The organism is Bacillus tequilensis KCTC 13622 (assembly GCF_000507145.1).
GTDB classification, from domain to species: Bacteria; Bacillota; Bacilli; order Bacillales; family Bacillaceae; genus Bacillus; species Bacillus tequilensis.
Map to the genome: position 1 here is coordinate 514,440 of NZ_AYTO01000034.1, position 57,671 is coordinate 572,110.

At 43.8% G+C, this 57,671-nt stretch carries 63 protein-coding genes, 1 other RNA gene, 1 pseudogene and 1 riboswitch (2 of these 66 cut by a window edge); of the genes and pseudogenes, 58 read left to right on the forward strand and 7 right to left on the reverse strand.

Annotated features, from left to right (window positions below):
• The 17 genes from trpE to ypjB all read left to right on the forward strand — a co-directional run.
• On the forward strand, positions 1-601 hold the 3' end of the coding sequence (gene trpE, locus V756_RS0114290; protein WP_024715251.1) for an anthranilate synthase component I. It extends 947 nt beyond the left edge of the window; the window shows 601 of its 1,548 coding nt (coding positions 948-1,548); the start codon falls outside the window, past its left edge; the stop codon is at positions 599-601.
• Positions 573-1,589 carry an anthranilate phosphoribosyltransferase gene (trpD, locus tag V756_RS0114295; protein WP_024715252.1) on the forward strand — a complete coding sequence of 339 codons (1,017 nt, stop codon included), beginning with the start codon at positions 573-575 and terminating at the stop codon, positions 1,587-1,589. The genes trpE and trpD overlap by 29 nt, the downstream gene beginning before the upstream one ends.
• A complete protein-coding gene (gene trpC / locus V756_RS0114300; RefSeq protein WP_024715253.1) occupies positions 1,582-2,334 on the forward strand; it encodes an indole-3-glycerol phosphate synthase TrpC in 753 nt (250 codons plus the stop codon). Before trpD ends, trpC begins: the two co-directional genes overlap by 8 nt.
• 4 nt (positions 2,335-2,338) lie before the next feature.
• Positions 2,339-2,986, forward strand: a complete 648-nt coding sequence (locus V756_RS0114305) for a phosphoribosylanthranilate isomerase (protein ID WP_024715254.1) — start codon at positions 2,339-2,341, stop codon at positions 2,984-2,986.
• Complete coding sequence (gene trpB, locus V756_RS0114310) at positions 2,967-4,169, forward strand: tryptophan synthase subunit beta (RefSeq protein ID WP_024715255.1); 1,203 nt, start codon at positions 2,967-2,969, stop codon at positions 4,167-4,169. Before V756_RS0114305 ends, trpB begins: the two co-directional genes overlap by 20 nt.
• Positions 4,162-4,965: a tryptophan synthase subunit alpha gene (gene trpA, locus V756_RS0114315; RefSeq protein ID WP_024715256.1), complete on the forward strand. Its 804-nt coding sequence runs from the start codon at positions 4,162-4,164 to the stop codon at positions 4,963-4,965. Before trpB ends, trpA begins: the two co-directional genes overlap by 8 nt.
• A gap of 10 nt (positions 4,966-4,975) precedes the next feature.
• On the forward strand, positions 4,976-6,058 hold the full coding sequence (gene hisC / locus V756_RS0114320; protein WP_024715257.1) for a histidinol-phosphate transaminase: 1,083 nt from the start codon (positions 4,976-4,978) through the stop codon (positions 6,056-6,058).
• A gap of 48 nt (positions 6,059-6,106) precedes the next feature.
• Entirely contained in the window at positions 6,107-7,222 is a 1,116-nt protein-coding gene (locus V756_RS0114325) for a prephenate dehydrogenase (RefSeq protein WP_024715258.1), read from the forward strand.
• Between the two features lie 11 nt (positions 7,223-7,233).
• Positions 7,234-8,520 (forward strand): 3-phosphoshikimate 1-carboxyvinyltransferase, encoded by a 1,287-nt coding sequence (gene aroA / locus V756_RS0114330; RefSeq protein WP_024715259.1) that lies wholly within the window; start codon positions 7,234-7,236, stop codon positions 8,518-8,520.
• 329 nt (positions 8,521-8,849) lie between these two features.
• On the forward strand, positions 8,850-10,121 hold the full coding sequence (locus V756_RS0114335; protein WP_024715260.1) for a tetratricopeptide repeat protein: 1,272 nt from the start codon (positions 8,850-8,852) through the stop codon (positions 10,119-10,121).
• Positions 10,122-10,192: 71 nt separating this feature from the next.
• Positions 10,193-10,732, forward strand: coding sequence for a ReoY family proteolytic degradation factor (locus V756_RS0114340; protein ID WP_024715261.1), 540 nt, complete (start codon positions 10,193-10,195; stop codon positions 10,730-10,732).
• A 53-nt stretch (positions 10,733-10,785) separates the two neighbouring features.
• The gene (locus V756_RS0114345; RefSeq protein ID WP_024715262.1) at positions 10,786-11,232 is read left to right on the forward strand and encodes a YpiF family protein; all 447 of its coding nucleotides are present in this window, start codon (positions 10,786-10,788) and stop codon (positions 11,230-11,232) included.
• A 142-nt stretch (positions 11,233-11,374) separates the two neighbouring features.
• The gene (locus tag V756_RS0114350; RefSeq protein WP_004398062.1) at positions 11,375-11,878 is read left to right on the forward strand and encodes a Rieske (2Fe-2S) protein; all 504 of its coding nucleotides are present in this window, start codon (positions 11,375-11,377) and stop codon (positions 11,876-11,878) included.
• Position 11,879: 1 nt separating this feature from the next.
• The gene (qcrB, locus tag V756_RS0114355) at positions 11,880-12,554 is read left to right on the forward strand and encodes a menaquinol-cytochrome c reductase cytochrome b subunit (protein ID WP_003225560.1); all 675 of its coding nucleotides are present in this window, start codon (positions 11,880-11,882) and stop codon (positions 12,552-12,554) included.
• A 33-nt stretch (positions 12,555-12,587) separates the two neighbouring features.
• Complete coding sequence (locus tag V756_RS0114360; RefSeq protein ID WP_024715263.1) at positions 12,588-13,355, forward strand: menaquinol-cytochrome c reductase cytochrome b/c subunit; 768 nt, start codon at positions 12,588-12,590, stop codon at positions 13,353-13,355.
• A gap of 109 nt (positions 13,356-13,464) precedes the next feature.
• Positions 13,465-14,058 (forward strand): lipoprotein heptaprenylglyceryl N-acetyltransferase LhaT, encoded by a 594-nt coding sequence (gene lhaT / locus V756_RS0114365; protein WP_024715264.1) that lies wholly within the window; start codon positions 13,465-13,467, stop codon positions 14,056-14,058.
• A 68-nt stretch (positions 14,059-14,126) separates the two neighbouring features.
• Positions 14,127-14,921: a sporulation protein YpjB gene (gene ypjB, locus V756_RS0114370; RefSeq protein ID WP_024715265.1), complete on the forward strand. Its 795-nt coding sequence runs from the start codon at positions 14,127-14,129 to the stop codon at positions 14,919-14,921.
• A gap of 39 nt (positions 14,922-14,960) precedes the next feature.
• Here the strand turns inward: ypjB and V756_RS0114375 are convergent, their stop codons facing one another.
• The gene (locus tag V756_RS0114375; RefSeq protein WP_024715266.1) at positions 14,961-15,833 is read right to left on the reverse strand and encodes a YitT family protein; all 873 of its coding nucleotides are present in this window, start codon (positions 15,831-15,833) and stop codon (positions 14,961-14,963) included.
• Between the two features lie 139 nt (positions 15,834-15,972).
• Between V756_RS0114375 and V756_RS0114380 the strand changes: the two genes are divergently transcribed.
• The 18 genes from V756_RS0114380 (at position 15,973) to V756_RS0114465 (ending at position 32,209) form a co-directional block, all read left to right on the forward strand.
• Positions 15,973-16,308 carry a nucleotide pyrophosphohydrolase gene (locus V756_RS0114380; RefSeq protein WP_004398044.1) on the forward strand — a complete coding sequence of 112 codons (336 nt, stop codon included), beginning with the start codon at positions 15,973-15,975 and terminating at the stop codon, positions 16,306-16,308.
• A gap of 11 nt (positions 16,309-16,319) precedes the next feature.
• Positions 16,320-17,123 (forward strand): 4-hydroxy-tetrahydrodipicolinate reductase, encoded by an 804-nt coding sequence (gene dapB, locus V756_RS0114385; RefSeq protein ID WP_024715267.1) that lies wholly within the window; start codon positions 16,320-16,322, stop codon positions 17,121-17,123.
• Positions 17,124-17,138: 15 nt separating this feature from the next.
• Positions 17,139-17,552: a methylglyoxal synthase gene (mgsA, locus tag V756_RS0114390; RefSeq protein ID WP_024715268.1), complete on the forward strand. Its 414-nt coding sequence runs from the start codon at positions 17,139-17,141 to the stop codon at positions 17,550-17,552.
• On the forward strand, positions 17,545-18,255 hold the full coding sequence (gene bshB1, locus V756_RS0114395) for a bacillithiol biosynthesis deacetylase BshB1 (RefSeq protein WP_024715269.1): 711 nt from the start codon (positions 17,545-17,547) through the stop codon (positions 18,253-18,255). The genes mgsA and bshB1 overlap by 8 nt, the downstream gene beginning before the upstream one ends.
• Positions 18,252-19,385: an N-acetyl-alpha-D-glucosaminyl L-malate synthase BshA gene (bshA, locus tag V756_RS0114400; RefSeq protein ID WP_024715270.1), complete on the forward strand. Its 1,134-nt coding sequence runs from the start codon at positions 18,252-18,254 to the stop codon at positions 19,383-19,385. Before bshB1 ends, bshA begins: the two co-directional genes overlap by 4 nt.
• 4 nt (positions 19,386-19,389) lie before the next feature.
• Complete coding sequence (locus tag V756_RS0114405) at positions 19,390-20,583, forward strand: CCA tRNA nucleotidyltransferase (protein ID WP_024715271.1); 1,194 nt, start codon at positions 19,390-19,392, stop codon at positions 20,581-20,583.
• Positions 20,568-21,545, forward strand: coding sequence for a bifunctional biotin--[acetyl-CoA-carboxylase] synthetase/biotin operon repressor (locus tag V756_RS0114410; RefSeq protein ID WP_024715272.1), 978 nt, complete (start codon positions 20,568-20,570; stop codon positions 21,543-21,545). Before V756_RS0114405 ends, V756_RS0114410 begins: the two co-directional genes overlap by 16 nt.
• Positions 21,546-21,790: 245 nt before the next feature.
• Positions 21,791-22,624 carry a 3-methyl-2-oxobutanoate hydroxymethyltransferase gene (gene panB, locus V756_RS0114415; protein WP_024715273.1) on the forward strand — a complete coding sequence of 278 codons (834 nt, stop codon included), beginning with the start codon at positions 21,791-21,793 and terminating at the stop codon, positions 22,622-22,624.
• A gap of 1 nt (position 22,625) precedes the next feature.
• A complete protein-coding gene (gene panC / locus V756_RS0114420) occupies positions 22,626-23,486 on the forward strand; it encodes a pantoate--beta-alanine ligase (protein WP_024715274.1) in 861 nt (286 codons plus the stop codon).
• Between the two features lies 1 nt (position 23,487).
• Positions 23,488-23,871, forward strand: a complete 384-nt coding sequence (gene panD / locus V756_RS0114425; RefSeq protein WP_024715275.1) for an aspartate 1-decarboxylase — start codon at positions 23,488-23,490, stop codon at positions 23,869-23,871.
• A gap of 128 nt (positions 23,872-23,999) precedes the next feature.
• Positions 24,000-26,795 (forward strand): ATP-dependent DNA helicase DinG, encoded by a 2,796-nt coding sequence (dinG, locus tag V756_RS0114430; RefSeq protein WP_024715276.1) that lies wholly within the window; start codon positions 24,000-24,002, stop codon positions 26,793-26,795.
• A gap of 143 nt (positions 26,796-26,938) precedes the next feature.
• Positions 26,939-27,109, forward strand: coding sequence for a YpmA family protein (locus tag V756_RS01000000122440; protein WP_032682113.1), 171 nt, complete (start codon positions 26,939-26,941; stop codon positions 27,107-27,109).
• Positions 27,110-27,117: 8 nt separating this feature from the next.
• Positions 27,118-27,603 carry a cell wall elongation/penicillin-binding protein regulator TseB gene (tseB, locus tag V756_RS0114440; RefSeq protein ID WP_024715277.1) on the forward strand — a complete coding sequence of 162 codons (486 nt, stop codon included), beginning with the start codon at positions 27,118-27,120 and terminating at the stop codon, positions 27,601-27,603.
• 22 nt (positions 27,604-27,625) lie between these two features.
• A complete protein-coding gene (gene aspB, locus V756_RS0114445) occupies positions 27,626-28,807 on the forward strand; it encodes an aspartate transaminase AspB (RefSeq protein ID WP_024715278.1) in 1,182 nt (393 codons plus the stop codon).
• A gap of 143 nt (positions 28,808-28,950) precedes the next feature.
• Positions 28,951-30,243 (forward strand): asparagine--tRNA ligase, encoded by a 1,293-nt coding sequence (gene asnS, locus V756_RS0114450; RefSeq protein ID WP_024715279.1) that lies wholly within the window; start codon positions 28,951-28,953, stop codon positions 30,241-30,243.
• 98 nt (positions 30,244-30,341) lie between these two features.
• Positions 30,342-31,040 carry a DNA replication protein DnaD gene (dnaD, locus tag V756_RS0114455; RefSeq protein ID WP_024715280.1) on the forward strand — a complete coding sequence of 233 codons (699 nt, stop codon included), beginning with the start codon at positions 30,342-30,344 and terminating at the stop codon, positions 31,038-31,040.
• Between the two features lie 18 nt (positions 31,041-31,058).
• Positions 31,059-31,718, forward strand: coding sequence for an endonuclease III (nth, locus tag V756_RS0114460; RefSeq protein WP_024715281.1), 660 nt, complete (start codon positions 31,059-31,061; stop codon positions 31,716-31,718).
• On the forward strand, positions 31,715-32,209 hold the full coding sequence (locus tag V756_RS0114465; protein ID WP_024715282.1) for a YpoC family protein: 495 nt from the start codon (positions 31,715-31,717) through the stop codon (positions 32,207-32,209). Before nth ends, V756_RS0114465 begins: the two co-directional genes overlap by 4 nt.
• A gap of 75 nt (positions 32,210-32,284) precedes the next feature.
• On the opposite strand, the gene V756_RS0114470 is transcribed toward V756_RS0114465, so the two are convergent.
• Both V756_RS0114470 and recU read right to left on the reverse strand, forming a co-directional pair.
• Positions 32,285-35,023: a PBP1A family penicillin-binding protein gene (locus V756_RS0114470; protein WP_024715283.1), complete on the reverse strand. Its 2,739-nt coding sequence runs from the start codon at positions 35,021-35,023 to the stop codon at positions 32,285-32,287.
• Positions 35,024-35,044: 21 nt separating this feature from the next.
• Complete coding sequence (gene recU / locus V756_RS0114475) at positions 35,045-35,665, reverse strand: Holliday junction resolvase RecU (RefSeq protein WP_024715284.1); 621 nt, start codon at positions 35,663-35,665, stop codon at positions 35,045-35,047.
• A 40-nt stretch (positions 35,666-35,705) separates the two neighbouring features.
• On the opposite strand from recU, the gene V756_RS0114480 reads away from it, so the two are divergent.
• The gene (locus V756_RS0114480; protein ID WP_032682114.1) at positions 35,706-36,668 is read left to right on the forward strand and encodes a DUF2515 domain-containing protein; all 963 of its coding nucleotides are present in this window, start codon (positions 35,706-35,708) and stop codon (positions 36,666-36,668) included.
• Between the two features lie 24 nt (positions 36,669-36,692).
• Here the strand turns inward: V756_RS0114480 and sspM are convergent, their stop codons facing one another.
• A complete protein-coding gene (gene sspM / locus V756_RS0114485; RefSeq protein WP_024715286.1) occupies positions 36,693-36,797 on the reverse strand; it encodes an acid-soluble spore protein SspM in 105 nt (34 codons plus the stop codon).
• 198 nt (positions 36,798-36,995) lie between these two features.
• On the opposite strand from sspM, the gene V756_RS0114490 reads away from it, so the two are divergent.
• On the forward strand, positions 36,996-37,241 hold the full coding sequence (locus tag V756_RS0114490; protein ID WP_024715287.1) for a YppD family protein: 246 nt from the start codon (positions 36,996-36,998) through the stop codon (positions 37,239-37,241).
• 45 nt (positions 37,242-37,286) lie between these two features.
• Positions 37,287-37,658, forward strand: coding sequence for a YppE family protein (locus V756_RS0114495; RefSeq protein WP_024715288.1), 372 nt, complete (start codon positions 37,287-37,289; stop codon positions 37,656-37,658).
• A 39-nt stretch (positions 37,659-37,697) separates the two neighbouring features.
• Here V756_RS0114495 and V756_RS0114500 read toward each other — a convergent pair whose 3' ends face one another.
• The gene (locus V756_RS0114500; protein ID WP_024715289.1) at positions 37,698-37,886 is read right to left on the reverse strand and encodes a YppF family protein; all 189 of its coding nucleotides are present in this window, start codon (positions 37,884-37,886) and stop codon (positions 37,698-37,700) included.
• 186 nt (positions 37,887-38,072) lie between these two features.
• Between V756_RS0114500 and V756_RS0114505 the strand changes: the two genes are divergently transcribed.
• Positions 38,073-38,444: a YppG family protein gene (locus tag V756_RS0114505; protein WP_024715290.1), complete on the forward strand. Its 372-nt coding sequence runs from the start codon at positions 38,073-38,075 to the stop codon at positions 38,442-38,444.
• 20 nt (positions 38,445-38,464) lie between these two features.
• Here V756_RS0114505 and V756_RS0114510 read toward each other — a convergent pair whose 3' ends face one another.
• The gene (locus tag V756_RS0114510; RefSeq protein WP_024715291.1) at positions 38,465-38,884 is read right to left on the reverse strand and encodes an Hsp20/alpha crystallin family protein; all 420 of its coding nucleotides are present in this window, start codon (positions 38,882-38,884) and stop codon (positions 38,465-38,467) included.
• Positions 38,885-39,021: 137 nt separating this feature from the next.
• On the opposite strand from V756_RS0114510, the gene V756_RS0114515 reads away from it, so the two are divergent.
• From V756_RS0114515 to V756_RS0114545, 9 genes are all read left to right on the forward strand, one after another.
• Positions 39,022-39,528 (forward strand): PTS sugar transporter subunit IIA, encoded by a 507-nt coding sequence (locus V756_RS0114515; RefSeq protein ID WP_024715292.1) that lies wholly within the window; start codon positions 39,022-39,024, stop codon positions 39,526-39,528.
• Between the two features lie 102 nt (positions 39,529-39,630).
• Complete coding sequence (mrfA, locus tag V756_RS0114520) at positions 39,631-41,880, forward strand: ATP-dependent helicase MrfA (RefSeq protein WP_024715293.1); 2,250 nt, start codon at positions 39,631-39,633, stop codon at positions 41,878-41,880.
• Positions 41,881-41,895: 15 nt separating this feature from the next.
• The gene (locus V756_RS0114525; RefSeq protein ID WP_024715294.1) at positions 41,896-43,146 is read left to right on the forward strand and encodes a ribonuclease H-like domain-containing protein; all 1,251 of its coding nucleotides are present in this window, start codon (positions 41,896-41,898) and stop codon (positions 43,144-43,146) included.
• Positions 43,147-43,246: 100 nt separating this feature from the next.
• Entirely contained in the window at positions 43,247-43,375 is a 129-nt protein-coding gene (locus V756_RS1000000123955; protein ID WP_142675241.1) for a hypothetical protein, read from the forward strand.
• 82 nt (positions 43,376-43,457) lie between these two features.
• On the forward strand, positions 43,458-43,679 hold the full coding sequence (gene cotD / locus V756_RS1000000123550) for a spore coat protein CotD (RefSeq protein WP_081719867.1): 222 nt from the start codon (positions 43,458-43,460) through the stop codon (positions 43,677-43,679).
• An 88-nt stretch (positions 43,680-43,767) separates the two neighbouring features.
• The gene (locus V756_RS0114535) at positions 43,768-44,310 is read left to right on the forward strand and encodes an SLOG family protein (RefSeq protein WP_024715295.1); all 543 of its coding nucleotides are present in this window, start codon (positions 43,768-43,770) and stop codon (positions 44,308-44,310) included.
• A 79-nt stretch (positions 44,311-44,389) separates the two neighbouring features.
• Positions 44,390-44,686, forward strand: coding sequence for a cell division regulator GpsB (gene gpsB / locus V756_RS0114540; RefSeq protein ID WP_003225629.1), 297 nt, complete (start codon positions 44,390-44,392; stop codon positions 44,684-44,686).
• Positions 44,687-44,751: 65 nt separating this feature from the next.
• Positions 44,752-45,134: RNase P RNA component class B (rnpB, locus tag V756_RS1000000123555), an RNA gene on the forward strand.
• A 100-nt stretch (positions 45,135-45,234) separates the two neighbouring features.
• A complete protein-coding gene (locus V756_RS0114545) occupies positions 45,235-46,392 on the forward strand; it encodes a THUMP domain-containing class I SAM-dependent RNA methyltransferase (RefSeq protein WP_024715296.1) in 1,158 nt (385 codons plus the stop codon).
• A 52-nt stretch (positions 46,393-46,444) separates the two neighbouring features.
• On the opposite strand, the gene V756_RS1000000123560 is transcribed toward V756_RS0114545, so the two are convergent.
• On the reverse strand, positions 46,445-46,597 hold the full coding sequence (locus tag V756_RS1000000123560; RefSeq protein WP_010327933.1) for a YpzG family protein: 153 nt from the start codon (positions 46,595-46,597) through the stop codon (positions 46,445-46,447).
• Positions 46,598-46,759: 162 nt separating this feature from the next.
• Between V756_RS1000000123560 and V756_RS0114550 the strand changes: the two genes are divergently transcribed.
• The 10 genes and pseudogenes from V756_RS0114550 to dynA form a co-directional block, all read left to right on the forward strand.
• A complete protein-coding gene (locus tag V756_RS0114550) occupies positions 46,760-46,951 on the forward strand; it encodes a hypothetical protein (RefSeq protein WP_024715297.1) in 192 nt (63 codons plus the stop codon).
• A 103-nt stretch (positions 46,952-47,054) separates the two neighbouring features.
• On the forward strand, positions 47,055-48,980 hold the full coding sequence (locus V756_RS0114555; protein ID WP_024715298.1) for an ATP-dependent DNA helicase: 1,926 nt from the start codon (positions 47,055-47,057) through the stop codon (positions 48,978-48,980).
• 53 nt (positions 48,981-49,033) lie between these two features.
• Positions 49,034-49,556, forward strand: a pseudogene (locus tag V756_RS01000000122450) (2-keto-3-deoxygluconate permease); the annotation flags it as partial.
• Between the two features lie 109 nt (positions 49,557-49,665).
• Positions 49,666-51,171: a carboxypeptidase gene (gene ypwA / locus V756_RS0114565; protein ID WP_024715300.1), complete on the forward strand. Its 1,506-nt coding sequence runs from the start codon at positions 49,666-49,668 to the stop codon at positions 51,169-51,171.
• 140 nt (positions 51,172-51,311) lie between these two features.
• Positions 51,312-51,411: riboswitch (purine riboswitch) on the forward strand.
• Positions 51,412-51,502: 91 nt separating this feature from the next.
• A complete protein-coding gene (gene xpt / locus V756_RS0114570) occupies positions 51,503-52,087 on the forward strand; it encodes a xanthine phosphoribosyltransferase (RefSeq protein WP_024715301.1) in 585 nt (194 codons plus the stop codon).
• Positions 52,084-53,397, forward strand: coding sequence for a xanthine permease PbuX (pbuX, locus tag V756_RS0114575; RefSeq protein WP_024715302.1), 1,314 nt, complete (start codon positions 52,084-52,086; stop codon positions 53,395-53,397). Before xpt ends, pbuX begins: the two co-directional genes overlap by 4 nt.
• Before the next feature lie 73 nt (positions 53,398-53,470).
• Entirely contained in the window at positions 53,471-54,568 is a 1,098-nt protein-coding gene (locus V756_RS0114580) for a type III polyketide synthase (protein WP_024715303.1), read from the forward strand.
• A gap of 3 nt (positions 54,569-54,571) precedes the next feature.
• Complete coding sequence (gene bpsB, locus V756_RS0114585; RefSeq protein WP_024715304.1) at positions 54,572-55,078, forward strand: alkylpyrone methyltransferase; 507 nt, start codon at positions 54,572-54,574, stop codon at positions 55,076-55,078.
• Positions 55,079-55,148: 70 nt separating this feature from the next.
• The gene (gene fbpC, locus V756_RS1000000123565; protein ID WP_100740084.1) at positions 55,149-55,241 is read left to right on the forward strand and encodes a Fur-regulated basic protein FbpC; all 93 of its coding nucleotides are present in this window, start codon (positions 55,149-55,151) and stop codon (positions 55,239-55,241) included.
• A 172-nt stretch (positions 55,242-55,413) separates the two neighbouring features.
• Positions 55,414-57,671 carry the 5' portion of a dynamin GTPase gene (dynA, locus tag V756_RS0114590; RefSeq protein WP_024715305.1) on the forward strand. It continues 1,324 nt past the right edge of the window, so 2,258 of the gene's 3,582 nt are visible here — the first part of the coding sequence; its start codon is at positions 55,414-55,416; its stop codon lies off the right edge, out of view.

Consider the following 57,671-nt stretch of genomic DNA (forward strand, 5'->3'; position numbering starts at 1 on the left):
TACGAGAAAACGCGGCGCGGACAAAGAGGAAGATGAAAAGCTCAAAGTTGAGCTGATGAAGGATGAAAAAGAAAAAGCGGAGCACTACATGCTCGTTGATCTTGCCCGGAACGATATCGGCAGAGTAGCGGAGTATGGTTCTGTTTCTGTGCCGGAGTTCACAAAAATTGTCTCCTTTTCACATGTCATGCACATGATCTCGGTGGTTACAGGCCGATTGAAAGAGGGGGTTCATCCTGTCGATGCATTGATGTCCGCTTTCCCGGCGGGAACTTTAACAGGCGCTCCGAAAATCCGTGCCATGCAGCTTTTGCAAGAGCTCGAGCCGACACCGAGAGAGACATACGGAGGCTGCATCGCCTACATCGGATTTGACGGAAATATCGACTCTTGTATCACGATTCGCACGATGAGCGTAAAGAATGGTGTCGCATCGATACAGGCGGGAGCTGGGATTGTTGCGGATTCAGTTCCGGAAGCCGAATATGAAGAAAGCTGCAATAAAGCGGGTGCGCTGCTGAAAACGATTCATATTGCCGAAGACATGTTTCATAGCAGGGAGGTTCAAGCTGATGAACAAATATCTACAATTGTGCGTTGACGGAAAAACACTTACTGCCGGTGAGGCTGAAGCGCTGATGAATATGATGATGACAGCGGAAATGACGCCTTCTGAAATGGGCGGTATATTGTCTGTTCTTGCTCATCGGGGAGAGACGCCAGAAGAGCTTGCGGGCTTTGTGAAGGCGATGCGGGCGCGCGCCCTTACAGTCGATGGACTTTCTGATATTGTTGACACATGCGGAACCGGAGGAGACGGTATTTCCACTTTTAATATCTCAACGGCATCGGCAATTGTTGCCTCAGCAGCAGGGGCGAAAATCGCTAAGCATGGCAATCGGTCTGTCTCTTCTAAAAGCGGAAGCGCTGATGTGTTAGAGGAGTTAGAGGTTCCGATTCAAACCACTCCCGAAAAGGTCAAAAAAAGCATTGCAGCAAACAACATGGGATTTCTTTTTGCGCCGCTTTATCACGCGTCTATGAAGCATGTAGCGAGTACTAGAAAAGAGCTAGGTTTCAGAACGGTATTTAATCTGCTTGGACCGCTTAGCAACCCCTTACAGGCGCAGAGGCAGGTGATCGGGGTCTATTCCGCTGCAAAAGCTGGACTGATGGCAAGCGCACTGGAGATATTTCAGCCGAAGCACGTCATGTTCGTGTCAAGCCGTGACGGTTTAGATGAGCTTTCAATTACGGCACCGACCGACGTGATTGAATTAAAGGACGGGGAGCGCCGGGAATATACCGTTTCACCCGAAGATTTCGGTTTTACAAATGGCAGACTTGAAGATTTGCAGGTGCAGTCACCGAAAGAGAGTGCCTGTCTCATTCAGAATATTTTTGAAAATAGAAGCAGCCGCTCCGCTTTATCAATTACAGCTTTTAATGCAGGAGCTGCGATATACGCAGCGGGGATCACCTCCTCACTGAAGGAAGGAACAGAGCTGGCGTTAGAGACGATTACAAACGGAGGCGCTGCTGCGCAGCTTGAACGACTAAAGCAGAAAGAGGAAGAGATCTATGCTTGAAAACATTATCAGACAAAAGAAAGAAGAAGTAAGAACATTAGTCCTGCCGGAAGAGCAGCCTTTCGAAAAACGTTCATTTAAAGAGGCACTGTCAAGCCCGAATCGGCTGATTGGGTTGATTGCCGAAGTGAAGAAAGCATCGCCGTCAAAAGGGCTCATTAAAGAGGATTTTGTCCCTGAGCGGATTGCAAAAGATTATGAAGCTGCAAAGGCAGATGCGCTTTCCGTTTTAACAGACAACCCGTTTTTTCAAGGGGAAAACCGTTATTTATCAGACGTAAAGCGTGCTGTTTCGATTCCTGTACTCAGAAAAGATTTTATTATTGATTCTCTTCAAGTGGAGGAATCAAGAAGAATCGGAGCGGATGCCATATTGTTAATCGGCGAAGTGCTTGATTCCTTGCACCTTCATGAATTATATCTTGAAGCTGGTGAAAAGGGGATGGACGTGTTAGTAGAGGTTCATGATGCAACAACGCTGGAACGAATACTGAAGGTGTTCACGCCTGGTATTCTCGGCATAAACAACCGAAACCTAAAAACATTCGAAACATCTATAAAACAGACAGAACGAATCTCATCCCTTGTCCCGAAAGAATCACTTCTTGTCAGCGAAAGCGGAATCGGTTCTTTAGAACACTTAATATTTGTCAAAGAACATGGGGCGAGAGCTGTGCTTGTTGGTGAATCATTGATGAGGCAAACATCACAGCAAAAAGCCATCCATGCTTTGTTTGGAGAGTGAGGGTGTGAAGAAGCCGGCAATAAAATATTGCGGTATCCGGTCACTGCAGGATTTGCAGCTTGCAGCGAACTCACATGCTGATTATCTGGGCTTTATTTTTGCAGAAAGCAAACGAAAAGTATCTCCGCAAAATGTGAAAAAGTGGCTGAGTCAAGTTCGTGTCAAAAAACAGGTTGCAGGCGTTTTTGTTAATGAATCGATAGAGACGGCGGCGCGTATTGCAGAAGATTTGAATCTTGATGTTATTCAGCTTCACGGTGATGAGGAACCGGCGGATGCCGATGCGCTTCGCGTATTGACAGATTGTGAAATATGGAAGGCGCTTCATCATCATGAGAACACAACTCAAGACATAGTCCGCTTTAAAGACCATGTGGATGGCTTTGTGATTGATTCGTCAGTAAAAGGGGCAAGAGGGGGCACTGGTGTTGCTTTTTCTTGGGACTGTGTGCCGGACTACCAGCAGGCGGCTATTGGCAAACGCTGCTTTATAGCAGGCGGTGTGAATCCGGACACCATCACAGGCCTATTGAAATATCACCCATTGGGAATTGACCTTGCCAGCGGGATCGAAAAAAACGGACAAAAAAATCAAAATCTGATGAGGCTTTTAGAAGAGAGGATGAAGCGATATGTATCCATATCCGAATGAAATAGGCAGGTACGGCGATTTTGGCGGAAAGTTTGTTCCCGAAACACTGATGCAGCCGTTAGAAGAGATTGAAACCGCATTTAAAGAGATCAAGGATGATCCCGCATTTCGTGACGAATATTACAAGCTGTTACATGACTATTCCGGGAGGCCGACTGCATTAACATTCGCTGATCGAGTTACTGAATATTTAGGTGGCGCGAAAATTTATTTGAAACGAGAAGATTTAAATCATACAGGTTCTCATAAAATCAATAATGCGCTAGGTCAAGCACTGCTTGCCAAGAAAATGGGCAAAACGAAAATCATTGCTGAAACCGGTGCCGGTCAGCATGGCGTTGCCGCTGCAACAGTCGCAGCCAAATTTGGCTTTGCCTGCACTGTGTTTATGGGCGAGGAGGATGTTGCCCGTCAATCTCTGAACGTTTTCCGAATGAAGCTTCTTGGAGCGGAGGTTGTGCCTGTAACAAGCGGAAACGGTACATTGAAGGATGCCACAAATGAGGCGATAAGGTACTGGGTTCAGCATTGTGAGGATCATTTTTACATGATTGGATCTGTTGTCGGACCGCATCCTTATCCGCAGGTCGTCCGTGAATTTCAAAGAATGATCGGAGAGGAAGCGAAGGATCAATTGAGCCGCATTGAAGGCACTCTGCCTGATAAAGTAGTGGCATGCGTAGGCGGAGGAAGCAATGCAATGGGTATGTTTCAGGCATTTCTAGATGAAGAGGTTGAACTGATCGGCGCTGAAGCAGCAGGAAAAGGAATTGATACTCCTCTTCATGCCGCTACTATTTCGAAAGGAGCGGTAGGCGTTATTCACGGTTCATTGACTTATCTCATTCAGGATGAGTTCGGGCAAATTATTGAGCCTTACTCTATTTCAGCAGGTCTCGACTATCCTGGGATCGGTCCTGAGCACGCTTACTTGCATAAGAGCGGCCGTGTGACTTATGACAGTATCACAGATGAAGAAGCGGTGGATGCCTTAAAACTGTTGTCAGAAAAAGAGGGGATTTTGCCGGCGATCGAATCTGCTCATGCATTAGCGAAAGCATTTAAACTCGCCAAAGAGATGGACCGCGATCAAACCATTCTCGTCTGTTTATCAGGACGGGGAGATAAGGATGTCAACACATTAATGAATGTGTTGGAAGAGGAGGGGAAAGCCCATGTTTAAATTAGACCTTCAAGCGTCAGAAAAATTGTTTATCCCGTTTATTACGGCGGGCGATCCATCGCCTGAGGTTTCGGTTAAACTGGCGATATCTCTTCAAAAAGCGGGCGCCACGGCACTGGAGCTTGGCGTTGCATACTCAGATCCGCTTGCAGATGGTCCGGTGATCCAGCGGGCTTCGAAGCGGGCGCTTGATCATGGAATGAATATCGTCAAGGCCATCAAATTAGGCGGAGAAATGAAAAAAAACGGCGTGAATATTCCGATTATCCTCTTTACGTATTATAATCCTGTGTTACAATTGAACAAAGAATACTTTTTCGCTTTACTGCGGGAAAATCATATTGACGGTCTGCTTGTTCCGGATCTGCCATTAGAAGAAAGCGCCAGTCTTCAAGCTGCATGCAAAAGCCATGAAGTGACGTATATTTCTTTGGTTGCGCCGACAAGCGAAAGCCGTTTGAAAACCATTATTGAACAAGCCGAGGGCTTCGTCTACTGTGTATCTTCTCTAGGTGTAACCGGTGTCCGCAATGAATTCAATTCATCCGTGTACCCATTCATCCGGGCAGTGAAGGATCTCAGCGCTGTTCCGGTTGCTGTAGGGTTTGGGATATCAAACCGCGAACAGGTTATGAAGATGAATGACATTTGTGACGGTGTCGTAGTGGGAAGTGCGCTCGTCAGAAAAATAGAAGAATTAAAGGACCGGCTCATCAGCGCTGAAACGAGAGATCAAGCGTTGCAGGAGTTTGAAGATTACGCAACGGCGTTTGGCGGCTTGTACAGTTTAAAATGAGGTGACTGATTTGCGTATCAAAGAACATTTAAAACAGCTGAAGCCTTATCAGCCAGGAAAGCCGATTGAAGCAGTGAAAGCAGAATATGGCTTGAATAAAGTTGTGAAGCTTGCTTCAAACGAAAATCCTTACGGCTGTTCGGAAGCTGCAAAAGAGGCGCTTCATCATGAGGTTCAGCAGCTTGCCCTTTATCCAGACGGGTACAGCGCAGCTTTGCGGACTAGGCTCAGTGAACACCTCAATGTCAGTGAAACATCACTTATTTTCGGAAACGGTTCAGATGAAATCATCCAGATCATCTGCCGGGCATTTTTAAACGATAAAACCAACACGATAACTGCTGCTCCGACTTTTCCGCAATATAAACATAATGCGGTCATTGAAGGCGCCGAAGTTCGTGAAATTGCACTTCGTCCTGACGCCTCACATGATTTAGACGCCATGCTTGAAGCGATTGACGAACAGACACAAATCGTTTGGATATGCAGCCCGAATAACCCGACTGGCACATATACATCAGAAGGGGAATTACTCGCTTTTCTGGAGCGCGTTCCTTCTCGTGTCCTCGTTGTTCTTGACGAAGCATATTATGAATATGTAACAGCAGAGGATTATCCGGAAACCGTGCCGCTCTTAAACAAGTATTCCAATCTGATGATATTGCGGACATTTTCAAAGGCTTACGGTCTGGCTGCACTCAGAGTCGGATACGGAATTGCTGAGGAGGGCCTGATTCGCCAGATTGAGCCGGCAAGAGAGCCGTTTAACACGAGCCGTCTGGGTCAGGCTGCGGCGATTGCGGCGCTTGATGATCAAGCATTTATTGCTTCCTGTGTCGAGCAAAATAAAGCAGGCCTTCAGCAATATTATGATTTTGCGAAGACTCATGGTTTAAAGTGCTACCCTTCACAGACAAACTTTGTGTTAATCGACTTTAACCGTCCGGCCGATGAACTGTTTCAGGCTCTGCTGGAAAAAGGCTATATCGTCCGGTCAGGAAATGCATTAGGCTTCCCGACATCACTCCGGATTACGATCGGAACAAAAGAGCAAAATGAAGAAATTCTTGCTATTTTAGCTGAAATTTTATAAGAGGTGATCAAATATCACCTCTTTAGTCTATAAACCAGGTGATGACGTATGAATCGAATGAAAGATACAATATTGCTCGCTGGTCTCGGATTGATAGGCGGTTCGATTGCGTTAGCGATCAAAAAAAAGCATCCCGGCAAACGGATTATCGGAATCGACATCTCTGATGAACAAGCAATAGCCGCATTAAAATTAGGTGTGATAGACGAGCGTGCTGATTCGTTTATCAGCGGTGCGAAAGAGGCAGCTACGGTGATCATTGCGACGCCTGTCGCGCAAACGCTGCGTATGCTTGATGAACTGGCCCACTCAGGAATTGAACAACAGCTTTTGATTACCGATGTAGGCAGCACAAAGCAAAAAGTGGTTCATTACGCTGATCAAGTGCTGCCTAGCCGCTATCAATTTGTCGGAGGGCATCCGATGGCGGGTTCACACAAGTCAGGAGTTGCCGCTGCTAAGGATTTCCTGTTTGAAAATGCATTTTATATATTAACGCCAGGTCAGAAAACGGACAGACAAGCGGTTGAACAGTTAAAACACTTGCTGAAGGGAACGAATGCCCACTTTGTGGAAATGACACCTGAAGAGCATGACGGCGTGACAAGCGTAATCAGTCATTTTCCGCATATTGTCGCAGCGAGCCTTGTTCACCAAACCCATCAGTCGGAAGAGCTTTATCCGCTTGTTAAGCGTTTTGCTGCCGGGGGGTTCAGGGATATTACAAGGATTGCATCAAGCAGTCCGGCAATGTGGCGGGATATTTTATTACATAATAAAGATAAAATCTTGGACCGTTTTGATGAGTGGATTCGCGAAATTGAGAGGATCCGGACATATGTAGAACAAGAAGATGCGGAAAACCTGTTTCGTTATTTTAAAACGGCCAAGGATTATCGCGATGGGCTGCCGCTGCGGCAGAAAGGCGCAATACCTGCATTTTACGATTTATACGTGGATGTTCCCGATCATCCGGGTGTGATTTCCGAGATAACGGCTATATTAGCTGCGGAGCGCATCAGTATCACGAATATCCGCATTATTGAAACACGAGAAGATATTAACGGAATTTTACGGATCAGTTTTCAGTCTGATGACGACCGCAAACGGGCTGAACAATGCATTGAAGCTCGCGCGGAATATGAAACTTTTTATGCTGATTGAGGTGGAAAATAATGAAAAGAGAAAAGGTGCGTGCCTTAAACGGAGAAATACACATTCCCGGTGATAAATCGATTTCACACCGCTCCGTCATGTTTGGCGCGCTGGCGAAAGGTACAACAACTGTGAAAAACTTTCTGCCGGGAGCGGATTGTTTGAGCACAATCGATTGCTTTAGAAAAATGGGTGTTCAAATTGAGCAAAACGGAAGCGATGTGGTGATTTACGGAAAAGGAATCGATTCCCTGAGCGAGCCAGCAAGCCTTTTAGATGTCGGGAATTCAGGTACAACGATTCGCCTGATGCTCGGCATTTTGGCGGGACGTCCTTTTTACAGTGCGGTAGCCGGAGATGAGAGCATTGCCAAGCGTCCAATGAAACGTGTGACTGAGCCTTTGAAGCAAATGGGTGCTAAAATCGACGGCAGAGCGGGGGGAGAATTTACGCCGCTGTCCGTAAGCGGATCTTCTCTTAAAGGGATTGATTATGTATCACCTGTCGCGAGCGCACAAATTAAATCTGCTGTTTTGCTGGCCGGTTTACAGGCTGAGGGCACAACAACTGTCACAGAGCCTCATAAATCTCGGGACCATACTGAACGGATGCTTTCTGCTTTTGGTGTTGAACTTTCTGAAGATCAAACGAGCGTGTCCATTACAGGCGGCCAGGACCTGACAGCTGCAGATATTTTTGTTCCGGGAGACATTTCTTCAGCAGCGTTTTTCCTTGCTGCGGGTGCAATGGTGCCAAACAGCAGCATTGTATTGAAAAACGTAGGATTAAATCCGACTCGGACAGGTATCATTGACGTCCTTCAAAACATGGGGGCGAAACTTGAAATCAAATCGTCTGCTGACAGCAATGCAGAGCCTTACGGAGATTTGGTCATAGAAACGTCATCTCTAAAAGCTGTGGAAATCGGAGGAGACATCATTCCGCGTTTAATTGATGAAATCCCTATCATCGCGCTTCTTGCGACTCAAGCGGAAGGAACCACTGTGATCAAGGATGCAGCAGAGCTTAAAGTCAAAGAAACAAACCGCATTGATACCGTGGTTTCCGAGCTTCGTAAGCTGGGTGCTGAGATTGAACCGACAGAAGATGGAATGAAGATATACGGCAAACAGACATTGAAAGGCGGCGGAACAGTGTCCAGCCATGGAGATCATCGGATCGGCATGATGCTTGGCATTGCTTCCAGTATAACAGTGGAGCCAATTGAAATTGAACAGGCAGATGCCATTCACGTTTCTTATCCAACTTTCTTTGAGCATTTAAATAAGCTTTCAAAAAAATCCTGAAGTTTTGCTTCAGGTTTTTTTGCGGAGTGATTGTGAGAGTCATAAGCCGTGGTCAAAAAACATAGCTTGTCTTATAGAGGAAAAAGAAAAACGAAAAGGGGGGATGCGCTTTACTTACAAGATGGCAGATCAAAGCTGCTTTACTGTACAGAGGGCGATCTTCTTTTTTTCGTTTTCTTTTGGTAAACTTATATCACTCAATAATTCCCCGCCGTACAGTAAGCATCTTATTTGCCGGGGGCATTCGTCTGAATTATGATAGGATTAAACCGAACAAATAAAGCTTTTGTATGGTTGTGTTGTATAGGAAAAGAAAGGACCGGTCCGATTTGAATACATTGATTCAAGAAGCCATAAAATTAGTTGAAGCAGGCGAAACAGAAAAAGGTCTCAACACGCTCTCGAAGGCTGAACATCAGCTCCATGATGAAGATAAAGCCATTGCAGCCCAGCTTTATTACGAGTGGGGTAATGTAGAAAAAGCGATTTCACTCATCAGTGATTTACATGATTTATATCCAGATGAAACAGAACTGACGAATTTTTACGCTGAACTTTTAATAGATATTGACGAAGAAGAAAAGGCCCTAGCTGTGCTGGAAACCATCCCGGAAACAGATCCATCGTATCCGGAAAGTTTGCTGCTTATGGCGGATCTTTATCAGATGCAAGGATTATTTGAAGTCAGTGAACAAAAGCTTTTGCAAGCAAAGTCCATTCTGAACAATGAACCAGTTATTGATTTTGCATTGGGAGAACTTTACTTTACACAGGGAGCCTATGCAAAAGCGGTTCAATATTTCAAAACAACGGCTGAGGAGCAGAGTGAGATTGGAGGCGTTAATGTCTATCAGAGACTGGCCGAATCGTTAAGTGCCTCAGGTGAATTTGAGGATGCCATTTCGTGGTACGAGAAAGCTGTTGAAGAGAATCCTGAGCCTAATACAATTTTTGGCTATGGATTTACAGCTTTACAGGCAGGGCTTATGAAAACAGCTATTAAGCAGCTGTCTGATTTAAAAGAGCTTGATCCATCTTATTCCTCACTTTACATGCCGCTCTCGAAAAGCTATGAAGCTGAAGGAATGTATGAAGAGGCATTAAAAACGGCAAAAGAGGGTATCAGATATGATGAATATAACAAAGAGCTTTTCCTCTATGCCGCAAAAATGGCCTTGAAAATCGGGAAGTCAGAAGAGGGGAAAAAGCTGCTTCAAGAGGCGCTTGCGCTTGATCCGGGCTTCGTCGAGGCGCTTCATACACTTCTTGCCGTGTACCATAAAGAAGAGGATTATGAACAGATTATTGATCTTATTCAAGAGGTGCGCGGCTACGGAGAAGAGGATCCGAAATACAATTGGTATCTTGCGAGCGCGTATGCTGAATTAGAGCAATACGAGGAAGCGAAACAATCCTTTGAAGCTGCCTATCTTCATTACCGGGAGGATAGAGATTTCTTATATGAATACTCAAGCTTCCTATTAGAAGAAGGCCTCCAAAAAGAAGCGCTGCCGCTTTTGAAAAAGGTTGTGGAAATGGACGGCGCCAATGAAGAGCTGGAAGAAACGATTTTGCGAATCGAGGATGAATTTTCTAGATAAGCAGGAATATTCACCATTCATGTGGAACATATAAGTATATAGATTATACGAACGATAGAGGAGGGAATTACATGCAGACCCCTGTTTCTGTCAATGAGAAAAAGGATTTTATCCGCTGGTTTTTAAACCATTATCAGTTAAAGCGCCGAGAGTGCGTTTGGATCTTGAACTACTTAATGAGCCATGATTCTCTCATGGAGAAGGTTCATTTTGTGGAACAAGCTGAGTTTTGCCCGAGAGGCATTATCATGTCAACACACTGTGTTGAAGAAGTTCCGTTTCGGTTCTATAAAGAGAATATCATGACAACCGACGCGGAAAAATCTTTTCATGATATTAGATTAAATAAACAGCAGGATTTGTTTATCCAGCTTAATTTCCGTTCAGCTTACAGTTCACCTGAATATGCGGCAGTGCTGGAATCCAACCCTCATATTCCGAAGAATCTCTTTGAGAACAAAAAAGATCAGGGGTTGGCTGAACAAATTTTGGAGCACGCTATCTCCACATTCCAAAGAGAAAAATTATTAAAAGACATTGACGACGCGTTAGATCGTCATGATAAAGAAGCATTTGAACAATTATCACGCCAATTGAATCAGCTCACATAATTTGACCAGCCTTGCAGCGTATTGCAAGGCTTGTTGTCATAAGGGGGAGAACGATGAAGTGGAGAATCACTGATGCCAAGGACTATTTACAAGCTAAAGATTACATTGATACCGCTGTCATTCCATTAATTGGTGTAAAAGTAGGTGTCCATTTCCAAATGGCTGCGGAGAAAGGCGAATTCACACAGCTTCTGTCAGAAGAACTGGAAAGGCAGTTAAAGGGACGGGTATATTTACTGCCCCCTTATACATATGTTGATAGAAATGAAAAAACCGTTCAAGGACTAAAGGATTTGCGGGAAGAACTTCTATCAGAATTTTCGCATGTGGTGCTGCTCACATCTGACGAAAGTTGGAATGGAGAGGAGGCATTGGGCAAAATCATTGTTGCGCCGTCTATTCCGTTGGAGCATTTAAATGACTCCTTGAAAAGAAAAATATTGGATGAACGCACTGCGGAAATTTTGAACGTTTTGTTACAGTTGTGGAACGTTTCATAAAAACACTTACATTTCCTTATGAACAATATTTTGGCTATATTGACCTTGCTGAGAGATTCATATATTATGAGGGTGTCTAAAGGTATTGCAATATTTTCTATTTTAGTCAGTTTGCAGGGGTGACCTAGAGGGGGGAGAAGAGATGGGCGGTAAACATGATATATCCAGACGTCAATTTTTGAATTATACGCTCACAGGCGTAGGGGGGTTTATGGCGGCTAGTATGCTCATGCCTATGGTTCGCTTTGCACTCGACCCGGTATTAAAATCGACAGGGAAACAGGACATGGTTCAGGTTGTCAGCGTAGATGAGCTGACAAAAGAGCCGCAGCGCTTTGATTTCAAAATAAATCAAGTCGATGCCTGGTATGAGTCAGAAGAGTCAAGATCAGCCTGGGTCTTCAAAAACGGGGATGAAATTGTAGCGCTTTCTCCAATTTGTAAGCATTTAGGGTGTACGGTGAACTGGAACAGCGATCCTAAAAATCCGAATAAATTCTTTTGTCCATGCCATTACGGACTCTATGAAAAAGACGGCACCAATGTCCCGGGCACGCCGCCGCTTTCGCCTCTTGATCATTATGAGCAAGAAGTAAAAGACGGCTTCTTGTATCTCGGAAAAGCAAAGCCTAAGGGGGAAGGGTGACATGCTGAACAAAATTTATGACTGGGTAGATGAGCGGCTTGATATTACACCGATGTGGAGGGATATTGCCGATCACGAAGTACCGGAACATGTAAATCCCGCCCATCATTTCTCTGCATTTGTGTATTGCTTTGGGGGACTGACGTTTTTTGTAACCGTTATCCAAGTGTTATCTGGAATGTTTTTAACGATGTATTATGTGCCTGATATCAAAAATGCTTGGGAATCAGTATATTATTTGCAAAATGAAGTGGCGTTTGGCCAGATTGTGAGAGGAATGCACCACTGGGGTGCGAGCCTGGTCATTGTGATGATGTTTTTACATACGCTGAGGGTCTTTTTCCAAGGAGCGTATAAAAAGCCGCGTGAGCTGAACTGGATTGTGGGTGTCTTGATCTTTTTTGTCATGCTCGGGCTTGGCTTTACAGGCTATCTGCTTCCTTGGGACATGAAGGCTCTGTTTGCAACAAAAGTCGGGCTGCAGATCGCTGAAGCCACGCCTTTGATCGGGACGCAAGTCAAAACACTCCTTGCGGGGCATCCGGATATAGTAGGCGCCCAAACGCTGACCAGGTTTTTTGCGATCCATGTATTCTTTCTTCCGGCTGCATTGTTCGGGCTGATGGCTGCACATTTTATCATGATCCGGAAGCAGGGGATTTCAGGACCGCTTTAAACTCTTGATCTGCGAAAAAAAGGAGGGGATGACATGCACCGGGGCAAAGGGATGAAATTTGTAGGCGATTCAAGGATACCGGCTGAAAAAAAGCCGAATATACCGAAGGATTATTCGGAGTATCCGGGTAAAACAGAAGCTTTCTGGCCAAATTTCTTATTGAAGGAATGGATGGTCGGCGCTGTCTTTCTAATCGGTTTTCTTGTTTTGACGATTGTGCATCAGCCGCCTTTGGAGCGGATGGCGGACCCGACGGATACTGGTTATATTCCGCTGCCGGATTGGTATTTTCTTTTCTTATACCAGCTGTTGAAGTATGAATATGCCGCTGGAAGCTTTACAGTGGTCGGCGCCATGATTATGCCGGGACTCGCTTTTGGCGCGCTGCTTTTGGCACCATTCCTTGACAGAGGAACAGAAAGAAGGCCTTGGAAACGCCCTGTTGCTGTTGGAATGATGCTTCTGGCCCTTTCTGCTGCTGTATTTTTAACGTGGCAGTCAGTTGCTACTCACGACTGGGCTAAAGCAGAGGAGCAAGGGAAAATCACAAAAGAAGCCGACATTGACACCAGCGCAGAAGGCTATAAGGTTTTTAAGGAGCAGGGCTGTATTTCTTGCCATGGGGATAACCTCCAAGGAGGAGCAGCCGGGCCTTCATTGGTTGACAGCGGCCTGAAACCCGATGAAATCAAAAAAATCGCTGTTGAAGGGAAAGGCAAAATGCCGGCGGGTGTGTTTAAAGGGAATGATAAGCAGCTTGAAGAACTGGCGAAATTCATTTCTGAAACAACCGCAAAATAGCGTATTGTGAATTGTGAAATGGAAGGATATACTTTTATTATCAAAAGCTGACCCGGCGTCAGCTTTTTTATATGGACACATTCTTTTACAGACTGAGAGTTGATTTGATGTGAAATGGTTTCAATATGTATTAGGACAGCGGCCGATACTTATTCTTGTCTTAGCTGTCAATTTTCTGGGGACGGTTTACGGTTACTATTGGTACTTGCCGCAGCTTCTGGAGACACCGGCCCGATTCCTGATTTTTGTTCCGGATAGTCCGACAGCAACATTTTTCTTTCTGTTTGTGCTGCTCGCCTTTATCCTGAAACGGAACGCTCCGCTTTTTGAGGCGCTTGCGCTGGTCACCCTCGTAAAGTACGGCCTATGGGCGGTTGCCATGAATTTTCTTGTGCTGGCTGTAACAGGTGACTTGCCGTGGGAAGGATACATGCTGATTGCCTCGCATTTTGCAATGGCAGTCCAAGGCGTATTGTACAGTCCGTATTTTCGTTTTTCATTTTGGCATCTTGCCATTGCTGCGGTTTGGACGCTGCATAACGATGCCATTGATTATTTGTTTAAGATGATGCCGCAGTACTCTATGCTTTCTGATTATATGACTGATATAGGGTACGGAACATTTTGGCTGAGCATCTTTTCAATCGGGCTTGCTTACTTCCTTGTGGTCTCGAAAAAGCAAACAAAGCTAGAGCTGATGTAAAGACAATGTTGGTCTATCCTTGTCCCTTTCTTCATATTCTGTAAGGAGAGAGAGTGGGAGGGACCTGCATGAAACGAAAGCTGACGATCTGTCTGTTGATTGCTCTTATTTTTTATAATGGAAATGCCAAGGCTGCAGAGCGGGGAAGCCTCGAAGAATTGAACGACTTATCCGATACAGTCTTTCAAATGACCCGTCAGTCGAAATACGAAGAGGCGCTGCAAGTCCTTGCTTATTTTGAAAAAACATTAAAATCGACTGAGAAAAAACAGCAAGCCCCTATGCTAACGGGAGCCCAAATTCGTCAAATCACGCTGGGCTATAACGATATGGTACGGAGTTTAAAGCAGGCTGATACTTCAGATACACAAAAACTCAGAGCGGCCGCACAATTCAGAATGCTGATGGATGCCGTTGACAATCGGTCTGATCCGCTTTGGAGCTCACTGGAAAAACCGATTATGGAGGCCTTTGCTGAACTGAAGCAGGATGTACAAAAGAATGAAAGCACGAACTTTCATGAAAAATGGAACGAATTTATCAGTTTATATGATTTGATTTACCCCAGTCTTACAATCGATGTAGCAGAAGATCAGCTTGAAACGGTCGGGAAACATATAGGCGTTATTGAGCAAGAGGAATTTCAGCAAATGACCGAAAGTACGAAGCTTGAACGGCTTTCTCTTCTTCAGCATGATCTGAAAAATGTATTTGACAGAGCGGAGGAGGATGATGCCGATCCGTCTTTGCTCTGGGTGATCATCACAACCGGCGGTATCATCATTACAGCTCTCACCTATGTCGGATACAGAAAGTACAAAGCGGAGAAAAACAAGCTGAAAAAACGGGACTACCCTAAATAAGGATGAGGGGCGGCGGCAGCCGCCTTTTTTCTATTGAATTCAACGCGGAAGCGGATTTTTATTTTCGTCAAGCGTAAATCCTTCTCCGAGCACATCATGGACATCGCTTACCGCTACAAAGGCATGAGGATCAACGGAGTTAATCACACTTTTCAGCATCACCAGTTCGTTTTTCGGCACAACACAATAAAGCACATCTATGTCCTCTTTTGTATAGGAACCTTGTCCTTTCAAAATGGTGACGCCCCGTTCCATTTCTTCAAGAATTTTTTTCTGAATCAGGTCGTTTTTCGAAGAGATGATTGTAGCGCCTTTAGCTGCGTATCCGCCTTCCTGAATAAAATCAATTAATCTTGCAGCCACAAATACAGCCACCAAGGTATACATCGCTTCCTTATATGAGAGATAAGTCAGCAAGGACAAAACGATGACACAGGCATCGAAAGCAAACATCGTTCTGCCCATCGGAATCCCGAAATATTTATTAACTAAACGGGCGATGATGTCTACTCCGCCTGTCGTACCGCCAAATTTAAAAATAATGCCTAATCCGGCTCCGATAAATACGCCGGCAAATAAAGCAGCGAGCGCTAGGTCGTGCTGAAGAGGCATATGTATTTCATATCGCTGGAAAATGCTGAGGAACAGAGACAAGGCTACAGTGCCCACAAGGGTGTAAACAAACATTGTCCTGCCAAGCAAACGCCAGCCGATAAAAAAGATCGGAATATTCAGCACCAGGTTCGAGATAGAGGGGCTGATATGGAAAAGGGCATAAAGCAAAAGTGTAATACCTGTAAAACCGCCCTCAGCCAAATTGTTCTGCATATTGAAATGAACCAAGCCAAATGAAAAAATCGCCGCTCCGATTAAAATAAAACATATGTTTTTTAATCTAATTTCTCCAAGCATCACACAAAACCCCTTTTCCTTCCATTAGATAGCGTTTATATTATAGTGGATGAAAAAGAAAACAGCAAACGTGCTTAAACATTTGTCAAACGTATCTGAATTAGCTAACATGTAAGAGGATGATAGGAGGTTTCGTTCAGTGAGTGATAAAACAATGAAAGATATACAGGCTGAAGTAGACCGTTACATCGGCCAATTTAAAGAAGGATATTTCAGCCCGCTAGCCATGATGGCGAGACTGACCGAAGAACTGGGCGAGCTTGCCAGAGAAGTAAATCACCGCTATGGAGAAAAACCAAAAAAAGCGACTGAAGATGATAAAAGCATGGAAGAGGAAATGGGCGATGTGCTGTTTGTATTAGTTTGTTTAGCCAACTCTCTAGATATCTCTTTAGAGGAAGCCCACGATCGAGTCATGCATAAATTTAATACGAGAGATAAAGACCGCTGGACCAGAAAAGAAGAAGGAAAGTAGAGGAGATCTAGATGTCAAACGAAACAATTAAAGTAGTCATTGCAGGACCGCGTGGAAGAATGGGGCAGGAAGCTGTTAAATTGGCGGAAAGAACACCTCATTTTCACCTTGTCGGGGCCATCGACCATACATACGACCAGCAAAAATTATCCGATGTGATGTCTGTTGAGTCAGATGCTCTTATTTACACAGATATCCGTGCCTGTTTTACAGAAACACAGCCGGATGTCTTAATTGATTTAACGACGCCTGAAATCGGAAAAGTACATACAAAAATGGCATTAGAGCACGGAGTTCGTCCAGTTGTCGGAACAACCGGATTTTCAGAAGCTGACTTAAATGAGCTCACGTCTTTAACAGAAGAGAAGGGCATCGGAGCCATCATTGCTCCAAACTTTGCGCTTGGTGCGGTGCTGATGATGAAATTTTCGAAAATGGCCGCCAACTATTTTGAGGATGTTGAGATTATTGAGCTTCACCATGACAAGAAGCTTGATGCACCAAGCGGAACGGCGCTTAAAACAGCGGAAATGATTTCAGAAGTCCGCAAAGAAAAGCAGCAAGGACATCCGGATGAAAAAGAAATCCTCCCAGGAGCGAGAGGAGCGGAGCAAAACGGTATCCGCTTGCACAGCGTCCGTCTTCCGGGACTGATCGCACATCAGGAAGTCATGTTCGGCATGGATGGCCAAACGCTTCAGATCCGCCATGATTCCTATAACAGGGCTTCTTTCATGTCAGGTGTTAAACTGTCAGTCGAACAAGTCATGAAGATTGATCAGCTTGTGTACGGGTTAGAAAATATCATTGATTAGACAGGGGGATGAATGATGAAAATTGCTTTGATCGCACATGACAAGAAAAAACAAGATATGGTTCAATTTACGACTGCCTATCGGGATATTTTGAGTCATCATGATCTATACGCAACCGGTACAACAGGATTGAAAATTCAAGAGGCGACAGGTCTTCAAATTGAACGTTTTCAATCAGGCCCTTTAGGGGGAGACCAGCAAATCGGAGCATTGGTCGCGGCCAATGCACTCGATCTTGTCATCTTTTTGCGTGACCCGCTGACCGCGCAGCCGCATGAACCGGATGTCTCGGCATTAATCCGGTTATGTGATGTGTATTCCATTCCGCTCGCCACAAATATGGGTACTGCGGAGATTCTTGTCCGTACACTTGATGAAGGTGTTTTCGAATTTCGCAACCTGCTACGGGGGAAAGAGCCGAATGTATAATACTGACTTGCTTGCTTTTGGCGCCCACAGTGATGATGTCGAGATCGGAATGGGCGGCACAATCGCGAAGTTTGTCAAACAGGGGAAAAAAGTAATGATATGCGATTTAACCGAAGCGGAACTTTCTTCAAACGGAACGGTCATCTTACGTAAAGAAGAAGCAGCTGAAGCAGCCCGTATATTAGGTGCAGAAAAAAGAATCCAGCTGACGCTTCCAGACCGCGGACTGATGATGAGTGATCAGGCCATTCGGACGATTGTCAGTGTCATCAGAACCTGCCGGCCAAAAGCAGTCTTTATGCCGTATAAAAAGGACCGCCATCCGGATCACGGAAATGCGGCCGCATTGGTGGAAGAAGCGATTTTTTCCGCGGGTATCCATAAATATAAAGACGAAAAAAACCTTCCCGCGCATAAAGTAGGCAAAGTTTACTATTATATGATAAATGGTTTTCATCAGCCTGATTTTGTGATTGATATTTCGGAAACAATAGAAGCCAAAAAACAAAGCCTCAACGCCTATAAAAGCCAGTTTGTACCGTCTGAGGATTCAGTTTCAACTCCTCTGACGAATGGCTATATCGAGATCGTTGAAGCGAGAGAAAAGCTTTATGGCAAAGAAGCGGGAGTGGAGTATGCCGAGGGTTTCTTCTCCAGAAGAATGCTGATGCTTGAACATGATGTGCTTGGGGGCGAACAATGAAAAAACTAAAAATAGGAATCACATGCTATCCGAGCGTCGGAGGCTCAGGTATCATTGCGACAGAACTGGGGAAGCAGCTTGCTGAAAAGGGACATGAAATCCATTTCATCACGTCAAGCATTCCGTTTAGACTGAATACATATCATCCTAATATTCATTTTCATGAAGTTGAGGTTAATCAATATGCTGTTTTTAAATATCCGCCATATGATTTGACATTGGCTAGCAAAATCGCGGAGGTGGCGGAACGGGAGAATTTAGACATTATCCATGCGCATTATGCTCTCCCGCATGCGGTTTGCGCCTATCTTGCCAAACAGATGCTAAAGCGCAACATCGGCATTGTCACCACATTACACGGCACGGATATCACGGTGTTAGGCTATGACCCGTCTCTAAAAGATCTTATCCGTTTTGCCATCGAGTCATCAGATAGGGTGACAGCTGTCTCTTCAGCGCTTGCGGCTGAAACATACGATTTAATTAAACCTAAGAAAAAAATCGACACGATTTATAACTTTATAGATGAGCGTGTGTATCTGAAGAAAAACACAGTGGCGATTAAAGAGAAACATGGGGTTTTACCAGACGAAAAAGTTGTCATCCATGTGTCCAACTTTAGAAAGGTCAAACGTGTGCAGGATGTCATCCGTGTGTTCCGCAATATCGCCGGTAAAACAAAAGCGAAGCTGCTTTTAGTCGGAGACGGTCCGGAAAAGTCGACAGCTTGTGAGCTTGTCAGAAAATATGGATTGGAAAACCAAGTCTTAATGCTTGGAAATCAAGATCGTGTTGAGGAGCTTTATTCTATTAGCGATCTAAAGCTGCTGCTGTCTGAAAAGGAGAGCTTCGGTCTTGTTCTGCTAGAAGCGATGGCTTGCGGGGTGCCTTGTATCGGAACAAACATTGGCGGTATCCCGGAGGTTATTAAGAACAATGTGAGCGGATTTTTGGTGGATGTCGGCGATGTTGCAACTGCAACAGCCCGAGCGATGAGTATTTTAGAAGATGAACAGCTGAGTAAGAGGTTTACAGAGGCGGCAATGGAGATGCTCAAAAATGAATTTTCTTCCCGGAAAATTGTCAGCCAGTATGAACAGATTTATGCCGATTTAGCAGAACCGGAGTGATCACATGGAACAAGTTTTTATCAAAGCGCTTCCCGTGCTCCATACCTTAATCGAAGCGGGACATCAGGCTTATTTTGTTGGAGGCGCAGTTCGTGACAGCTATATGAAACGAGCGATCGGGGATGTCGATATCGCGACTGATGCGGCACCCGATCAAGTAGAACGGCTGTTTCAGCGGACGGTTGATGTAGGCAAGGAGCATGGGACGATTATTGTGCTCTGGGAAGATGAAACCTATGAAGTCACGACGTTCCGTACTGAATCAGAGTATGAAGATTATAGAAGGCCGTCAGACGTGCAATTTATCACATCTTTAGAAGAGGATTTAAAACGCAGGGATTTGACGATTAATGCGATGGCTATGACAGCGGATGGGAAGGTGCTTGATTATTTCGGCGGCAAGAAAGATATTGATCAGAAGCTGATTCGAACCGTCGGAAAACCCGAGGACAGATTTCAAGAAGATGCGCTTCGCATGCTGAGAGCTGTACGCTTTATGAGCCAGCTCGGCTTCACGCTATCACCACAAACAGAAGAAGCCATCACGCAAGAAAAATCACTCCTATCCCATGTTTCAGTTGAACGAAAAACAATAGAGTTCGAGAAGCTGCTGCAGGGAAGAGCATCCCGCCAGGCGCTTCAAACACTCATTCAAACAGGGCTGTATGAGGAGCTGCCTGGTTTTTATCATAAACGAGAGAACCTGATGGCGGCGAGCAAGTTTCCGTTTTCCGCTTTACCCTCTCGAGAGGAGTTGTGGGCTGCGCTTTTAATAGATCTTGACATAAACACAAAAGACGCGCCGCTTTTCCTGAAAACATGGAAGCTCCCGGGAAAAGTGATGAAGGAAGCGATTCATATTGTCCATACGTTTAAGCAGAACCTTGACGTGATGACGATGTATAAAGCTGGAGAAAAGTCACTGCTCTCGGCGGTCAAAATATCGCAGCTTTGGCAAAGCGGTAAACTGGATGAAGAAAAGCTGAAGGACATTCAAAACGCTTATCAAAGCCTCCCGATCAAAAGCCTTAAGGATCTTGATATCACGGGCAAGGATTTGCTTGCGCTGCGAAACCGGCCCGCCGGAAAATGGGTGTCGGAAGAATTACAGCGGATCGAGCACGCTGTTGTGACGGGAAAGCTCTCCAATCAAAAGAAATACATAGAGGAGTGGCTGAAGAGATGCGGTCAACATTAAGAAAAGACCTAATTGAATTATTTTCTCAGGCCGGACGTGAATTTATTTCCGGCCAAAAGATCAGTGATGCCCTCGGCTGTTCCAGAACTGCAGTATGGAAACATATTGAAGAGCTTCGGAAAGAGGGCTATGAAGTAGAAGCCGTCAGAAGAAAAGGATATCGGCTTGTCAAAAAACCCGGAAAGCTCAGTGAAAGCGAAATTCGCTTCGGACTGAAAACGGAAATGATGGGCCAGAATCTAATTTACCATGACGTTATTTCAAGCACACAAAAAACAGCGCATGAGCTTGCGAATGATAACGCACCGGAAGGCACTCTCGTAGTGGCTGACAAACAAACAGCAGGCAGGGGGAGAATGTCAAGAGTATGGCATTCTCAAGAGGGAAACGGCATTTGGATGAGCCTGATCTTACGCCCTGACATTCCGCTCCAAAAAACACCGCAGCTGACACTGCTCGCTGCAGTAGCTGTTGTGCAGGGAATTGAAGAGGCAGCAGGCATCCAAACAGATATTAAATGGCCTAACGATATTTTAATTAACGGAAAAAAAACAGTCGGCATCTTAACAGAAATGCAGGCCGAGGAAGACCGCGTACGTTCGATTATCATCGGAATTGGCATTAATGTCAATCAGCAGCCGGATGATTTTCCAGATGAACTAAAGAACATCGCGACAAGCCTCAGCCAAGCTGCCGGAGAAAAAATTGACAGGGCCGGCGTTATTCAGCATATTTTACTTTGCTTTGAAAAACGGTACCGGGATTATATGACGCACGGTTTTACGCCGATTAAGCTTTTGTGGGAAAGCTATGCGCTGGGCATCGGCACGAATATGAGGGCCAGAACGTTAAACGGAACGTTTTACGGGAAGGCGTTAGGTATAGATGATGAAGGTGTTCTTCTTTTAGAAACGAAGGAGGGCATGAAAAAAATCTATTCTGCCGATATCGAATTGGGTTAATGTGTTGGTACATGCCCGTTGATTTTGGTATACTTCCATTGGGCAGTATCGCCTGCGAACTGCACCTATTATTAAAATAGATAGACATTGCAGCAGTCTGCCTTGATCCAAAAAAGGACTGGGACAGAGGGATGAAACTCGCCGAACTTTAGAAAGTGAAGAATCCTTCTCGTTGTAACGGAAGGTTTTTTGGCTTGCAGAAGAAAACGGCAGCTCATCTCCTCTAAATATGAGGAGGAGAAAACATGAAAACAAAACTCGATTTTCTAAACATGAAGGAGACTGAAGAACCGATCGTCATGCTGACCGCTTATGATTATCCGGCAGCTAAGCTTGCTGAACAAGCGGGAGTCGACATGATTTTAGTCGGTGATTCACTCGGGATGGTCGTTCTCGGCCTTGATTCAACTGTCGGTGTGACAGTTGCAGATATGATTCATCATACAAAAGCGGTGAAAAGGGGCGCGCCAAATACGTTTATTGTAACGGACATGCCGTTTATGTCTTATCACCTGTCCAAGGAAGATACACTGAAAAATGCAGCCGCTATCGTTCAGGAAAGCGGAGCTGACGCGCTGAAGCTTGAAGGCGGAGAGGGCGTGTTTGAATCCATTCGCGCATTGACGCTCGGAGGCATTCCGGTAGTCAGCCACTTAGGCCTGACACCGCAGTCAGTCGGTGTGTTGGGCGGTTATAAAGTACAGGGCAAAGACGAACAAAGCGCCAAAAAATTAATAGAAGACAGCAAAAAATGCGAAGAAGCAGGAGCAATGATGCTTGTGCTGGAATGTGTGCCTGCAGAACTCACAAAAAAAATTACCGAGATGCTAAGCATACCGGTCATCGGAATCGGGGCCGGTGTGAATGCGGACGGACAAGTTCTCGTTTATCATGATATTATCGGACACGGTGTAGAGAGAACACCTAAATTTGTAAAGCAATATACGCAAATTGACGAAACAATCGAAACAGCAATCAGCGGATATGTCCATGATGTAAGACATCGTGCTTTCCCTGAACAGAAGCATTCCTTTCAAATGAACCAGGCAGTGCTTGACGGCTTGTACGGAGGAAAATAAGATGAGACAGATTACAGATATTTCACAGCTGAAAGAAGCCATAAGACAGTATCAGTCAGAGGGGAAGTCAATTGGATTTGTTCCGACAATGGGATTTTTGCATGAGGGGCATCTAACACTGGCAGACAAAGCAAGACAAGAAAATGACGCTGTTGTTATGAGTGTTTTTGTCAATCCCGCGCAATTCGGCCCTAATGAAGATTTTGAAGCATACCCTCGGGATATAGAGCGGGATGCGGCCCTTGCAGAAAATGCCGGAGTCGATATTCTTTTTACGCCTGATGCTCATGATATGTATCCAGGCAAAAAGAATGTCACGATTCATGTCGAAAGACGCACAGATGTTTTATGCGGACGCTCAAGAGAAGGACACTTTGACGGGGTTGCAATCGTATTGACGAAGCTGTTCAACCTTGTGAAGCCGACCCGCGCCTACTTCGGTTTAAAGGATGCACAGCAGGTGGCAGTTGTTGATGGCTTAATCAGCGATTTCTTCATGGATATTGAATTGGTTGCAGTCGATACAGTCAGGGAGGAAGACGGCTTAGCCAAAAGCTCTCGCAATGTATATTTAACAGCTGAGGAGAGGAAAGAAGCTCCTCAGCTGTACCGGGCACTTCAAACAGGTGCGGAGCTGATCAGAGCCGGGGAAAGAGACCCTGAAGCGGTGATAAAGGCTGTGAAAGAAATGATTCAGTCGACAAGCGGCATGATTGACTATGTGGAGCTTTATTCCTATCCGGAACTCGAGCCTGTTAACAAAATGGAAGGAAAGTTAATTCTGGCTGTTGCAGTTGCTTTTTCAAAATCGCGTTTAATAGATAATATCATTATTGATATTCGAGAAATGGAGAGAATATAATATGTATCGCACGATGATGAGCGGCAAGCTTCACAGGGCAACCGTGACGGAAGCGAACCTGAATTACGTAGGAAGCATTACTATTGATGAAGATCTCATTGATGCGGTTGGAATGCTCCCTAATGAAAAAGTGCAAATTGTGAATAATAATAATGGAGCACGTCTTGAAACGTATATTATTCCTGGTAAACGCGGAAGCGGCGTCATCTGCTTAAACGGTGCAGCCGCACGCCTTGTACAGGAAGGAGATAAGGTCATTATTATTTCCTACAAAATGATGTCTGATCAAGAAGCGGCAAGCCACGAGCCGAAAGTGGCTGTTCTGGATGATCAAAACAAAATTGAACAAATGCTGGGCAACGAACCAGCCCGCACAATTTTGTAAAAGAAAAAGCCCCCCCTTTATCGGGGGTTTTCTTTTAAGATTTTGAGAGTAAAACGGTTTTGCCGCTCCATTTCCGTTCAAAACGTGTTACACTTTTGTCGTATGCAAGAATTGAGGTGTCCATTTTAATGAATAAGCAACGGTTCGTTGTTATAGATGTAGAAACAACAGGGAATTCGCCGAAGAAAGGCGATAAAATCATACAAATCGCAGCGGTTGTAATCGAAAATGGACAAATTACTGAGCGGTTTTCAAAATACATCAATCCAAATAAACCCATTCCTGCTTTTATTGAGCAGCTTACTGGAATTTCTAATCAAATGGTAGCTCATGAGCAGCCATTTGAAGCAGTCGCTGAAGAAGTGTTCCATCTGCTTGACGGCGCCTATTTTGTCGCCCATAATATCCATTTTGACCTCGGATTTGTCAAGTATGAGCTACATAAGGCGGGCTTTCAGCTCCCGGATTGTGAAGTGCTGGATACTGTTGAGCTCTCCCGGATTGTGTTTCCGGGATTTGAAGGGTATAAACTGACCGAATTAAGCGAGGAGCTTCAGCTGCGGCATGACCAGCCGCATCGGGCTGACAGCGATGCTGAAGTGACCGGGCTTATTTTTTTGAAAATCCTTGAAAAGCTGAGACAGCTTCCTTATCCGACATTAAAGCAGTTAAGGAGGCTTTCGCAGCATTTTATCAGTGATCTGACACATATGTTGGATATGTTCATTTATGAAAACAGACATACCGAGATACCGGGCTATGCGCGCTTCTCTTCCTTTTCTGTCAGAGAACCTGAAGCAATCGATGAACACATTAGTGAAGACGTGAACTTCTCATTTGAGATCGAACGCTGGGAAGCTGGAAATGAAAAAGCGCTGTCAGAGCTAATGCCTGGGTATGAAAAGAGAGACGGCCAAATGATGATGATGAAAGAGGTCGCTGAAGCGTTTGACAATCGTGAGCATGCCTTGATTGAAGCTCCTCCGGGAATCGGAAAAACGATTGGCTACCTTATTCCAGCTGCGCTTTTTGCTAAGAAATCAAGAAAGCCGGTCATTATCAGTACGTATTCAACGCTTTTACAGCAGCAGATTCTGACAAAGGATTTGCCGATTGTCCAAGATCTGTTTCCATTCCCGGTAACAGCGGCGATTTTAAAAGGGCAATCGCATTATTTATGCCTGTATAAATTCGAGCAGGTGCTTCATGAAGATGATGATAATTATGATGCCGTACTGACAAAAGCACAGCTTCTCGTTTGGCTGACAGAGACAAACACAGGGGATGTAGCTGAACTGAACTTGCCTTCAGGCGGAAAGTTGCTGTGGGACAGGTTGGCTTATGACGATAGCTCCAATAAAAGAAGCCGCAATGAAAATGTGACAGGCTTTTATGAGCGGGCAAAGCAGATTGCCATGCGTTCCGATTTGGTGGTCACCAACCATTCTCTTTTACTGACTGATGAAGGCAGCCAGAAAAAAAGGCTCCCTGATAGCGGCACATTTATTATCGATGAAGCACATCATTTTGACCGGGCTGCAAGCGAGCATTTAGGAAAACGAGCCACATACATAGAATTGCATACTACTTTGAGCAGAATCGGCACTCTGAAAGAACAAGGTCTTCTAAAAAAGATGAGGCAGCTGTTCCAGCGAAACAGCCTGCCGGTTGATTCCTTTTTCGAAGCAGAAGAATGGATTCAGCACATTCTAGCAGAAAGTGATGCTTTCTTCAGCTCAGTGCATTCTTTTGTCAAACGAAGAAAACCTAAAGAAGACTTAAACCGTCTAGTTTTTAAGGTGAACAAAGACAGTCGGGATAAAAGCTGGCCGATTTTAATGGATGGAGCGGAGAGGCTTTGTTCCATGCTGACACATGTACATCAGCTTTTTGAGGCACAGTCTGCCCTGATGGAAAAACATCTGACCGGTATGAAGAGCAAAAGTGTCTTTTTGGCCGATGAATATCAAAGAAGCATGAAAGGCTTGCAGCAGTACTGTCAGACGTTGCAGAAGCTGTTCTTTGAGTCTGATGATGATGAAGCGGTTTGGATTGAAATAGACGCAAAGGGAGCAAAAAATGCGGTGGCCATTTACGCTCAGCCGCTTGAACCCGGTGAACTTCTGGCTGATCAGTTTTTCGCGCGCAAAAACAGTGTGGTGCTAACATCTGCAACTCTTACAGTTGAAGATTCATTTCAATTTATGATTGAGCGATTGGGACTTGGTGACTTTTTCCCGCGCACCATGAGAATTAAGTCGCCTTTTTCCTACGATGAGCGCATGCGTGTGATCATTCCGAAAGAAATGAAATCCATTCAAGATACGGGGGAAATTGAATTTATACAGGATACGGCCCGTTATATCGAACTGATGGCAAAGGAAAAACAGCCCAAAATCCTTGTGCTGTTAACATCCCATGATATGCTGAAAAAGGTTCATCAGGAGCTAAAGCACGTGATGAGCGCTTCCGGCATTCAGCTCTTGGCGCAAGGAATTACAGGCGGAAGTCCCGGCAAACTGATGAAAACTTTTAAAGCATCGAATCAGGCCATCTTGCTTGGTACAAATCACTTTTGGGAAGGCGTCGATTTCCCTGGTGACGAGCTGACAACAGTCATGATCGTGAGGCTTCCATTCCGGTCTCCTGATCACCCGCTTCATGCTGCAAAATGTGAGCTAGCCCGCAAAAAGGGGCGGAATCCGTTTCAAACCGTATCACTTCCAGAAGCTGTACTGACCTTCAGACAAGGAATCGGCCGCTTGCTGCGGACAGCCGGGGACAAAGGGACGATTGTCATATTGGACAGAAGGGTTAAAACGGCTGGATACGGCCGATTGTTTCTGGATGCCCTGCCGACAGCCTCCGTATCTGAAATGACTGACAGCGAGCTTTTTGCCTACGTTTCAGAGAAAAATGAATAAAAGCCGCATAAAGCGGCTTTTGCGGTGTGGGAGTAGGATGGTGTTTTATTTAAAAAGCGGTTTTGCCGCTCTGTGATACTAGTATGGCGTGTCCTGAAATGGAGTATGACTAACAATATTTGTTCAAACTGGAGGATGAAAAAATGGAAAGCAAAATCGAAATACTTTCAACAATTACTGTAGAGCATTCTGATGACCTGTATAAAATTGTAGACACACTGAATCGAACGTTAAAACGAGACAATTTGATGTTCGGTCTTGCGCTGGATGAAGAAAACAAAAACCAAGCCATTTTTACCATTTATCGTACGTAGGTGAGAAGATGAGAAAAAAAGCATTAATATTTACCGTCATTTTTGGTATTATTTTTTTAGCAGTACTTCTTGTCTCGGCAAACATTTATAAATCAGCCCTGGCACAAAAGGAAGAGGGGCACGATGCAGCAGCTGCTGAAGCTAAAAAAGAAACGGACCTCGCCAACGTTGATCAAGTCGAAACATTTGTCGGAAAAGAAAAATATTATGTCGTAAAAGGAACGGATAAAAAAGGCACTGCATTATATGTATGGGTTCCTGATAATAAAAAAGCAAAAATTCTCTCAAAAGAAGCTAAAGAGGGAATTTCAGAAGGCAAAGCGGCGAAGATCATACAGGATGAAGGGCTGGTTTCAAAGCAAAAAGAGGTTCACCTGGGAAGAGAAGGAAATGTTCTGCTTTGGGAAGTGACGTACTTAGACAAAGAAGGGCAATACAGTTTAAGTTATGTGGACTTTACAACTGGAAAGATTCTCAAAAATATCACGCCTTAAGACGAATTAGGGGGAGTTCAAGTTGAAACTGGCAAAAAGAGTATCCGCATTAACACCATCTACCACACTGGCAATTACAGCGAAAGCGAAAGAACTGAAAGCCGCAGGCCATGATGTCATTGGCTTAGGAGCAGGCGAACCTGACTTCAATACACCGCAGCACATTATTGATGCCGCTGTGCGTTCAATGAACGAAGGCCATACGAAGTACACGCCTTCAGGTGGTCTGGCTGAACTGAAAAACAGCATTGCAGAGAAATTTAAACGTGACCAGAACATTGAATACAAACCGTCTCAAATTATTGTCTGCACTGGTGCCAAGCATGCTTTATACACCCTTTTCCAAGTGGTTTTGGATGAAGGAGATGAAGTCATCATTCCAACGCCTTACTGGGTCAGCTATCCAGAGCAGGTGAAACTCGCTGGCGGAAAACCTGTTTATGTAGAAGGGCTTGAGGAAAATCATTTCAAAATTTCTCCTGCACAGCTGAAACAGGCGATCACGGAAAAAACAAAAGCGATCGTCATCAACTCTCCGAGCAACCCGACTGGTGTCATGTATACGGAAGAAGAGCTGGCTGCGCTTGGTGAAGTGTGTCTTGAACATGACATCCTGATTGTGTCTGATGAAATTTATGAAAAACTTACATACGGCGGAAAGAAACACGTTTCCATCGCACAGCTTTCTGACAGACTGAAAGAGCAGACGGTTATTATTAACGGCGTGTCGAAGTCGCACAGCATGACGGGCTGGAGAATCGGTTATGCTGCTGGGGCTGAAGACATCATTAAAGCGATGACGAATCTCGCCAGCCACAGCACGTCAAACCCGACATCAATTGCCCAGTACGGAGCAATTGCTGCTTATAACGGGCCTTCTGAGCCGCTGGAAGAAATGAGAAAAGCATTTGAACATCGATTAAACACGATCTATGCTAAGCTCGTTGAAATTCCGGGGTTCAGCTGTGTGAAGCCGGAAGGTGCTTTTTACTTATTCCCGAATGCAAAAGAAGCTGCGCAATCATGCGGTTTTAAAGATGTAGATGAATTTGTTAAAGCGCTTCTTGAGGAGGAAAAAGTAGCGATTGTTCCTGGATCTGGATTCGGCTCTCCTGATAATGTTCGTCTGTCTTACGCAACATCGTTAGATCTTCTTGAAAAAGCGGTTGAAAGAATCAAACATTTTGTAGAAAAACATAGCTAACAGATCAAAAAGCGGCTGACAGAAAAGCCGCTTTTTATCTGCATTGACCCGGTTAGTTAAGAGCGGGTATAATAAAGTGATGATAAAAGAGTTCGCGGGGCAATCAGCTTCCGAATGTCTTTCTTGTTTTGGAGGGAAATATGTTGAAAACAACAATCAACCAAGTGTATAAGCACGTAGGTGAGGAAGTAACAATCGGAGCTTGGGTCGCTAATAAGCGTTCAAGCGGGAAAATCGCGTTTTTACAGCTGCGGGACGGTACTGGGTTTATTCAAGGTGTCGTAGTAAAAGCAGAAGTGGAAGAAAGCATTTTCCAAACAGCTAAATCAGTGACGCAGGAAACGTCACTCTATATAAAAGGAATTGTTAAAGAGGACGAGCGTTCTCCGCTTGGTTATGAACTAGCTGTGACAGGTATTGAAGTCATTCACGAAGCGACTGACTATCCAATTACACCAAAAGAGCACGGAACGGAATTCTTGATGGATCACAGACATTTATGGCTGCGTTCAAAGCGCCAGCATGCGATCATGAAAATCCGTAATGAAATCATCCGTGCGACTTACGAGTTCTTTAATAACGAAGGCTTCGTAAAAGTGGATCCGCCGATTCTGACTGGAAGCGCACCTGAAGGAACAACAGAGCTCTTTGCGACAAAGTACTTTGATGAAGATGCTTACCTGTCTCAAAGCGGTCAGCTTTACATGGAAGCTGCGGCTATGGCGTTAGGAAAAGTATTCTCCTTCGGACCTACATTCAGAGCGGAAAAGTCTAAAACAAAGCGTCACTTGATCGAATTCTGGATGATCGAACCGGAAATGGCGTTTGTTGAATTCGAAGAAAACCTTCAAGTACAGGAAAATTACGTTTCTTTCATTGTGCAGTCAGTTCTTAAGAATTGCAAAATTGAATTAAACATATTAGGAAGAGACACGTCAAAACTTGAGCAAATCAAAGCGCCGTTCCCAAGAATCACGTATGACGAAGCGATTGATTTCCTAAAAGAAAAAGGCTTTGACGATATCGAGTGGGGAGACGACTTCGGAGCGCCTCATGAAACAGCGATTGCTGAACACTATGACAAACCGGTTTTCATCACTCGCTACCCAACATCTCTAAAACCGTTTTATATGCAGCCGGCTGCTGACCGCGAGGATGTCGTGCTTTGCGCTGACCTGATTGCGCCGGAAGGCTATGGAGAAATTATCGGCGGATCTGAACGGATTCACGATATGGAACTTTTGGAAGCGCGTCTTAAAGAACATGGACTGGATTCTGACGCATATAAATGGTATGCTGAACTTAGAAAATACGGATCAGTTCCTCATTCCGGCTTCGGCCTTGGATTAGAGCGGACAGTAGCTTGGATCAGCGGAGCGCCTCACGTGCGTGAAACCATTCCGTTCCCAAGACTGTTAAACCGTCTTTATCCGTAATACCAATACATTCAAATGAAACAAAAAAGAGTCTCCTGCAAGGGAGACTTTTTACAGTAAAGGGGAAACCACGATCCTTTACAGTAAGAGGTGTGACGATGAAAAAACAGCAATTTATTGACATGCAGGAGCAGGGAACGTCAACAATCCCCAATCTTTTGCTTACGCATTATAAACAGCTTGGACTTAATGAGACAGAGCTTATTCTGCTGTTAAAAATTAAAATGCATTTAGAAAAAGGCTCTTATTTCCCAACACCGAATCAGCTGCAGGAGGGTATGTCTATTTCTGTTGAGGAATGTACAAACAGATTGCGGATGTTTATTCAAAAAGGTTTTCTGTTTATTGAAGAATGCGAAGACCAAAACGGCATCAAATTTGAAAAATATTCTCTTCAGCCCTTATGGGGCAAGCTGTACGAGTATATACAGCTTGCACAGACTCAGACACAGGAAAAAAAAGCAGAAGGGGAACAAAAAAGTCTTTATACCATCTTTGAGGAAGAGTTCGCAAGGCCATTATCACCTTTGGAGTGTGAAACACTGGCTATCTGGCAGGATCAAGATCAGCATGACGCACAGCTGATCAAACACGCGTTAAAAGAGGCTGTGCTATCAGGTAAACTCAGTTTCCGCTACATTGACCGGATTTTGTTCGAATGGAAAAAAAACGGGCTGAAAACTGTGGAGCAGGCAAAAATCCACAGTCAAAAATTCAGGCGTGGACAATCGAAGCAGAATGAACCTCAAAAAGAGTATAAAAGGCAGGTTCCTTTTTACAATTGGCTTGAACAATAAAGTGAAAAGGTGACAAACGTGTTAAATCTTAAACAAATTGAATTCTGTTTAGAGAAGATAGGCGACATGTTTCCCCATGCGGAGTGTGAACTGGTTCATTCCAATCCTTTTGAATTAGTGGTGGCTGTCGCTTTATCGGCGCAATGTACAGATGCACTTGTAAACAGAGTGACCAAAACATTATTTCAAAAATATAAAAGACCTGAAGACTATTTGGCTGTTTCGCTTGAAGAGCTTCAGCAGGATATTAAATCAATTGGTTTATACCGTAATAAAGCAAAAAATATCCAAAAACTAAGCGAAATGATTATTGAAGATTACGGCGGAGAAGTGCCGAAAGACCGCGATGAGCTTGTTAAACTGCCAGGTGTGGGAAGAAAGACTGCCAATGTCGTAGTATCCGTTGCCTTTGGCGTGCCGGCCATTGCTGTAGATACTCATGTGGAGCGAGTCAGCAAACGTTTGGGCATCTGCCGGTGGAAGGACTCGGTGCTGGAAGTTGAAAAAACACTGATGCGCAAGGTACCGAAAGAAGACTGGTCTGTTACGCATCACCGGCTTATTTTCTTCGGCAGATATCATTGTAAGGCTCAGTCACCGCGCTGTGCGGAATGTCCGCTGCTTTCTCTGTGCAGAGAAGGGCAGAAGAGAGAGAAAAAAGGACTGGTGAAACGATGACGCAAGCAAGAGAAGTGTTGGCTTCCTATGAGCAATTTTTGTGCAGTCTTGGACCAATGAGCGCCTCGGATATGAAAGAAGTCTTGCGGATTAACCCGGTGTATTTTGACTTCTGTACAGACTCTCAAGGCGTTTTACCATGGAAGGACAACGGCAAGTACGTTCCGCTTTTATTCAATGTGTGGGATGACATCAAAGAATCGCTTCTGCCTGTCTTTCAAACACGAAAATCAAGATGCGACCAAAACGACATGCTGAAGGGCATTGTATGTTTGCTTGCTTCGTTTCACTGGACGGCAGGTGAGCGGGTGGAATCACTCGATTGGGCTGAACTGACGGAGAAGTCATTTCCCGCAAAGCCGATCAATTGGGCTGAACGAGTGGAGTTTATTCTTCTAAAGCCGACCCAATACCATTGCTTTATTCAGCTTGATGAACTGTTTACTGAAATGAAAAAGCATTTTTATAAATATCATGCGATGAATCGTTAAAAAACCTCCCCATAATAGGGGAGGTTTTTTATTATGAACCAAAAAGCCGTCACCTTTTGGGTGACGGCTTTTTGTCTAATTTGTTTTTTCAGCTTTTGGTGATGAGTTTGTTTGTGTTTTGTCGGTCGGGTTTGTTTTGTTTTTGTTTGTATCAGTACCTGATGAATCATTCTTACCTGAGTTCGAATCACCATCCGACGTATCCTGATTGTTGCCGTTGTTGTTATTGGTATCGTTTGACTGGTCTTGGTTGTTGTCTGACGGGTTGGTATTGCCTTGGTTTTTGTCTTGATCGTTTGTTGAATCGTCTGTCTGATCTTGATCCGTCTGATTGTTATTTGAATCATCAGTTTGTGTGTCATCCTGAGGCTTCTCATCATCTTTATTTTTATCATCCGTTTGTTGCTGGTCTTTTTGATCTTTGTCGTCTTCAGCTTTCGGAACTTCATAGGATGTGGAAGCTGTACTTTTGCCATCATCGCTGACGGCTGTTACTTCGAATTTATAAACCGATCCTGGCTGCACGCCCGAAATCACTGCCTCTTTTGCAGAGCTGTTTTGAATTTCTGAGTAGCTGCCGCCATCAACAGATTGCTTAACAGCAAAGGATGCATCTCCGTCGTAATTCCAGCTTAATGTCAATGATTGCTTGTCTTTATCATATTTCACGCTTAAGCCAGACAGCTTTTGGGTATCTTCTTTTTCTTCTTTCTCATATGTCTTAGAAACAGCAGAAGGAGCCGTACCTTTTACAAAGTACTCTGTGAGCTTTTTATCACTTGGCGTATTCGGTCCTGCCAGTTTTGCAGGATTAGAGCCTTTTTCCACAGTAGCTTCCACTACGCTGTCAGGCTTCTCGAATGATCCGCTTCCGTCATCGACATCGGCGATGAGTTGGGCGAAGATACGCTTTGCAACTTGCTGCTCTGTTTTATTTAAAGATTTTTTCCCTATCTTGTTCCCTGAGTCTACACCTGTCCACACGGCAGCGGTATATTGAGGTGTATATCCCACAAACCATGAATCTGGTACACCGCCTGGTGCGATATTGTATTTTTGCATTGTCGCATCGTCAAAGTTTGTTGTACCTGTTTTACCTGCAACTTCCACTCCTGGTACTTGAGCAAGCTGTCCAGTACCTGACTTAACAGCTGTTTTCAGCATATCTGTAATCATAAACGCAGTATAATCGCTCATGGCTGACTTAGATTTTGGTGTTAAGTCAAGCTTCGTGCCATCGTTGAATTCAATTGACTTTACAAAATGCGGTTCATTATATGTTCCATTATTTCCGAATGCGCTGTAAGCCCCAGCCATTGTCAGTGAAGAGACACCAACATTGCCTTTTCCGAATCCGCCGATAGAATACGATTCATATACCTTATCTTTATCTAACCCTAGCCCCAAGCCGTTAGCAAAATCCACTGCTGCATCTTTTCCGACTGCTTGGAATGCTTTTAAAGCCGGGATATTACGAGATTGTGCCAATGCTTGGCGCATAGACATTAGTCCTTTATATCCGCGGTCAAAGTCACGGATCGGTGTTCCATTTGAATACGTGTAAGCCGAATCGTCTATTTGCTCGTAAGTAGACCATTTTTTGTTTTCAATAACTGGTCCATAGTCTAAAATCGGTTTAATAGTAGAACCAGGCTGAGTTTTTCCTTGAGTAGCGTAATTGTAGCCTCCAACCTTAGAATTTCTTCCTGCGCCAATCGCGCGGACTTCTCCGGTTTTTGTATCGAGAAGCGATACACCGCCCTGCATGGCTTCAGTAAATCCGACAGTGTCTCCGTCCATTAATTCATCAAGTTTGTCTTGTGCTTTTGTATCTAATGTCGTATAAATCTTTAATCCGTCAGTACCTGGATTGACATCAGATTTTTCTTCAATTTCTTTCATGACTTCTTCAACAAATGCACTGTATTTATTTGAATTTGTTTTTTCATATTCCTTCTGTGACACAACGCCTTCATCTTTCACTGCCACTTTTTTCGCTTTGTTATATTGAGAATCAGAAATAAATCCTTGTTTTTTCATCAGACTGAGTACAATGTTCCGTCTTTTTTCTGCTTTATCCGGGTTTTTAACGGGATTGTACGCTGTTGGGCTTTGCGGCATACCGGCAAGTGTCGCAGCTTGTTCCACAGTCAGTTTGCTTAAATCTGTGACGCCGAAAAATTCTTCCGCCGCTTTTCCGATTCCGTATGCTCTAGGAGAAAAATAAATTCGGTTTAAATACATTTCTAAAATTTCATCTTTAGAGTAATTGCGCTCCAGCTGGAGTGAAAGCCATACTTCCTGTACTTTCCGTTTCAGCGTCTTCTGATGGGAAAGAAGGGAGTTCTTGACGACCTGCTGGGTGATTGTACTTCCGCCTTCAGCCCCGAAGCCGTCTGTAAAGTTGGCGACTAAGGCGCCTCCGATACGGACAGGGTCAATCCCGTGGTGCTCATAAAAACGCGCATCTTCTGTCGCGATAAAAGCTTCTTTTACAACATCGGGAATTTCATCTATCGAGACGTAGGACCGCTTTTCGGAGCCGTATTCAGCGATTTCTTTTCCATTTTTATCGTAAATTGTCGATGAATAAGGTGTTTTCAATTTGCTTTCGTCCAGTTTTGGCGCATCTGAAATCATGACGGCAAATGTAACGGCACCGCCGACTACGCCTAAAACAAACAGAATGAGTAAAGTGAAAAGGGTCTTTTTAAACAATCCGCCTTTTTTTCGTTTCTTGCCTTTTTTCGGTGAAGGACTCGATTTGCTGTTGGCTTTTCGTCGAGCTTCACGGCTGTTAAATTGATCTGACATAACATCTCAACCTTTCGTTAATCAACCTTTCGCACTTGATGACGGCGAAAAATAAAGCTGTTCAATAATATTAATATAATCAATTCTAGGTGCGTATCCAAGAGAAATCGGATACGCTGTTTCCTCTAACTCATCTTTGCGAATTGATTTTCTGCCGTTTTTTTCTTTTCTGTCCCAGAAATAAAACAGCTTATCGGCTTCCAAAAAATAAACTTGGTCGAAAGCGGATATAATAACAAAACAAATACCGTCTTGAGCCTTTACCTGTTTCATATGCTCGATTTGATGGTCATGGAAATTCTGCAGGGGGAAAGAGGTCTTGTTTTTCGTTTCTTTCGCCTCAAAATCAATATACCGCCCTTTGTAAATCCCGTTATAATCTGTTGTCGATGACTGTTTAAAGTAAGCTTCTTTAATCACTGCGGCGCTTCTTTTTGGATAATGGACATTTACAATTTGAACAGGTGTCGGCTTTTTGTGTATGACGGCAATTTGGTTTGTCAGATAATACTTATTCGTTTCGTTTAAGTCATCTTCGAGGGTCATTCCGCGATTACTGTAAGACGGAGCCCTTTTCTGACTGTTTTGGGATGAAACCGAATGTTTCGGCTGAAACGTTTTTCCGTTAGGATACCGAATCACTTTCTCATCCTCCTTATTAAACTATTCATGACGGAAGTGAATGAACGTGAAAGAACAACAGACCATCAGAAAGCTTTTGAGCCGGATTGAGCGGCAGACAAAAGCAAAAAACGCAGATAACATTTCAAGAACGAATGCATATAAAGCATTTTATGACCGTCATCCGGAGATCAAATGGTCGCTCTTGGCATCTTTCGTTTCTCGCAATGCCGGCTGGTCAATGACTGACTTAAAAGGCAGTCTGTTTCAGCTTGGACTCCGTGAGAGACAGCAAAAGTGGTTCTTTTTAGCCTATGAAAGAGCGAACTGGCTTATTTTTTCGGATGCCTATCCGCAGCTTCTTTTGTACCACTGGTCAAAAAAAATCGGGAAACCGCTGTTCCATCATCTGCATATGTTTGGCGTCTCACGATTTATGATGGAAGAATGGGCCCGTTTTTGGCATGAGCACGACACGGAGCGGCTGATGTATGCTCTCATTATAAATGAACAAAACACTATCCAAACACCTATTATACAAAATCCTTCGTTTAAAAAGAACGTTTTTGACACGATTCCTTTTTATTTAAGTGACTGGTTTCATTTTAATACCGTTCTTTTTCCAGTTGCAGATGGTTTTCTTTACGGCATTTCAGTGAAACGCTTTTCAAGGACTGAGGAAAGGATAAGGCTGGGAAAGCAGCTGTCTCAATTGCTGTTCAGTCCAGAGCTGTTCGCTTCTTTTTATCACTTTTTGCACAATGTGCCGCACACAGGCTCCCGTTTTGATATGGAAAAAATGATGGGGATTACAAAAAGAACATCTCCAATGCTAAGGACATGCTACCCTGAGTTAATCCACTCATTAGACGGCAGGAAAACAGATTGGTTTCATGGAAAGATAAAGAAAACGTTGTTTAGGCGTGAGGAGTTGCCGAAGCAGATTGAATTGACAGACTGGTACTTACATAAAAAACGCCAGCTCCATGCCCTTTTTGCAGTCGAGCATTGGCTGAAAAAATAAAGAAGCAAGGAATTTCCCTGCTTCTTACGTAGAAGGACGGTTCGGGCCGCCTAGTTTTTTATCCAAAGAATCGATTGCTTTTGATTCAGACTTTTTTTGCTGGCCGGCTTTTTTGGGTCTTGTTTTCATACGGCACCTCCTCATAAGTATCGTTTGCATTAAGAGAGAGGATCATACAATGTTTGCGGGTATTTTTGTCGAAAACTTCAGCTTTTCGTGGAATATCTGTTTGTTTGGCGATTAGCTTCTAGTTTTGTCATGAGGAAGGATTGAGCCTGAAGAATACAGAATTTTTACCTGGAGAGACAAGGAAAGGGAGGTACACGAATGTCCGGTTTCGTAAGCAAGACAGATATTCTCCATATGCTTTCTGATATAGAAGACGAATTAACCCGAGCTGAGCAGAGCTTGAATCATTCTATAAACGCATTTGAGGCTGAGATGCGGGAAACGGAAAGTGAGCGTCTGAGTGTGCTGGAAGAAGAAATGAGAGATCTTCATTTTTGTATAAATGAGCTGTATCACTCACCTGAACACAGGTATGCATTTGAAAAGGTATACCGCATCGGCTGAATTTGCGAGCGGAATTTGGTACGATATGCATTGAGGTGAAAGGTATTGCAATCACAAACATTGCTGGAAATGACAGAGCAAATGATTGAAGCTGCTGAAAAAGGCGCTGATCGGTATCAGGAAGGGAAAAAAAGTGATCATTCCTATGATTTTTTTGAGACGATAAAGCCAGCCGTTGAAGAGAATGATGATCTGGCGGTTCGATGGGCGAAAGGGGCGCTTGAATTGATAGAAGCCCGCCGGCCAAAATATGTGCATAAAGAGCAAATCGAAACTGCGAAAGATCATTTTCTGGAATTGGTCCTTCAATCATATGTTCATCATATTCATAAAAAAAGATTCAAGGATATCACGGAGTCAGTTCTTTATACATTGCACGCAGTAAAGGATGAGCTTACAAGAGAAGACAGCCGGTGAAGGCTGTCTTCTTTTATGTTAGTTATAGGGGGCCGGACGTTAATTCAGCTCATATGCCGGGCTTTCTGCTCCATTTGCTTCGAGAACCTTCATACTGTTACGAAACTCAATTGTGCTAAGATGTCCTTGAATATAGAGGAACTTGGTAAAGTCCATCAGTTTATTCATACAGTCTGTTTCATATTTCTTCATTTCTGCAAAACGTTTTCTTAAGTATGATACGTTCATTATGGTGCATCCCCTCTCATCTGTATTGAAAATATGGTACCATAATGATTCGACTTTTTTCTGTTTTTAAAAAATTTAAACTTTCGACACAATTTGACAAACGTGATTCAGGACCTGTGACACAAACGATAGACTCCATTCATACATATATAGAAGAGAAACATGTTGAGTTTAGGGGGAATCGCAATGAACAGGAGTTTTCAAAGCTATCCTCAGCAAATGGGCTATTATGATCCTCAGCAGATGCAAGGATATTATCAGCAGGCTTCACCAGTGCAATACTTCCCGCAGCAGCATTATGGGCAGCAGGATTATTATCAGCCGTATGTCCCGATCCAGTCTATGCAACCTATGCAGCCGCCTGTATTTTCCAACCCTTATCCAATCCCGCAGCCTAATCAGCAGCAGCCCTCACAATTTCAGAGTATTATGTCGCAGTTCAAAAAAGCCAACGGGCAGTTTGATTTTAATAAAATGATGGATACTACTGGTCAAGTGATGAGTGCAATGAATCAGGTCGGATCTTTAATAAAAGGATTGACCAGCTTTTTTAAATGATAGGAGCATGAATGAATTGATCATTCATGCTTATTTTTTGGAAAGAAAAGGGTCATTGTCTGCTCATTCCAAGATGTTTCCATATCTTCTTGGCGTACTTCATAAGGCAGCTGAACCGTTCTTGTCATGCTTGTAAAAGTGGCTTCATGATGCTGTTTTTGTTTTTCTTGGAGTGTTACATGCAGATACATGGATTTAACATCAACGACGATCTCGCCATCTCGAAATGTCGCCGGAATGGTGATATCGACATACAGCCCGGCATCTCTTTCTCTGACATCTATGGTCGTCTGTACATCCTTTAAACTCGAATTGATCAGGTTTTGAAATCCGCTTAAAAGGTTGCCAAAAGCTGAGGATTGAAAAAGTTGGTCTATTGCCTCCGTGATAATATCTTCCTTCTTTTGCAGTTCGTTCTTTTCGTCATCATAGAATTCCAAATTTGCCACCGCCTTTTTTATTCAGATTATGCGCCTGTGCCAGATGTTGTTATAAATTGAAGCAAAATTGAAAGTGTGGTTAAATAGTGGTGAATGAAGGGATAACGGTTGTAGTGAATGAGAAGGGAGAAAACACAGTGCTGAAAAAATTATTCGGAATGGGCAAAACTCAGGAAAAAGTGACAGAAGAGGTTATTTATTCTCCGGCTGACGGTACGGTAATGGACCTGACAGATGTACCGGACCCTGTTTTTTCACAGAAAATGATGGGGGAAGGAATAGCGGTTGAACCCTCAAACGGCGAAATCGTTTCACCTGCTGAAGGGGAAGTGATTCAGATTTTCCACACCAAACACGCAGTTGGCATTCGGACTCGCTCAGGAATTGAACTGTTAATTCATGTGGGGCTGGAAACGGTTAATATGAACGGAGAAGGTTTTACTGCTCACATTAAAGAGGGAGACAAAGTGAAGATCGGTGACCCGTTGATTACGTGTGATTTGGAGCTGATAAAAGAAAAAGCGAGCAGCACAGTCATCCCGATTGTTATCATGAATGGTGAAGCTGTCGAATCTATCGTGCCGGCAGGCGAAAAGGCTGCCCGTAAAGGCGAGACAAAGCTCTTCGCAATAAAAGTGAAATAAGCAGGGCGTATGCCTTGCTTTTTTTGTGCGATTGTATAAAATTTGCACCTAGCCATGCAAACAAATATTCGGTAAACTGTACTTGACAAAGAGGTGTAAAGAATGAAAAAGAAATCACTGACTGAGCTCATTTCTGAGTTAAAAGGAAATGAAAATGTGGTGAATTGGCATGAAATAGAGCCTCGTGAAGCAAAAACAAGGCCAATGCCTGAAAATATCGACGAGAGAATAAAAGCAGCCCTTTCGAAAAGGGGCATAGATGCACTATATACCCACCAATACTCCGCTTTCCAATATGTGCAAAAAGGAGAAAGCATCGTTACCGTAACGCCAACCGCATCGGGAAAAACGTTATGCTACAATCTCCCTGTCCTGCAGTCTATAGCTCAAGACGAAACAAATCGGGCGCTATATTTATTTCCAACTAAAGCGCTGGCACAAGACCAAAAGAGCGAGCTAAATGAAATCATTGATGAAATGGGCATTGATATTAAAAGCTTTACATATGACGGGGATACGTCTCCTGCAATCAGGCAAAAGGTGAGAAAAGCAGGTCATATTGTCATTACAAATCCCGATATGCTGCATTCTGCCATTCTTCCGCATCATACGAAATGGGTCAGTTTGTTTGAGAATCTTAAGTATATCGTCATCGATGAGCTTCATACGTATCGAGGTGTGTTCGGGAGCCATGTGGCGAATGTGATCCGGCGGCTGAAGCGGATCTGCCGGTTTTATGGCAGTGATCCGGTTTTTATTTGTACTTCCGCAACGATTGCCAACCCGAAGGAATTGGGGGAGCAGCTGACAGGTCAGCCGATGCGGCTGGTTGATGACAATGGTGCCCCGAGCGGACGCAAGCACTTCGTATTTTATAATCCGCCGATTGTAAACAAACCGCTGAATATTAGAAAGAGCGCAACCGCAGAAGTGAATGAACTGGCGAAAGAGTTTCTGAAAAACAAAGTGCAGACGATTGTTTTTGCCAGAAGCAGAGTACGGGTGGAAATTATTTTAAGCCATATTCAGGACCTTGTGAAAAAAGAGATTGGAACAAAGTCAATCAGAGGCTATCGGGGAGGCTATCTTCCGAAAGAGCGAAGAGAAATCGAAAGAGGTCTGAGAGAAGGCGAGATTGTAGGGGTAGTCAGTACGAATGCCTTAGAGCTCGGTGTTGATATCGGCCAGCTGCAAGTGTGTGTGATGACGGGTTATCCCGGAAGTGTGGCAAGTGCTTGGCAGCAGGCGGGACGAGCCGGCAGAAGGCATGGAGAGTCTTTGATTATTATGGTCGCCAATTCAACGCCGATCGATCAATATATTGTGCGCCATCCTGAATATTTCTTTAACCGGTCGCCGGAATCTGCAAGAATCAATCCGGAGAATTTGATTATTTTGGTAGACCACTTAAAGTGTGCGGCTTATGAGCTTCCTTTTAGAGCTGATGAAGAGTTCGGGCCGATGGATGTAAGTGATATTCTTGAGTATCTTCAAGAAGAGGCCGTTCTACACCGGAACGGCGAACGGTATCATTGGGCAAGTGAATCATTTCCTGCATCCAATATCAGTTTGCGTTCCGCATCACAAGAAAATGTCGTCATTGTTGATCAATCAGACATTGCGAGTGTAAGAATTATCGGTGAAATGGATCGTTTTAGCGCGATGACGCTTTTGCATGATGAAGCGATTTATTTGCATGAAGGGGTTCAATATCAGGTAGAAAAACTCGATTGGGACCATAAAAAAGCTTATGTTAGAAAAGTCGATGTCGAATATTATACGGATGCCAACCTGGCAGTACAGCTGAAGGTTTTAGAAATTGATAAAACGAAGGAAAAAAGCCGTACGTCATTGCACTACGGTGATGTTACTGTCAATGCCTTGCCGACCATTTTTAAAAAAATTAAAATGACCACTTTTGAAAACATTGGGTCTGGTCCTATTCATTTGCCGGAAGAAGAACTGCATACAAGTGCGGCTTGGCTCGAAATCAAAACCGCAAACGAAGACATCGAGGAAAAGACGCTGGAACAGCTGCTTCTCGGCATTTCAAATGTGCTGCAGCATATTGTCCCTGTGTATATCATGTGTGACCGCAACGATGTTCATGTTGTTTCTCAAATTAAAGCAGCGCATACCGGATTGCCGACGATCTTTTTATATGATCATTATCCGGGCGGTATCGGATTGGCAGAGGAAGTTTTTAAACGTTTTTCAGACATTAATGAAGCGGCGAAACAGCTCATCAAACAATGTCCTTGTCATGACGGCTGTCCGTCTTGTATAGGTACCGAAATAGACGGAATAAAAGCAAAGGAAGGAATTTTGCAGCTGCTGGATCAAATGTCGTAAGGAGGGAGGTCAGAGATGTCATTAAAAGGGAAGCTCCAGCGAATGAAAAAGCACATGGTGCTCGACGAAGGAGAACATACAATAGAAGCGGGCAAACAAGAAAACCAATTCGCTCAAAATCATGCTGATATCCCGTTTTTAGAAGAGTGGGAGGCTTTTGGCATGAAGCCTTTTTTCTTCGAAGATGAATACTGCCTCATCAGAGAAGTAGAATATCCGCTTTCTCACCACCACGGATTATACAGTTTTTCTGAGCTTGATGAAGTGATCACATTGTGGAATCAAAGCAGCCTGTCGCATACGTTGTCAGCAAAAGGGTATAACAAAAACAGCCTCTTTTTCTTTGATACGGAAACAACCGGTCTTGGAGGCGGCGCCGGAAACACCATTTTTTTGCTTGGCCATGCGAGAGTATATGAAGACCGAGTGACAGTCAAACAGCATCTTTTGCCTAAACCGGGGAATGAAGTCGCTTTGTATCAAAGCTTTTTAAGCGAGGTTGACATTACATCACTTGTAACCTACAACGGAAAAGCCTTTGATTGGCCGCAGGTGAAAACAAGGCACACCTTGATCCGTGACAGACTTCCGAAGCTTCCGGAGTACGGCCACTTTGACCTTTTGCATGGAGCAAGACGCCTGTGGAAACATAAAATGGACCGCGTATCTCTCGGCACGGTTGAAAAAGAGGAGCTCGGCATCCGCAGACAAGAAGACACACCTGGCTACTTGGCGCCAATGCTTTACTTTCATTTTATTAAAGCGCAAGAGCCGGACCTTCTAAAAGGTGTCCTGCATCATAACGAAATAGATGTGTTATCGCTTATTTCATTGTACATTCATATGTCTAAAAAAATTCTTTCAGAATCAGTCCCAAAAGAACACAATGAAGCTTATGCCATGGCCAAATGGTTTATGGCCCATAAAGAAACGGATCAAGCGGTCAAACAGCTCGAAAAGCTTATAGAAAAACCGTTTGCGGATCAGGATAGTGCCCGGCTGGATTTATCGCTCCTGTATAAAAAACAAAACCGCCTGGAGGAAGCAGTGCCGCTTTGGGAAATGCTGTCCCGCTCGCAAAATCAGAAATGCAGATATGCTGCTGTGATAGAGCTTGCGAAATATTTAGAGCATAAGAAAAAAGCGTTCGGGAAAGCATTGCATGTAACAGAACAATTACTTAGTGATTCGGCATTTTTATCAGAAAAAGAAACCGAAAAACTGTATGTGAGAATCGCCCGGCTGAAGAGGAAATATTCCTCTTAAATATTCCCCGGGAAAGCGCAAAAGACGACTTGTTTCGCCATGAATTTTTTTTGCTGAATTCACATTGATTTTGTTGTAGAATAGCGGCGAATCCTGTAAAATAACGTTAGTTATTTTTAAAGGGAGAGTTGGTATGTATAAGGGTGTTTTTTACTTGTTCTTTGTTGTGGTATTTTTGATTGCTTTTGTGTTTACAAACTTTAAAGACAGTTTAATTGTACACTTTTAAAATAGGTCTTTGTATTAGAACATGTACCCCTTATTTTTCATAGCATAGTATTGTAATAAAGTTATGGAAAGGGGATCTTATCATGTACCACTGCAGACCGCACGTGATGGCGCCAATTGTCCATCCTACGCATTGCTGTGAGCACCATACGTTTTCCAATACTGTCGTGCCGCATATTCATCCACAGCATACGACAAATGTAAATCATCATCATTTTGATCATGTTCACTACTATCCACACACTTACTCTAGCTATGATCCGACAACACATCAGCATTTTCAGGCAGGAAAACCTTGCTGCTAGTATTGAATCGGCAGACTGATTGGTGAAACATGCAACAATAAAAATGGGGCCCTAAAGGGGACCCCATTTTTTAAAAGCAGGTGAAAATTTGAAAGTATTGGCTATTACGGGATATAAACCGTTTGAATTGGGGATTTTTAAGCAGGATGATAAAGCGCTGTATTACATAAAAAAAGCGATCAAAAACCGGCTGATCGGATTTCTGGATGAGGGCTTAGAGTGGATTTTAATATCGGGCCAGCTTGGAGCCGAACTGTGGGCTGCTGAAACTGCTTATGACCTGCAGGAGGAATACCCAGATTTAAAGGTAGCTGTGATTACCCCTTTTTACGAGCAGGAAAAGAACTGGAAAGAGCCTAATAAAGAGCTTTATGAAGCGGTTCTGGCACAGGCCGACTATGAAGAGAGCTTGACTCACAGGCCCTATGAAAGCCCGCTTCAGTTTAAACAAAAAAATCAGTTCTTTATAGAAAAATCAGACGCCTTGCTGCTGTTATATGATCCTGAGAAGGAAGGATCTCCAAGGTACATGCTTGAAACGGCTGAAAAGAGACGCGAACAGGATGGTTATCCCATTTACTTTATTACAATGGATGACTTGAGAGTGACAGTAGAGGAAGACAGCTACTAAATAACAACAAGAGAAATTTGACAACCGTTCAGATTTCTGAAAAAATAGATGTGATGATTCACGATACGAGGTGAAAAAGATGCTTGCTGATAAAGTAAAGCTTTCTGCGAAAGAAATTTTGGAAAAAGAATTTAAAACAGGCGTTAGAGGCTACAAGCAAGAAGACGTTGACAAATTTTTAGATATGATTATTAAGGATTATGAAACCTTCCATCAAGAAATCGAAGAACTGCAGCAGGAAAATCTGCAGCTGAAAAAACAGCTTGAAGAAGCCAGCAAGAAACAGCCTGTGCAATCTAACACAACGAACTTTGATATTTTAAAACGGCTGTCCAACTTAGAAAAGCACGTTTTTGGCAGCAAGCTTTATGATTGATCGCGCTTGAAAAAAATGGCGCTTGTAAATTGCAATCAGTTGTTATATAATAATTGTTGTTCTTAACGTTCGGGTAATCGCTGCAGATCTTGAATCTGTAGAGGAAAGTCCATGCTCGCACGGTGCTGAGATGCCCGTAGTGTTCGTGCCTAGCGAAGTCATAAGCTAGGGCAGCCTTTTAGAGGCTGACGGCAGGAAAAAAGCCTACGTCCTTTGGATATGGCTGAGTATCCTTGAAAGTGCCACAGTGACGAAGTCTCACTAGAAATGGTGAGAGTGGAACGCGGTAAACCCCTCGAGCGAGAAACCCAAATTTTGGTAGGGGAACCTTCTTAACGGAATTCAACGGAGAGAAGGACAGAATGCTTTCTGTAGATAGATGATTGCCGCCCGAGTACGAGGTGATGAGCCGTTTGCAGTACGACGGAACAAAACATGGCTTACAGAACGTTAGACCACTTACATTTAAAATGATGAAAACAAGCTCTCCCGTATAAGGAGAGCTTTTATCTTGAAAAGAGAAAAGTTTTAACAGACAGGGTGATACGATGAAGAAGTATACACTAATAGCAACGGCGCCGATGGGCATTGAAGCTGTTGTCGCAAAGGAAGTACGAGATTTAGGATACGAATACCAGGTTGATAACGGAAAAGTGATATTTGAAGGTGATGCGCTTGCCATCTGCCGTGCAAACCTTTGGCTTAGAACGGCCGACCGGATAAAAGTTCAGGTTGCTTCTTTTAAAGCGAAAACGTTCGATGAACTGTTTGAAAAAACGAAAGCGATTAACTGGTGCTCATTTATACCTGAAAACGGGAAGTTCCCTGTCATCGGGAAATCAGTGAAATCAACACTTGCAAGCGTCCCTGACTGTCAGCGGATCGTCAAAAAAGCAATTGTCGAAAAGCTCAAGCTGCAGTCCGGCAAAGCCAATGACTGGATTGAAGAAACAGGTGCCGAGTATAAGGTGGAAATTTCTTTATTGAAAGATCAGGCCGTTATTACGCTGGATTCGTCAGGAACAGGTCTTCATAAACGAGGATACCGTATCGATCAGGGCGGCGCGCCGATAAAAGAAACACTTGCTGCTGCTTTAGTGCAATTAACTAATTGGACGCCGGATCGTCCATTTGTCGATCCTTTCTGCGGTTCCGGAACGATCGCGATTGAAGCCGCGTTAATCGGCCAAAACATCGCTCCGGGATTTAACCGTGATTTTGTCTCAGAGGATTGGGAATGGATCGGCAAAGAGCTGTGGGACAAAGCGCGGCTTGAGGTCGAAGAAAAGGCGAACTATGACCAGCCGCTTGCGATTTTCGCAAGCGATATAGACCACCGCATGGTTCAAATCGCAAAAGAAAATGCAGAGGAAGCAGGCTTGGGAGATTTAATTGAATTTAAGCAGATGCAGGTCAAAGACTTCACGACCAATCTGGAATTTGGCGTGATTGTCGGCAATCCCCCGTACGGAGAGCGTCTCGGCGAGAAAAAAGCTGTTGAGCAGATGTACAAAGAAATGGGACAGGCGTTCGAACCGCTTGATACCTGGTCTGTGTATATGCTGACATCAAACGAGAATTTTGAGGAAGCTTACGGCAGAAAAGCGACGAAGAAACGAAAGCTTTTTAATGGCTTTATTAAAACAGATTATTATCAATACTGGGCTAAAGTTAGGCCGCAGCGCAAGAAAACAGAAAACGAATAAAAAGAAGACGCTCTGCATGCGTCTTCTTTCATCTTTCAGCCATATTCTATCGTTACCAACGGTGTGCTTTCGCGTTGCTTCTCAATATAATGTTGGTTTGGGACATTTCAGTGTGACCGTTTACTTGAGACTTAGAACGTTTAGGCCGCGTCCAATTGTGATGAAACAGTTCAGAATGCTGATCTAATCGATTTCTATAACTCATGTCAACATCACTCCCTGATAGAATATTGTTGATAAGACGGATAATCCGGATATGGAATATCGAGTGTAGTTTGTGCATGTTTCAGTGATAACATGCGGAAAGCATGTATATATAATAAAAAGTTCGCATACAATGATGATTATTTCCATCAGAGGTGATCTCATGCTGAACAGTGAACATTTTAATCTAATTCAAAGGGCGCTTGACGCAACAGCAAACGAGCTGAAGGAGCTCGGGGCTGATTCGTCTCCGTATGTGATGTCGCATGCGCAAAATGATTTAGAAAAAGCGGTGGAACATATTTATTCAACAGACCATCCTTTCTTATCATCGCATGTGATCAATCGAAAGTAAGCTGCAAAAAAACTTGGCATTGCCAAGTTTTTTTATTGTATTCATCAGCGGGAAATGATATTATTGGTGGTCTGAATGTCGAATAGTTGGGGGTTGAAACTAGGTGACAACATCACGTTTGCCTTTTTCTTTAACGAAAACAAAGAATTTTTATGAAGAATTGAACAATTGGATTGGTGACGTGTTTTACGATATCCTTCCCGAAAAAGGTTTTGATCTACGGGATGAGCAGGTATTTATGGCTTTTCAGCTAGAGCGGGCGTTTAAAGAAAAAAAAGTCATGTTTGCTGAAGCTGGAGTGGGAACAGGGAAAACGCTCGTGTATCTTCTTTTCGCGATCAGCTATGCAAGATATGTCGGTAAACCCGCCATTATCGCTTGCGCTGATGAAACATTAATCGAACAGCTGGTGAAAAAAGAGGGCGATATCTCAAAGCTCGCTGAGCATTTGGATCTAAAAATAGATACAAGGCTGTCAAAGTCGCATGAACAATATTTATGCTTGAAGAAGCTTGAAAAAACAATGCAGCGATCTGATGATGATAAATGGCTGGATCTTTATGAATCCTTACCGTCATTTGTCCATGAATCACAGGCGATGCAACGCTTTTATCCGTATGGAGATCGAAAGCAGTACGCAAATCTATCGAATGAAGAATGGTCTGACGTGAGTTACGACTCGTTTCAGGATTGTCTGACTTGTGATATGAGACACAGATGCGGTCTGACGCTGTCCAGAGATTACTACCGCAAGTCAACGGACTTAATCATATGTTCCCATGATTTTTATATGGAGCATGTATGGACGGAAGAATCACGTAAACGAGAGGGCCAGCTGCCGCTTTTGCCTGATCATAGCGCAGTTGTATTTGATGAAGGGCATCTGTTAGAGTTTGCCGCACAAAAAGCGCTGACCTACAGAGTGAAGCAGTCCACTCTTGAATTATTTTTAGAACGTTTGCTGCAAAATGACATCAGAGAAGAGTTTGCTGAACTGATTGAAGATGCGCTTGCTGCGAACGATGAATTTTTCTATGCTCTTTCTGATGAATCAAAAGAAGTAGCCGGTTCACACCGTTTAGAAATAAAAAATGACCAGCGTGTGAAAAAGGCGGCGGACGAGCTATGCCGTTTGCTTGATAAAATCGGTGAAGCACTTGTATTTGAGTCTGAGATGTACACGATTGATCAATATGAGCTGTCAGTTGTGGAAGAATATGTTGAACAAATGGCGTATTCATTATCTCTATATCAAAAGGATGCCATCAGCTGGCTGGAGCAAAAGGAAACAGAATCAACCTTCGTTGTGATGCCGAGAACGGTAGCGGAAGTGCTTGGCGAGAAAGTGTTTTCTAAGAAAATTCCTTATATCTTCTCTTCTGCTACGCTGTCAGAAGGCGGTTCGTTTGATTATATTGCCGACAGTCTCGGGATTCGGGACTATTTGTCATTAACCGTTGATTCACCTTATGATTATGACGAGCAAATGGCTGTTAATCTGTATGCGAAAACAGAGATGGCCGCTGAACAAAAAACGGCTGAAACGATTGAAGCGATCAAGCGTTATAAGGGCAGAACGCTGGTGCTTTTCCCTTCTTTTGAGGAACTAAACAGGTTTAAACAGCTGTCGGCGGCTTGGGAGCTGCCGTATCCGATTTTCTTTGAAGGTGATGAAGAAATCAGCAGCTTAGTGGAGAAATTCCAAGTGGAAGAGGAAACAGTACTTTGTTCGGTTCATTTATGGGAAGGACTCGATATTCCTGGTGACGCATTAAAGAATGTTACCATTTGGTCATTGCCGTTCCCGCCTCATGATCCTGTATTTACAGCGAAACGCAACGGGGCGAAAAAAGATCCGTTTGAAGAAGTGGATCTGCCGTATATGTTATTACGCGTACGGCAGGGCATCGGGCGTCTGATTCGTTCGAACCAAGACAGCGGCTCGATTCACATTTATGCTGGCGGAGAAAATGAACGCATCATTGCAGAAGTCAAAAAGGTTTTGCCTGTTGAACCTCAAATGATGTAATGGAAAAAAGCTGACGATCAAATTCGTCAGCTTTTTTTATTTGTTTAGCAATTGTCGCGTTCATGAATCATATCGGAAGAAAAGAGGAAGCGAGCATCAGTACGGAATCAGGGCCTTTTATGACTATAGTGACGTTGGGGTAACAGGACTTGCCGCATTCCCTTCGGAAACGCTGGCAACGACAGTCATCCCGTTTTTACTCGGCTGTATACTCGGAATCTTGATTAGGATCTTAGAGACTTATTCAGCAAGGTTGTGCCGGCGATCATCTCATTCTTTGCCTTTTCGCTGGGCAACACCTTGAATTTCGGAATGCTGATCAAATCAGTGCTACTCGGTATATTTATCGGTGTTTTTGCCGTCATTTTATCGGGCGATTCCTTGTTTTTACTTGATCACTTTGTCGCATGTGGAGACGGCGTTGCGGAAGCGGCTGTTGCTATGCCATACGCGTTAGCGGAAGCGAATACCTCATTTGCGCCAATTGCTGAATCAGCAGCTGCGATCATAGCGACGAGCGTGATTGTCGCCTCGCTGTTAACATCGCCGCCAAACAATAAAATGCCGATTAACTGAATAAAGAAGGCTGCTGTCAAAACAGGCAGCCTCTTATACAAACAATTTGACTTTCATACCCCCTTCCATTAGCCTGTAATGGAACGGCTAGAATAGGGAGGGAATGGACATGGAGATACATACATATGAAAAGGAATTTTTTGATCTTTTAAAAAAAATCTCACATTACAGCGAAGCAGTTGCATTAATGCACTGGGACTCCAGAACCGGAGCGCCGAAAAACGGCTCAGAGGATCGTGCCGAAAGCATTGGTCAGCTTTCAACAGATATATTCAACATCCAGACATCAGATCGAATGAAGGAGCTGATCGATGTCCTGCATGAACGATTTGATGACTTATCTGAAGATACAAAAAAAGCTGTGGAGCTGGCGAAAAAAGAGTATGAAGAGAATAAGAAAATCCCTGAGGCTGAATACAAGGAATACGTGATTCTGTGTTCAAAGGCGGAAACAGCGTGGGAAGAGGCGAAAGGAAAATCTGATTTCAGCTTATTTTCCCCTTATTTAGAGCAGCTGATTGAATTCAATAATCGCTTTATTACGTATTGGGGTTATCAAGAGCATCCTTATGATGCACTGCTTGATTTGTTTGAGCCAGGTGTCACGGTGAAGGTGCTTGATCAGCTGTTCGCGGAGCTCAAAGAAGCGATTGTTCCACTCGTTAAACAAGTGACAGCTTCAGGAAATCAACCTGATACAAGCTTTATTACGAAAGAGTTCCCTAAGGAAAAGCAAAAAGAGCTCAGCCTGTATTTTTTACAGGAGCTTGGCTACGATTTTGACGGCGGACGGCTTGATGAAACAGTTCATCCGTTTGCGACGACGATGAACCGAGGAGACGTTCGGGTCACGACGCGATTCGATGAAAAAGATTTCCGTACGGCGATATTTGGCACCATTCATGAGTGCGGTCACGCGGTATACGAGCAAAATATTGATGAAGCACTGAGCGGCACGAACTTGTCAGACGGTGCATCAATGGGAATCCATGAATCTCAATCATTATTTTACGAGAATTTTATCGGCCGCAACAAGCATTTTTGGACATCATACTATAAGAAGATTCAAGGAGCATCACCTGACCAGTTCAAGGACATCTCTCTGGAAGATTTTGTCCGGGCAATCAATGAATCAAAACCTTCCTTTATCCGGGTTGAAGCGGATGAATTAACGTATCCTCTTCATATCATGATCCGCTATGAAATAGAAAAAGCGATTTTCAGCAATGAAGTGTCAGTGGAAGAACTGCCATCTCTCTGGAATCAAAAATATCAGGATTATTTAGGGATTACACCGCAGACGGATGCAGAGGGGATTTTACAAGACGTCCATTGGGCCGGAGGAGATTTCGGCTACTTCCCATCCTATGCGCTCGGTTACATGTATGCGGCTCAGCTGAAACAAAAAATGCTCGAGGATCTGCCTGAGTTTGACACTCTCTTGGAAAGAGGAGAATTTCACCCGATCAAACAATGGCTGACTGAAAAGGTGCATATTCATGGAAAACGGAAAAAGCCGTTAGACATTATCAAAGATGCGACAGGAGAAGAGCTGAATGTGCGCTATTTGATTGACTATTTGTCAAACAAATACTCCAATCTCTATCTATCGTAATCAAAAGCCTGGCGGCGTGGCCGTCAGGCTTTTTTAGGTGCAGGAAACACAAAATACGAATAATAATCAAAAAAATAAAAATAAAGTTCGGAAACTTTCGTTTTCTTCTATGCAAGAGATTAGAATCTTGCTATAATTTATTACAATATCATAGGAACACTCATATAATCGCGTGGATATGGCACGCAAGTTTCTACCGGGCACCGTAAATGTTCGACTATGGGTGAGCAATGAGACCGCACATGTACGGTTTTTTGTTATATCAGCATTGCTTGCTCTTTATTTGAGCGGGCAATGCTTTTTTTCATTCTCATAACGGAGGTAAGACAGGATGGAAGCACTGAAACGGAAAATAGAGCAAGAAGGCGTCGTATTATCTGATCAGGTATTGAAAGTGGATTCGTTTTTGAATCACCAAATTGACCCGATGCTTATGCAGAAAATCGGTGACGAATTTGCAGCCAGATTTGCAAAAGACGGTATTACCAAAATCGTGACAATCGAATCATCCGGAATTGCTCCTGCAGTGATGGCGGGCTTGAAGTTGGGTGTTCCGGTCGTCTTCGCGAGAAAGCATAAGTCATTAACACTTACTGACAACTTGCTGACAGCATCTGTTTATTCCTTTACGAAGAAGACGGAAAGCCAAATCGCAGTTTCAGGAACCCATCTGTCGGATCAGGATCATGTGCTGATTATCGATGATTTTTTGGCAAATGGGCAAGCCGCGCATGGGCTCATCTCGATTGTGAAGCAGGCGGGAGCTTCTATTGCGGGACTTGGCATTGTCATTGAAAAGTCATTTCAGCCGGGAAGAGAAGAACTGGTGAACCTTGGCTATCGGGTCGAATCTTTGGCAAGAATTCAATCTTTAGAAGAAGGAAAGGTGTCCTTCGTACAGGAGGTACATTCATGAAAAACGGATTCGGCAAAACGCTGTCTCTAGGAATCCAGCATGTGCTCGCCATGTATGCCGGTGCCATTGTCGTTCCTCTAATTGTGGGAAAAGCGATGGGCCTGACTGTCGAACAGCTGACCTACTTAGTGTCGATTGATATTTTTATGTGCGGTGCGGCCACACTTCTGCAAGTGTGGACCAACCGATTTTTCGGTATCGGGCTTCCGGTAGTGCTTGGCTGTACATTTACAGCTGTATCGCCGATGATTGCGATTGGATCTGAGTACGGGGTTTCAGCGGTTTACGGAAGCATTATTGCGTCAGGTATTCTTGTCATTCTTATTTCATTTTTCTTTGGAAAGCTTGTAGCGTTTTTTCCGCCCGTCGTGACAGGCTCAGTTGTTACAATCATCGGCATTACTCTTATGCCGGTAGCCATGAATAACATGGCTGGCGGTGAAGGAAGTGCAGATTTCGGAGATCTTTCCAATCTTGCTCTCGCCTTTATCGTATTGAGTGTCATTGTGCTTCTATACCGTTTTACGGAAGGCTTTCTCAAATCCATCTCAATTTTGATCGGTATTTTGATTGGAACTTTCATTGCGTATGTTATGGGGAAAGTTCAATTTGATAACGTTACGGACGCGGCAGTTGTTCAAATGATCCAGCCGTTTTACTTCGGAGCGCCGTCTTTTCACACAGCGCCTATCATTACGATGGCTATCGTTGCAATTGTCAGCCTTGTAGAATCAACCGGTGTTTACTTTGCCTTAGGTGATCTGACGAACCGCCGTCTGACAGAGAAAGATTTATCTAAAGGCTATCGTGCTGAAGGGCTGGCCGTGCTTTTGGGCGGTATTTTTAACGCTTTTCCTTACACGGCATTTTCTCAAAATGTCGGGCTTTTACAGCTTACGGGAATCAAAAAAAATAACGTCATTGTTGTCACGGGCGTGATCTTAATGGCATTTGGGCTGTTTCCGAAGATCGCTGCTTTCACGACCATTATTCCATCTGCCGTTTTGGGCGGCGCAATGGTGGCGATGTTTGGAATGGTGATTGCTTACGGAATCAAAATGCTCAGCCGCATCGATTTTGCAAAACAGGAAAATTTGCTGATTGTTGCCTGCTCAGTCGGTTTGGGTCTCGGTGTGACCGTTGTGCCGGATATCTTTAAACAGCTTCCGAGTGCCTTAGCACTCCTTACAACAAACGGCATTGTTGCCGGCAGCGTTACTGCAGTCGTCTTGAATATTGTATATAACGTATTTTCTAAAGCCGAAAAAACAGAGAAAGCTGAAATCACAAAGCAAAAAACAGCAGTCTAAACTCCGCCGCGGCGGAGTTTTTTTGCATATAAAAAAGAGTGTTGCGGCACAATGTATGCAAAGAGGTGATCGCATGGCGTATATTTTATCCATCGGAACAAGTCTTCCTGCGTACGATGTAAACCAAGAGAAAGCGGCTGAGTTTGCCCGCTGTATGTTTGAGCATTCCTTTAAAGACATTGATCGGCTGTTAACCTCCTTTAAAAACGGGCAGATTCAATCGAGGCAATTTGTCAAACCGATTGACTGGTATAAAGAGCGTCACAGCTTTGAAGAAAAAAATCAAATTTTCATAGAAGAAACGCTTAAGCACAGCAAAGAAGCTGTTCGCGACTGCCTCTCTCATCCTGCATTTTTTCATGAAGCCATCGCTTATGAGAATGTAGACGCTGTTTTTTTCGTCTCCAGCACGGGCCTCTCCACACCGAGCATCGAGGCGCGGCTCATGAATGAACTTCCGTTTTCTCCATATACGAAGCGGATTCCGATTTGGGGGCTGGGCTGTGCAGGGGGAGCCAGCGGACTCGCGCGTGCAGCAGAATATTGCAAAGCGTATCCGGAGGCTTTCGTGCTTGTCATCGCTGCTGAGCTATGCAGTCTGACATTCCAGCCGGAGGATAAGACGAAAAGCAATCTGATTGGCACGTCGCTATTTGGAGATGGCATTGCAGCAGCCTTAGTATGCGGTGAGAAGGCGGACCGCAGGATGTCAAAATTAAAACTTATGCCGAAGTTAACAGATTCCCAATCTGTTTTGATGAAACAATCTGAAGATGTCATGGGCTGGGACTTTACTGATCAAGGATTCAAAGTGATTTTCTCAAGAGATATTCCGACTTTGGTGGAAAAATGGCTTAAAACAAATGTACAGGTTTTTTTGGACAAACATCAGCTGTCCTTTAGGGATATCAGTGTGTTTTTGGCACATCCAGGCGGAAAAAAAGTGATCGATGCATACAGCAAAAGTCTTGAGCTGTCACCAGAAAAGCTTTCATCTGCACAAAGCATTTTACAAAAGCATGGAAATATGTCTTCAGCCACAATATTGTTTGTGATCAAAGACCATCTGCTGAACGGATACAAAAAGGAAGCTGAACGGGGACTGATTGGCGCATTAGGGCCGGGATTTTCATCAGAGCTGCTGTTATTCAGCTGGGAGGAGGGGGCTTGACTCATGTTTTGGTTGTTAATCGTCATTCTCATTGCGCAAAGAACAGCTGAAATGGCAGTAGCCAGACAAAATGAACAAAAGGTAAAGCAACAAGGGGCGATCGAATTCGGTGAGAGCCATTATCCATATATCATCATCACGCATATTCTTTTTTTTCTGTCTTTAATTGCAGAAGTGCTGCTGATGAATAAACAGCCGTCAAGCTGGTGGGGCGGTATCGCTGCGGCTATTGTAACCGTGCAGGCAGTACGGTATTGGGCGCTTTGTTCCTTAGGATCATATTGGAATACGAAAATCCTTGTCGTTCCAGGTGCGGAGCTTGTGAAAAAAGGCCCTTATAGATGGATGAAGCATCCAAACTATACCGTTGTGATATTAGAATTCTTATTGATTCCGCTTCTGTATCATGCGTACATGACCATGTGTCTGTTTTCTATTTTAAATGCCGTATTGTTAACAGTCAGAATTCGTACAGAAGAGAAAGCATTAGAAGAATACAGCATAAAATAGAGATTGAAAATCATTCTCACTCATGTTAAAATGAATATGAAAAAGATTCTCAATCAGGATGGTGAAGCAAATGACAATGCTGTTTTTGCTTGGGGCGGTCTGTACATATAGTGTGTTAATTGGTTTTGTATTAAAAGGAATCTCAAATAAATCTGTTTCATGAATCTGGAACTTGATAAAGTTGCAGATTTTCTTTTTTAGAAGCTGCCGTAATGGCGGCTTTTTTCTATTCTCTTAAAGAAATTTGGCTCATTCTTGTGTAAAATGAAAGGGGAATGTATTCAGATCTTTCGAAAAAGATTCACAATTGAAATGGCACAAAGGGGTTCAGACTGATGACAGAACATAACAGAAAAGAGCTTTTGCACAAAACTGGGGAACTTTATAAGCAACTCATAGAGAATCAAGATGAACAAAGGGCTGCTAAACTGGCTGCAGTGGTGCAAAAAGCGGCTGATGAGGAGATTTATATCGCGTTTACCGGGCATTATTCAGCGGGGAAATCGTCCTTGCTGAACTGCCTGTTAATGGAGAATATTTTACCGACAAGTCCCATCCCGACAAGTGCTAACCTTGTTGTGATCAGAAATGGGGAAAAGCGTGTACGGCTTCATACAACAGACGGAGCATGCGCTGAGCTGGATGGGGCTTATGAGAAAGAAAAGGTGCAGCAATATTGCAAAAACGGCGAACAGATTGAAAGCGTTGAAATTTTTGATCGGTATACCGAGATCGATTCCGGGGTTGCTTATATTGATACTCCTGGGATTGATTCAACTGACGATGCCCATTTTCTGTCGGCAGCGTCTATTCTCCATCAGGCTGATGCGCTGTTTTATGTCGTTCACTATAATCACGTGCACGCTGAGGAAAATGTAAAGTTTCTCAGATCGATAAACAAAAGCATTCCGAAGGTGTATTTTATCGTCAATCAAATTGATCGGCATGATGAAGCGGAGACTCGTTTTGAAGACTATAAAGCGCAAGTAGAGGAGATGCTGTGCAACGAAGGCATTTCAAAGGAAGCGCTCTATTTTACGTCAGTAACAGAACCAGACCACCCGTTCAATCAGATTGGGGTTCTGAGAGAAGAATTAAAACGAATAGAACAGCAATCCAAAATCAATTTGCAGGCTTTAACAGAACAAAAAGTCCGCAATCTGCTGAAGGAACATACGGACATGCTGTTGAAAGACGAAACAGACGGTCCGAGCTTTGCTGAACAGCTAGACAAACAAACTAAACTTGTTCAATCGCTGAGAAATCAATTGGATGAGGCGGCAAAACAAGCGACTGAGGCAGAAAACAGAATGCAGGAAGAAGTCAATGGCATTTTAAGAAACGCCAACCTGACGCCTTTTGAAATGCGTGAGCTGGCAGCAGCATACCTAGAATCGCGGGAGCCTTCTTTTAAAACCGGTTTTTTCTTTTCGAAAGCAAAAACTGCACAGGAAAGGGATAGAAGAAGGACTGCTTTTTTCTCTGATGTGACAAAACGAACAGAGGCCGAAGCAGATTGGCACATGATAGACACATTCCATAAACTCGCCAAGGCATTTGATGTTCATACAGCTGAAAGTGAAAAGCTGATTCAGGCCTATCGAACTCCGCTTGAAATTGACAACCTTGAGCATGCTGTCAAGCATGGTGCAACCTTTTCTTCTGAATATGTATTGCAATATACAAAAGACTTGGCAGAACTCATCCGGAAAAAGGCGAAAAGAGAAGCGGCAGACATCATTAAGGCGCTTTCCGCGATGGTGAAAGATCGTGTTTCCAATGACTTGCAAAAAATCAACGGCCGGCTCAGCCAGGAATCAGAAAAACTCGGCCTTCTCCAAGAACGGGCCCGTTTAGAGAATAATGCCCGCGAGAAAGCCGATCGTATGCGGGCCATTTGGGAAGAGGAATCCGCATGTCCTATGCACATAGACACCGACTGGTTTAAAACGAAGAAAAAAACAGTGGCAGCTCCAGAACAAAAACGAAGCCTAGGCAAGCAGACGCAGCAGCCCATGCAGAAACAAGAAATCAAAATGGAGCAAGAACGGCCGCTTCAAGACCAAATCGAACGCTTTTACACATTGTCTGGCCTTTTAGGTAAATACAGCATGCTGTCAAAGCAAACCTCAGCTTTTCGAGAAAGAATTAAAAGACTTGAGGAACGGAAATTTACACTTGCTCTTTTTGGAGGCTTCAGTTCGGGGAAATCATCATTTGCCAATGCGCTTGTCGGCGAAAGGGTGCTGCCTTCCTCGCCAACGCCAACCACAGCCACAATTAATAAAATCACAAAACCAACCAATGGCAGCATCAACAAAACAGCGGATGTGGTGTTTAAGACCGATGCTGACTTCACAGCTGATATTTTGCAGCTCACTGGAATGCAAAAAGAACCGGCAGGCCGCTCTTTCACAGAGAAGTGGGAAAAAGCAGTCAAGAAAAACCGATTGCAGGAAGAGCACATCAAATTGATCAGCAGCTTTCTGCTTGCCTACGAAAAGTATAAGGAATATATACAGGAACAAAAGACATTAACGATACCGCTGTCTGAATTAAAGCCGTATGTGGCAGAGGAGGCAACGGCCTGCGC

Bases quoted from the DNA above. Each gene is read 5' to 3' on its own strand.
- bshB1 (WP_024715269.1), top strand. From the start codon at position 17,545: ATGTATAATACTGACTTGCTTGCTTTTGGCGCCCACAGTGATGATGTC.
- dinG (WP_024715276.1), top strand. From the start codon at position 24,000: ATGAATAAGCAACGGTTCGTTGTTATAGATGTAGAAACAACAGGGAAT.
- panB (WP_024715273.1), top strand. From the start codon at position 21,791: ATGAAAACAAAACTCGATTTTCTAAACATGAAGGAGACTGAAGAACCG.
- trpB (WP_024715255.1), top strand. From the start codon at position 2,967: ATGTATCCATATCCGAATGAAATAGGCAGGTACGGCGATTTTGGCGGA.
- V756_RS0114410 (WP_024715272.1), top strand. From the start codon at position 20,568: ATGCGGTCAACATTAAGAAAAGACCTAATTGAATTATTTTCTCAGGCC.
- V756_RS0114545 (WP_024715296.1), top strand. From the start codon at position 45,235: ATGAAGAAGTATACACTAATAGCAACGGCGCCGATGGGCATTGAAGCT.
- V756_RS0114405 (WP_024715271.1), top strand. From the start codon at position 19,390: ATGGAACAAGTTTTTATCAAAGCGCTTCCCGTGCTCCATACCTTAATC.
- V756_RS0114550 (WP_024715297.1), top strand. From the start codon at position 46,760: ATGCTGAACAGTGAACATTTTAATCTAATTCAAAGGGCGCTTGACGCA.
- tseB (WP_024715277.1), top strand. From the start codon at position 27,118: ATGAGAAAAAAAGCATTAATATTTACCGTCATTTTTGGTATTATTTTT.
- mrfA (WP_024715293.1), top strand. From the start codon at position 39,631: ATGAAAAAGAAATCACTGACTGAGCTCATTTCTGAGTTAAAAGGAAAT.
- dnaD (WP_024715280.1), top strand. From the start codon at position 30,342: ATGAAAAAACAGCAATTTATTGACATGCAGGAGCAGGGAACGTCAACA.
- V756_RS0114325 (WP_024715258.1), top strand. From the start codon at position 6,107: ATGAATCGAATGAAAGATACAATATTGCTCGCTGGTCTCGGATTGATA.
- V756_RS01000000122440 (WP_032682113.1), top strand. From the start codon at position 26,939: ATGGAAAGCAAAATCGAAATACTTTCAACAATTACTGTAGAGCATTCT.
- V756_RS0114580 (WP_024715303.1), top strand. From the start codon at position 53,471: ATGGCGTATATTTTATCCATCGGAACAAGTCTTCCTGCGTACGATGTA.
- pbuX (WP_024715302.1), top strand. From the start codon at position 52,084: ATGAAAAACGGATTCGGCAAAACGCTGTCTCTAGGAATCCAGCATGTG.
- V756_RS0114505 (WP_024715290.1), top strand. From the start codon at position 38,073: ATGAACAGGAGTTTTCAAAGCTATCCTCAGCAAATGGGCTATTATGAT.
- fbpC (WP_100740084.1), top strand. From the start codon at position 55,149: ATGACAATGCTGTTTTTGCTTGGGGCGGTCTGTACATATAGTGTGTTA.
- ypwA (WP_024715300.1), top strand. From the start codon at position 49,666: ATGGAGATACATACATATGAAAAGGAATTTTTTGATCTTTTAAAAAAA.
- V756_RS0114465 (WP_024715282.1), top strand. From the start codon at position 31,715: ATGACGCAAGCAAGAGAAGTGTTGGCTTCCTATGAGCAATTTTTGTGC.
- V756_RS0114375 (WP_024715266.1), bottom strand. From the start codon at position 15,833: ATGCTTGGAGAAATTAGATTAAAAAACATATGTTTTATTTTAATCGGA.
- V756_RS0114525 (WP_024715294.1), top strand. From the start codon at position 41,896: ATGTCATTAAAAGGGAAGCTCCAGCGAATGAAAAAGCACATGGTGCTC.
- trpD (WP_024715252.1), top strand. From the start codon at position 573: ATGAACAAATATCTACAATTGTGCGTTGACGGAAAAACACTTACTGCC.
- V756_RS0114500 (WP_024715289.1), bottom strand. From the start codon at position 37,886: ATGAACGTATCATACTTAAGAAAACGTTTTGCAGAAATGAAGAAATAT.
- trpA (WP_024715256.1), top strand. From the start codon at position 4,162: ATGTTTAAATTAGACCTTCAAGCGTCAGAAAAATTGTTTATCCCGTTT.
- sspM (WP_024715286.1), bottom strand. From the start codon at position 36,797: ATGAAAACAAGACCCAAAAAAGCCGGCCAGCAAAAAAAGTCTGAATCA.
- panD (WP_024715275.1), top strand. From the start codon at position 23,488: ATGTATCGCACGATGATGAGCGGCAAGCTTCACAGGGCAACCGTGACG.
- qcrB (WP_003225560.1), top strand. From the start codon at position 11,880: ATGCTGAACAAAATTTATGACTGGGTAGATGAGCGGCTTGATATTACA.
- V756_RS0114340 (WP_024715261.1), top strand. From the start codon at position 10,193: ATGCAGACCCCTGTTTCTGTCAATGAGAAAAAGGATTTTATCCGCTGG.
- V756_RS0114345 (WP_024715262.1), top strand. From the start codon at position 10,786: ATGAAGTGGAGAATCACTGATGCCAAGGACTATTTACAAGCTAAAGAT.
- V756_RS0114480 (WP_032682114.1), top strand. From the start codon at position 35,706: ATGAACGTGAAAGAACAACAGACCATCAGAAAGCTTTTGAGCCGGATT.
- bshA (WP_024715270.1), top strand. From the start codon at position 18,252: ATGAAAAAACTAAAAATAGGAATCACATGCTATCCGAGCGTCGGAGGC.
- bpsB (WP_024715304.1), top strand. From the start codon at position 54,572: ATGTTTTGGTTGTTAATCGTCATTCTCATTGCGCAAAGAACAGCTGAA.
- trpC (WP_024715253.1), top strand. From the start codon at position 1,582: ATGCTTGAAAACATTATCAGACAAAAGAAAGAAGAAGTAAGAACATTA.
- mgsA (WP_024715268.1), top strand. From the start codon at position 17,139: ATGAAAATTGCTTTGATCGCACATGACAAGAAAAAACAAGATATGGTT.
- cotD (WP_081719867.1), top strand. From the start codon at position 43,458: ATGTACCACTGCAGACCGCACGTGATGGCGCCAATTGTCCATCCTACG.
- V756_RS0114350 (WP_004398062.1), top strand. From the start codon at position 11,375: ATGGGCGGTAAACATGATATATCCAGACGTCAATTTTTGAATTATACG.
- V756_RS0114490 (WP_024715287.1), top strand. From the start codon at position 36,996: ATGTCCGGTTTCGTAAGCAAGACAGATATTCTCCATATGCTTTCTGAT.
- gpsB (WP_003225629.1), top strand. From the start codon at position 44,390: ATGCTTGCTGATAAAGTAAAGCTTTCTGCGAAAGAAATTTTGGAAAAA.
- V756_RS0114470 (WP_024715283.1), bottom strand. From the start codon at position 35,023: ATGTCAGATCAATTTAACAGCCGTGAAGCTCGACGAAAAGCCAACAGC.
- ypjB (WP_024715265.1), top strand. From the start codon at position 14,127: ATGAAACGAAAGCTGACGATCTGTCTGTTGATTGCTCTTATTTTTTAT.
- panC (WP_024715274.1), top strand. From the start codon at position 22,626: ATGAGACAGATTACAGATATTTCACAGCTGAAAGAAGCCATAAGACAG.
- V756_RS0114360 (WP_024715263.1), top strand. From the start codon at position 12,588: ATGCACCGGGGCAAAGGGATGAAATTTGTAGGCGATTCAAGGATACCG.
- dapB (WP_024715267.1), top strand. From the start codon at position 16,320: ATGTCAAACGAAACAATTAAAGTAGTCATTGCAGGACCGCGTGGAAGA.
- xpt (WP_024715301.1), top strand. From the start codon at position 51,503: ATGGAAGCACTGAAACGGAAAATAGAGCAAGAAGGCGTCGTATTATCT.
- V756_RS1000000123560 (WP_010327933.1), bottom strand. From the start codon at position 46,597: ATGAGTTATAGAAATCGATTAGATCAGCATTCTGAACTGTTTCATCAC.
- aroA (WP_024715259.1), top strand. From the start codon at position 7,234: ATGAAAAGAGAAAAGGTGCGTGCCTTAAACGGAGAAATACACATTCCC.